This window comes from Streptomyces sp. NPDC047002 (assembly GCF_040704505.1).
Lineage (GTDB): Bacteria > Actinomycetota > Actinomycetes > Streptomycetales > Streptomycetaceae > Streptomyces.
Window position 1 is genome coordinate 1 of the sequence record NZ_JBEYWC010000043.1, and the last position, 57,223, is coordinate 57,223.

Consider the following 57,223-nt stretch of genomic DNA (forward strand, 5'->3'; position numbering starts at 1 on the left):
GGTGGCCGCGAGGACACTGCCACCCCGCAGCTGGGAAGCATCGCCCGCCGAACCACCCGCAGAGCCCACCGAGCCGGAACCACCGGTCGAACCGGAACCGCCTGTGGTGCCGTTGCCCGGCGCGGTGCCGGTGTCGACGACGAGCTGGGCGGTGTCGTTGGTCGCGTTGTGGTCGAAGGGGCGGTCGGCGCCGGTGAAGGAGATCGTGCCGGTGCTGCGGCCGACGGCCTTGTCTATGCGCAGGACGAAGGGGTAGCTTTCGCCGCCGTCCGGGTTCACCCAGGACTGCGAGGTACCGCAGCGGTAGTGCGTGGCGCTGACCTTGTCGCAGTAGTCGTGTGCCTTCACCACGGAGGTGCCGGCGGGGATGCGGACGTCCACGGTGGTCACGCTCGTGTCGATGGCGCCCCGCACCCAGGCGGGGCCGAGGTTGGCGAACTTCACCGTCCCGGTGGCCTTGTCGCCGACCGTGCCCTTGGCCTCGGCGCCGGTCAGCGCGAAGTCGGCGGTGTTCTCCGCGCTGACGTCGGCCTGCGCGGACGGGTCGGGGTGGTTCTGGCGGTCGGCGTCGGTGGCGGGCCGCTGCTCCACCAGTGTGAGCGGGGCGCCGGTGCCGGGCACCGGCTCGGAGGAGCCGCCGTCGCCCGGGTCCGGCTCGTCGGTGCTGATCGAGACGCGCAGGTCGTCGTGGTAGGCGCTGCCGAGCGCCTTGAGGGAGAGCGGCCCGTTCGTCCCGTAGACGACGCCCGGTTTCAGTGGCTGCTGGAGGTGGCAGGAGGCGACGTTCGACGCCGGCATCTCGTCGTAGGACGGGACCGTGTAGTAGGTGCAGTTCTTGTATGTCTCGTCGGCCTTCAGGCCGGGCGTCACCGCGTACTGCACGTAGAAGTCCGTGACCTCGTCCGAGCCCTTGTTGAGGAAGGTGGCCGGGGCCATGAAGGAGCTGCCCGGCTGAACTCCCTTGATCGGCTGCATGGTTCCGACTGCGAGGTCCGGCTCCGTGTCGGCGGCGACGGCGGGCGCCGCGGCCAGTGCCAGCAGGGCTGCGGCTGTCGCGGCGGCGGCCGGGCCGAGCGGAGTACGGCGTCGGGGAGCAGAGGCGCGCATGAAGGTCCTTCGGTGGTGGGGTCGTGGGGTCGGGCGGGCGTTCGGCCGCCCTTCACCCCGCAAGACTGCTGTGTTCATGCGACGGTTGTATTTGTAACAGGAATCGTGACGTGACGGGGGGCGGCGGAGGCGTGGAGCCGGGCCGGGGGCGTCGGGGGCTCGTCGGGGTGGGTCGTCGAACCGATGTTCCGGCGGCCGGCAGGGGTCTTCGTGCTGGATGATGGCGGGCCTCAGCTGCGCAAAGGACGTTGCCCATGTCTCGGCACCATTCGTATTCCTGTCAGCATCCTTCTCCGTTACGCCGGGAGGCGGCCGAGCTGATCGGCGCGCCGGCGGCCGTGGTGCCCGGGGCGCTGGGGCCGGCCGCGTCGGCCGGTGGTGATGTGGCGCGTTCGCTTCCGCCGGGGCTGTGGGGGCTGGCGTGTGCGGGAGGCGAGCTCTCCCTGGAGGGGACGGCGCTGGCCGGTCTCGCGGAGCGGTGGGGAAGCCCCCTCTTCGTCGTCGACGGTGCCGCCGTCGAGGAGAACGTGCGGCGCTTCCGGCGGGTGCCGCCGGGCGGCTCCGTGGAGGTCGACGTCTTCTACTCGTACAAGACCAATCCGGTGGTGGAGCTGCTGCGGCGGCTCTCGGGGCTCGGTGTGGGGGCGGAGGTCGTCTCCCCGTACGAGTTGTGGCTCGCACGGAGGCTGGGGGTCGAGCCTTCGCGGATCGTCTACAACGGGCCGGGCAAGACGCCGGCCTTCGCGCGCACGCTGGTCGACAGCGACCTGCTGGTCACCCATCTCAACCACCGTGAGGAGATCGGGGTCCTCGCGCGGGCCGCCGCGGAGCGCGGCAGGCGTACGGCCGTGGGGATCCGGGTGGCCACGTCGGACAGCTGGTCGGGGAAGTTCGGTGTCCCGATCGCCGGGGGGCGGGCCCTGGCGGCGTACGAGGAGGCTCTGGCGTGCGCCTCGCTGCGGGTCGTCGGGGTGCACGCGCACCGTGGGACGGCCATCGAGGACGCGGACACGCTGGTCCGGTTCGTCCGTGAGGTGCTGGAGTTCTGCGACACGCTCCACGCGCGGCTCGGCCTCGACGTGGAGCTGCTCGATCTCGGCGGGAGTCTGGCCGCGCCCACTGTGCTGCCGCTCGACGCCTCCACGCTCCCGGTCGGGGAGCAGGTCGCCGGCAGGCTTTCCGTCGAGGAGTATCTCGGTGTCCTCGTCGGGGAGGTCGAGGCGCACTTCGGGCGGGCCGGGCGTCCGGCGCCGCGGGTGCTGCTCGAACCCGGACGGGCCATGACCGCCGACACCCAGCTGCTGCTGTGCCGGGTCGCCAGCCTGAACGCGGCGGGCCCGGGGCCCGCGCACGCGATCCTGGACGCCGGGGAGAACATCGCGCACATCCTGCACCGCGAGTACCACGAGATCTTCCACACCGGGCGGTGGGGGCAGGGGCCCGCTCTCCCCTATGTGCTCGACGGGCCCACCTGCAGTCCGATGGACCGCCTGCGCGACGCCGTCGAACTGCCCCTGCTGCGGGTCGGCGACACGCTGGCGGTCATGGACGCGGGGGCCTATCTGGTTCCCTTCTCCAACTCCTTCTGCTTTCCGCAGCCCGGCATCGTCCTCCTCGATGGGGGCCGCGAAACGCTGATCAGGCGCCCGGAGACCTACGAGGACATGATCGCCAGGGACCTCGCCGCGGCGGGAGGAACCCTGTGAGCACGGTCCCGGTGTCCGCGTGTACGCCGCCGTCCGGGGAGCTTGTCCGCGTGCTGGACGGGGGCGGTCTGCGGCTGTCGCTCGGGCGCGCGGAGGTGTCGTATCCGGGGGCGGGAGAGCCGGCGCGGGTCGTGGTGGGCGGGCGGGAGGTGCCCGTGGTGGGCGCGCTGCCGGCCGGTGACGGCGCGGTGCCGGTGGTACGCACGGGCGGCGGCACGGTGTCCGCGCTGCCCGCGGGTGACGGTGTGTTCGCGCTGGCCGCCGGGGCTGACGGGGTGGTGGTGTCGGACCGTGCGGCCCGGCTGGCGCTGCTGGTGCCGCGTCACTGCCCGCCCGCGGGGCCCGCGCGGCCGCTGGTCTGGGCGGCCGGGGCAGATCCGCGCCGTGCGGGGTGCTTCCGGGTCACCGTCCACGGTGCGGACGGAACGGCGGGCGCGCCGGACGCGGTGCCCGCGGGCGTGCTGTACGTGGCACAGGCCTTCGGCCATACGACCGGCTGGGTGCCCGCGGTGCACGCCGCCCTCACCGCGCTCCCCCGCCCGCTCGGTTTCACGGCCGCTGTCCCCCGGCGGGAGGACGCACTCCACGCGCAGCGCACGTCCGGGAGTCCCGAACGGCTCCGTGTCGTACCGCTGCGCTACGACGACTCCGCGACGGCGACGATCACCCCCGACGACGTGGCCAATCCGTCGCGTCCCTGGCTCCTCAACCGTGAGGCGGCGCTGTTGTGGGTCGCGGACAACCTGCCGCTCGCCCGGGTCGCCCTGGGGGCTGCCGCCATCGTCAACGACTGCCGGCCCGAGACCTGGATGCTGCACCAACTCGCCGAGTACACACAGGGCAGGGCCGTCGCTCTGCACACCGTGCGGTATGCGTTCGAGGAGTTCCCCCAGCTGCGCCAGCTGGCCGCGCGGGCGGAGGTGTCGCGGCCCCGGGGGCCGGTGGCCGAGGTGTTGGAGGCGTCTGCCGCTGCCCTCCACACGCGGCGGGAGCTGCTGGACGCCCTGCGCGCTTCGGGGACCGACCTGCGGCGCACCCCCTCGGCCGACTTCGAGGGCGCGAGCCGGGACATCATGGCCCGGGTGCCGGCGGACGGCACGATCTGGTACCAGGCGGTCGACTGGCGCGAGCGGCTCGCACTGGAGTCCGGCGCACTGCCCTATGTGGTGGTCCCGCCGCTCGGGCGGGCCAGCGCGCTGCCTCCCGACGAGGCCGCTCGGGTGGCCGGGAGCGTTCTGGCCCGGCGGTGGCCCGCACTGCGCTCGGTGTTCTCCGAGCTGGACGACCGGAGCGTGGCGCTCGTGTCCCAGGGCAACGGCTTCTCGGCGCACAGCCGCAGGCACTGGGCGGGCGTGCTGGCGCTCGCGGCGCGGGTACCGCAGACGCACTTCCTCCTCGCGGGCGGGAGCCGCGAGGACCGGGCGTGGCTCGCGGGCGAGTTGGCGGCCGGGCCACGCGCGAACGTCACACTGCTGGGCTGGGTCAACGAGCACTGGACCACGCTGCTGCGGGCCCTGCGGGCGAAGCCGCGGACGGTCTTCCTCTGCCGTCCCGGCCTCAGCAGCATCGGCGCTGCGCTGGCCAACGGCGTGCCGCCGCTGCTCATGCCGCCGGACCCGCTGGTCGGGCCGGACGGCGGAACGGACCCGGTGACCGCCGAGGTGGCCATGGAACGTGCCCTCTACGCCTTCCAGTTGGAGCGCCTGTACGCGGACAGGTGTGCCCGGCACACGGATTCGCCGCTGCCGGTCCTGGTGGACACCCTCGGCGGCGATACGGAGCGTGCCGCCGCCGCACTGCGGCGGGCATTGGAGCCGGACGTGCAGCTGCGCCGGCTGGCGGCGATCGACGGATACTGCCGCTGGTCCCGTGTGGCGGACCTCATCGCCGGCACGCTCGCCCGTGAGGCCGCGGCAGGCCCGCTGACGGCGCTGGAGAAGCGCCGGGTGCGGGACCGTGAACTCCTGCCCGTACAACCGCCGTCGGAGGTGCGGTCATGATGCCGGCACCGGCGGGCGGGGGCTGTCCGCCACCCGGGAGCCTGGGCCGGCCCTCCGCGGTGCGCGTACGCGACGACGACGCGCCCCGGTGTCCCGTGGGTCCCCGCGACATCTTCGAGCTGGGTCTGTGGCAGATCTGGTCGGATCTGCTGCGGACGGAGGACTTCGGGGTGCGGGACGACTTCTTCGCCCTGGGCGGCGACCGCGAGGCGGCCCGGCGCGTTCTCGCTTCGGCGGCCGCGCGGTTCGCGGTGCCCGCCCCGGCGTACGAGGTGTTTCGCGCGGAGCCGACCGTCGAGGCGCTCGGCTGCCGCCTGCGCGCGCCTTCGCGCCGCCTCTGCGAGGAGCCGGTGGTGACACTGCAGCCGCACGGGACGAAGCGGCCGTTCTTCTTCCTGCCCAACGGCGAGGGCAATGTGTACTACTTCCACGCGCTCGCCCGCCACCTGGGACGGGAGCGGCCCTTCCACGCCCTGCAGACCCGGGGGCTGCACGGTGCCCATCCGCCCTTCGACCGGGTGGAGGACATGGCGGCCGACCACCTCGCGTCGCTGCGCGCCGTGCAGCCCCGCGGCCCCTATCTCCTGGGCGGCCACTGTGTCGGCGCCATGGTCGCCCTGGAGATGGCCCTCCAACTGCAGCGCGGCGGGGAGCGCGTGGTGCTGCTCGCCGCCGTCGACGCGCTGGCGCCCGCCCCCTTCTTCCGGGACGAGATCACCGACATCATCCAGGATCCGTTCGAGGGGCTCGTCTTCTTCGGCCGCGGCTTCGCTTCCTGGTTCGGCCAGGGCATCCCGCTCGCGCGCGAGACGCTCCTCGCGGTGCCGCCGCGGCTGCGGTCCGGGTTCGTCACCCGACTCGCCAGGGAGCGCGGCATGTTCACCCCGGACGAACCCGGCCACCGGGTCGGCCGCATCGCCGATCTCGCCGCCCGCATCTGCCGCAGCCGGTACACGCCCCGGGGCCTGCACACCGGTTCCGTCGCGTTCTTCCGCGCAAGGGACTCCGTGCTGTGCGAGACCGCAACGGGCGGTTGGGGGGACGTCGCGACGCTTCCCCCGCGGGCCCTTGAGCTCCCGGGCGACCACGTCACCCTCCTCATCGAGCCGCACGCCAGGGAGCTCGCCCGCAGGCTGCGGGAGGCGATCGCGGAGGCCGAGGCGTAGCGGGCACTGCGGGTGCCGCGGGGTCACTCGAAAGGGGCCGGGTCGCCCGCTCCGTGGCGTACGACGGCCGGGGCGCCCTCGGAGAAGTCGACGACCGTGGTGGGTTCCGTACCGCAGTCGCCCGCGTCGAGGACGATGTCGACGGCGTGGTCGAGGCGGTCCTTGATCTCCCAGCCCTGGGTCATCGGCTCCTCCTCGCCCGGCAGCAGCAGGGTGCTGGACAGCAGCGGTTCGCCGAGCTCGGCGAGGAGTGCCTGGGCGACGGGGTGGTCGGGGATGCGGACCCCGACGGTGCGCTTCTTGGGGTGCAGGAGGCGGCGCGGGACCTCCTTGGTCGCGGGGAGGATGAAGGTGTAGCGGCCGGGGGTCGCCGCCTTGACCGCGCGGAAGACGTCGTTGTCGATCCGTACGAACTGGCCGAGCTGGGCGAAGTTCTGGCACACCAGAGTGAAGTGGTGCCGGTCGTCGAGCGCCCTGATCGAGCGGATGCGGTCGATGCCCTCGCGGCTGCCCGGGCGACTGCCCAGCGCGTAGCAGGAGTCCGTGGGGTACGCCACGAGGGCGCCGGAGCGGAGGCTGTCGGCGACGCTGCCGATGATGCGCCGCTGGGGGTTTTGCGGGTGCACGTCGAAGTACCTGGCCATGTGCCCACCCTAGGCCGGTCCGTGGGCGACGCGGGGTGCGCCCTCTTCGAGGGTCTGGGTGCCGCGGAATTTGTTGAGGTCGGTCGCGGTGAAGCGTGACGTCGATGACGACCGGCCGTGCGGCGGGCCGCTCGGAGTGGCGCGGCCGGGCTCCGGGTCGCGGCTGCCGAGGTGGACGGTGGCCTTCGGCGACGGGGCTGCGGGCGGTCTCGTGGCCGAGGCCCTTGTGGTTCGCCGAACTGTGGGGTGCGGGTGCCGTGAGGGGGCACGAGGTGTCGCGCAAGGCGGCGCGCCTCGTCCTGCTCGGGGAGGCGCTGTGCGCGGGCGGTGAGCCGTGGGGAAGGGCCGGTTGTCTGGTGCGGCGTGCGGGGCGTTAGGGTGGCACTCCACCGGACACGGGGTGCCCTGCAGCGGGGCTGAGATCACACCCGTCGAACCTGACCCAGCTCGTACTGGCGGAGGGATGTCTCCCATGGCGCGTTCACGTGTGTTCCTGTCCGAGCGGGCGGCCGGGGGCCCCGGGTCCTTCGGCGGGCGTATGCCGTCGGCGGCGGGCGATCTGCGGATCGAGACGCGGGGCATCGCGCCGGTGCCCGAGGAGAACAGGTACGGCAGCGCTTCCCGGCTTTTCAGTGTGTGGTTCGCGCCGAACCTGACGATGACGGGCGTGTTCACCGGGACCCTCGGTGCGGTGCTGGGGCTCGACTTCGCCTCCGCTCTGGTGGCGGTGGTCGTCGGGACGGTGCTCGGGGCGGTGCCCGTCGCGGCGCTCGGCATCTGGGGCAGCAGGACGGGGGCGGGCCAACTGCCGCTCGCGCGGCTGGCCTTCGGCAGGGCGGTAGTGGTGCCGGGGGTGTTGCAGTGGCTGTCGTCGGTGGCGTGGGACGCGCTGGTCGGCCTGTTCGGCGGGGACGCGCTGGCGCGGTTGTGCGGCTGGCCGTTCTGGCTGGGGGTGCTGGTGATGATGGCGGGGCAGGGCCTCGTCGGGGCGCTGGGGTACGAGGCGATCCACCGGCTCCAGAAGGTGATGACGCTGGCGCTCGCCGCGGCGTTCGCGCTGCTGGCCGTGGAACTGCTCGGCGGGGTGCACCCGGCGGCGGTCTCGCACGTGCACGGCGCCGACAGGTTCGGCGCGTTCGTGCTGACGAGCACGGTCGCGCTGAGCCTTTCGCTGTCGTGGGCGCCGTACGCGAGCGACTTCAGCCGCTATCTGCCGCGGGAGACGTCCCGCGTGCGGATGTTCTGGTACACGCTGCTCGGGGTGAGCGTGTCGTTCACCGCGGTGCAGGCGCTGGGGCTGTGGGGCGCTTCGGTGTTCACGGACCAGACGGCGGGCGGGGTGGACCGGCTGCTGGGGGGCGGAGCGCTGGGGGCGTTCGGGCTGCTTGCGGTGGCGTGTGCGGCGCTGTGCAGCAACGCGATGAACGACTACAGCGGTTCGCTGGCCCTCCAGACGGCGGGGGTGCGCCTCGCGCGACCGGTGGCGGCGCTGCTCGCGGCGGCTCTCGGGTTCCCGCTGGTGCTGTGGATGCACGCGGCGGACACGGCGGCCCGGTTCCAGAACGTGCTGCTGTTCGTGGGGTACTGGATCCCGGGGTTCGTCGCGGTGGTGTCGGTGGACTGGTGGGCGCGGGCGCGGGCCCGCGGGGGTGCGCCGCTCGACCTGGGGACGGAGGAGACGGTGCGGGTGCCGTGGTGGCCCGCGGCGGTGGCGTTCGCCGCGGGGTTCTGCGCCGCGGTGCCGTTCATGAACACGTCGGTGTACGAGGGCCCTGTGGCGCGGGCCCTGCACGGAGCGGACCTGGCGTACTACGCGGCGTTCGCGGCGGCGCTCGCGGTGTACGCACCGCTGCGGCTGCGGCGCGCCGCCCGTGGCTGACGCGCCGCAGCGCCCCGGGCGGGTGTCCGCCCCGGGCGGGTGTCCCGTCAGATCTTGTTGAAGATCTTCGAGTAGGCGTAGCCCGTGGGCTTGTCGTACTGGTCGACCTCCCAGAACGACAGTTCCTGGACGCCCTTGTCGGCTGCGAAGGCTTCGAGGGTGGCGGCGTCGGACTGGCTGAAGTTCTCGTCGTCGTCGTTCTGGCCCGCGATGGGCGTCAGGCCCATGCGGGCCCAGTTGTCGGCGGCCGAGCCGCCGTAGAGGGAGCCGAGCTGTCCGACGGTGGCGTTGGCGCCGGACTCGGCGTCCTGGAGGGCGTTCTCACCGTCGCCGAAGTCCATGGTCATGATGTTGACCAGGGTGGTCTTGACGCCCGCCGACTGGGCTCCGGAGAGCATGCCGGTGACGTCGGACGGGAGGCCGTCGGGGTCGACCGCGACGGTCCAGGAGATCTGTACGCCGGGGTTCTGCTGCTGGAGGGCGGCGAGCGCCTGGTCGCGGCGCTGGTTGGCGGCGCTGTCGCCGAGTGCGCCGCCCTCGATGTCGAAGTCGAGGCGAGTGGCGCCGTAGGTGTCGACGACGTTCTGGTAGGCGGCGGTGAGGTCGGAGACCGAGGTGCAGGTCTGGGCGAGCTCCTTGCTGCCCGCGCCACCGAAGGAGAGGGCGACGTCGCCGCCGGAGGAGCGCAGCGCGTTGATCTCGGCGGTGTGGGCGCCGACCGGGTCGCCGCCGTCCTCCCAGTTGAGGGTGCAGCCGGACTGGGAGGTGAGGAAGGCGAGCGTGTAGTGGTCGACGCCTGACGCCTGGTGGTCGGCCGCCATGTCCTTGACGGTGTTGTCGTCGACCTGGAGGTAGGGGGCGGCGTACTGGGCGGGGAAGGAGGCCGCTGCGGCGTGGGCGGTGGGGGCGGCCACGAGGAGGGCGGCGGGGCAGAGGGCGGCGCCGAGCGCGAGGAGGGGGCGGCGGTGGGGTGCGGGCATGACGGCCTTTCGCAGCGTGGGGGGGATGTTAGGAAGGTTTCCTAACCGCTTGGCCCAGGATGCTCCGCTGAGGGACGCGCTCATGTCAAGACTCCCGTCCCACGGGTGGGTAAAGGAACCACCCGCACGGCGGCGTCACCCGCGAGGACGCTCCCGGATCGTGCCGGGCCCGGCCCGGTGGGAGGGTCGGGCGGGGAGAAGCAGGCCGGTGCGCGCGGGCGCCCGGGGCCGCCACGGCCGGTGCGCCGCTCCGTTTGGAGCCGGCCGCTCCCCCACCGACGAACCGCAAGGGAGAAGCGCATGACCGGGACACAGCAGGCGGGCCGGGCCGCGGCCCAGCCGTCCGCAGCCCGCGGCGGACGGCGGACGCGGGCCGCGCGGACCGGCGGGGACCTGCGGCGGATCGGCATCGCGCCCGACTTCTGGTACCCGGTGGCGACCTCACGCAGCGTGCGGCGCGGCCGGGCGCACGCCGCGTCCTTCGCGGGCGAGCGGATCGCGCTGTACCGGGGCGGCAGCGGCAGTGTGTACGCGCTGGAGGACCGGTGCGCGCACCGCCAAGTCCCGCTGAGCATGGGCGTGGTGGAGGGCGAGGTGCTGCGTTGCTGCTACCACGCCTGGGCGTACAGGGGAAACGGCCGCATCTCGCAGATCCCCTACCTGCCGAAGGGCGTCAAGGACGTGCCGCGCGGTGTGCGGGCGTACCCCGCGAAGGAGCGCTACGGGCTGGTGTGGGTCTTCCCGGGCGACCCGGAGAAGGCGGCGAGGGCCCCGCTGCCCGACCTGCCGCAGTTCGCCTCGCCGCGGCACCGCACGATGACCTTCTCGCGCACGGTGCGCTGCCACTACTCGTTCATGCACGAGAACCTGCTCGACATGAACCACCAGTTCCTGCACCGCAGCGTGCTGGGACGCATCCAGCCGACGCTGCTCGGCCACGAGAGCGGGGCCGACTTCGTCGAGGCCCGGTACCTGTTCACCCCGGCCGGGGGCCGCAAGGACCGCGGCGCCGGGCTGCTGTCGGCCGAGGGCATCGGCGGATCCTCGTCGCCCGACGTGATCACGATCCGTACGCAGTACCCCTACCAGACGCTCCAGGCGGTGCCGGAGAAGGCCGACCTGCCCGCGTTCTCGCTCTGGGTGGCGTACGTGCCCGAGGACGCGGAGCAGCGCACCAACCACGCGTACGGCCTGCTGATGATCGAGAAGCCGCGGGTGCCGGGGGCGCTGCACGCCGCCTGGCCGCTGATCCGCCGGTTCACCGAGCGGGTGTTCGCGCAGGACCGGATGGCGGTCGAGGCCGAGCAGAGGGCGTGGGACGAGCAGGGCGGGGACTGGAACCAGGAGGTCTTCCCGCTGATCAAGGACGTGCGCGGGGTGCTGCGCGCGAACGGCGTGCCGATCGAGCCGGGGGCCGCTGTGCACGGTGCGTCGTCGCTGCCCTGCGCGGACGCCGGGGACCGGGCGTGCGCGCCCGCCGCGGTCCGGCACCGCGGGCAGTGAGCCCGGCCCCTTCCCAGGTCACGGGGTGGAGGGCGGCCGCGGGGCGGCGTACGGCACCTGGCAGAATCACGGCCAGCACAGGTGTACGGCGAACACGCCGCTGACATGTGGAGGCCCCCGTGCCACAGACCTCGCGTCCGCTGCGGAAGCTTGGGTTCCTGACCATCGGCCTGTTCGACGGGGCCGAGCCCCGCGCCGGGCACGAGTCGACGCTCGGTGTGATCGAGCTGGGCGAGCGTCTCGGCTTCGACAGCGCGTGGGTGCGCCACCGGCACCTCCAGTACGGCATCTCGTCGCCCGTGGCCGTGCTCGCCGCGGCCACGCAGCGCACGTCGAGAATCGAACTGGGCACCGCCGTCATCCCGTTGGGCTGGGAGAACCCACTGCGGCTCGCGGAGGACCTGGCGACCGTGGACATCCTGTCGGGCGGCCGGCTCAACCCGGGGGTGAGCGTCGGCCCGCCCATGCACTTCGACCGCGTGCGGCACGCGCTGTACCCGGACACGGCAGAGGCCGAGGACTTCGGCTACGGCCGGGTGCGGCGCTTGCTCGGCCTGGTGCGCGGCGAGCGGGTGACCGACTTCCGCGGCACGGAGGGGTTCGAGTCGTACTCGGACCGCGTGGAGCCGCACTCCCCCGGGCTCGGGCGGCGCATGTGGTACGGCGGTGCGAGCCTGCGCTCCGCCCGGTGGGCCGGCGAGCAGGGCATGAACTTTCTGACGAGCAGCGTCGTACGGGCCGAGGAGTCCGCGGACTTCGCGGCGATCCAGCTCTCCCACGTGCGGGAGTTCCGCGCGCACCACCCGCAGGGCGAGCGGGCGCGGGTCTCGCAGGGTCTTGTCGTGGTGCCCACCGACTCGGCGAGCCCCGGGCAGCGCGCCAGGTACGAGGCGTACGCGCGGGAGCGGCTGCCGCGGACCGCGGCCCCGCAGGGGCCCGCCCGCATGCTGTTCGCGCCCGACCTGGTGGGCACGTCGGAGCAGATCGCCGAACGGCTCCACGCGCAGCCCGCGTTCCGCGAGGTCGACGAGGTGGCGTTCGCGCTGCCCTTCACCTTCGAGCACGAGGACTACGTGCAGATCCTCACCGACATCGCCACCCGGCTCGGGCCCGCGCTCGGCTGGTCCCCGGCCGCCTGAGGCGGGCCGGGCACCGCGGGCGGGCGGCCCCGGGCGGGGAGTCGGGCGGCCCGGTCGCGATGCGGGCTCTTGACAGGGGGCCCAGGAGGGCGATTAATGGTCCAGACCATTGACCCTTCCGGTCCCTTATGAAGGGAGAACGGTCCATGCCAGGACCCGTTCGCAGACCCGCCCGCACTCTTCTCGCCGCCCTCGCCACCGGTGCCGCCGCGCTCGGTCTCGCGGTGACCGGCGCCGGCACCGCCCAGGCGGCCACGACCCTGCCCACGCACGTGTTCGCGCCGTACTTCGAGGCGTACACCGGCGACAGCCCTGCGCAGCTCGCCGCGCAGTCCGGCAACAAGTACCTGACGATGGCGTTCCTCCAGACCGCGTCCGCCGGCTCCTGCACGCCGTACTGGAACGGCGACAGCGGCATGCCGGTCGCCCAGTCGGCCTTCGGCTCCGACATCGACACGATCCAGGCGGGCGGCGGCGACGTCATCCCGTCCTTCGGCGGCTACGCGGCGGACAACGGCGGCACCGAGATCGCCGACAGCTGCACCGACGTGTCGCAGATCGCGGCCGCGTACGAGAAGGTCATCACGACCTACGACGTGAGCCGCATCGACCTCGACATCGAGGACAACTCGCTGAAGAACGCGGCGGGCATCGACCGGCGCAACAAGGCAGTGAAGATGGTGCAGGACTGGGCCGCGGCCGCGGGCCGCCCCGTGCAGTTCTCCTACACGCTGCCCACCACCACCCACGGGCTGACCGACGGCACCGCGGGGGACGGCAGCGGCCTGTCCGTCCTCAAGAACGCCGTGTCGAACGGTGTGCGGCTCGACGTCGTGAACCTGATGACGTTCGACTACTACGACAACGCCGCGCACGACATGGCCGCGGACACCGAGACGGCGGCCCAGGGCCTGCACGGCCAACTGGCCGCGCTCTACCCGGCCAAGAGCGACACGCAGCTGTGGAACATGGTCGGCGTCACGGAGATGCCCGGCATCGACGACTTCGGCGCCCCGGAGACCTTCACCACGGCCAACGCCGCCACCGTGTACGACTGGGCGGTCGCCAAGGGCATCAACACGCTGTCCCTGTGGGCGCTCCAGCGGGACAACGGCAACTGCCCCGGCCAGGGCGGCTCCGACTCCTGCTCGGGCACGACCCAGAGCACCTGGCAGTTCAGCCACACCTTCGAGCCGTTCAACGGCGGTGGCGGCAGCACCACTCCGCCCGGCGGCGGATCGTGCCAGGCCGCCGCCTGGCAGTCGTCGGCGGTGTACGTCGGCGGTGACACGGTGTCGTACGGCGGGCATTCCTGGAAGGCCAAGTGGTGGACGACCGGCGAGCAGCCGGGGACCACGGGCGAGTGGGGCGTCTGGCAGGACCTCGGCGCCTGCTGAGCCCGCCCGGCGGCGCCCGGTGAACACCAGGGCGCCGCACGGGCCGGCGGGGCACGCGGCCTTGTGGGGTGTGCGGGGGCGGCGCTTTCATACCTGCGGAGCCCCCCAACCGCGGTCGTCCCCTGCTACCGCGGCTCCACGAAGGAGCGGTTGATGCGCATCAGAAGCCTGTTCCGTACGTTCGCGCTGGTGGCCGCCGTCGGCCTCGGCGCACCGCTGGCCGCGGCCCCCGCGGGCGCGGCACCGCACGCGGCGGCAGCGGCGAGCAAACGGGTCGTCGTCTACTACCAGACGCAGTTCAACGGCGGCGCCTACGTCTCGCCGCGCGCGATGACCGACAACAACACGGGCGTCACCGACGTCGTGGTCGGCGCCATCCACCTCAACGGCGACGGCAGCGTCGCCCTCAACGACGACTCGCCCGACAGCGCGAGGTTCGACCAGATGTGGAGCGACCTGGCGGCGATGCAGGCCAAGGGCGTGCGCGTCGAGGGCATGGTCGGCGGCGCGGCGCAGGGCAGCTTCCAGCGGCTCGACAGCGACTTCGGCACGTACTACCCGAGGTTGAAGAACGTCATCACCACACACCACCTCGACGGCGTCGACCTCGACGTCGAGGAGTCGATGTCCCTGGGCGGCGTGGAGCGCCTCATCGACCAGCTGCACACCGACTTCGGCGCCGGATTCACCGTGACGCTCGCGCCCGTCGCGACCGCGCTCAACGGCGGCGGCAACCTCTCCGGCTTCAGCTACGACGCCCTCTACCGCGACCGGGCTTCGTCGATCAGCTGGTTCAACACGCAGTTCTACTGCGGCTGGGGCAGCCTCTCCAGCACCAGCGGCTACGACGGGATCATCCAGCACGGCGTCGTACCCGCGTCCAAGGTGGTGGCGGGCACCCTCACCAACGCGGCGAACTGCGGCAGCGGTTACGTGCCCATGGACACGCTGACCGCCACCGTCTCCTCCCTCGCGGGGAAGTACTCCGGCTTCGGCGGTGTGGCCGGCTGGGAGTACTTCAACTCCGACCCGGGCGGCACGGCCGCGCCGTGGCAGTGGGCGGCGAAGATGTCGGCCGCGATGCGCTGACCCGGCCCCCACCGGCCGGCGCAGGTGATCCGGCCGCGCCCCGCCCGGTGCCCGCGCCCGTCCCGCGCGGGCCTCACCGGCGGGGGCGCGGCCGTGTCCGTGCTTCGGCGGGACCGGGGACTGCGAGAGCGGCAGCCGCCGCGGCGAAGAAGCCGAGGACGACCACATTGAGCACCTGGTCGGCCGTGCCGTACGTGTCCAGGAGCCGCAGGTGGTGGACGAGACGAGGTGCGGGACGCTGAAGACCAGCCAGGCCAGGCCCGTCACCGCGGTCGGCCGCCGGTCGCCGGCCCACCGGGCCGCGCAGCAGCTCAGGGCGGCGAGCGCCAGGTAGAGCGCGCCGGTGTCCTTGGCGAGGTGCTCGTTGTACGGGCCGAGCACGGGCAGCCGGTGCAGCCGCCGAGGGCGGCGAGGACGAGGAGCAGCACGCGGCGTGCGGAGACGTTCATGCCCGTGGGACGACGCGGAGCGCCGGAGTGTGACGGCCGGCGGGGCCCTGCCACCCGTACGGCCGCACCGTGTCACATCCCGTACGGGTACGTCGTCCCTTGCGGGAGGCCGAATGACCGACGTATCCGAAAGGCACATGTCATGCGTATCGCAGTCGCCGGCGGGACCGGCTGGGCGGGCAAGCTCGTGGTGGCCGCCGTCTCCGCCGCCGGGCACGAGCCGAGAGTGCTCTCCAGGTCCGCCGGGGTGGACCTGACCACAGGCCGGGGCCTGGCCGCAGCGCTCGACGGCGTGTCGCGCGTCGTGGACGCGAGCAATGTGACGACCACGAGCAGGTCGAAGTCCATGGCGTTCTTCGGGGCGGCGACCGGGCACCTGCTGCGCGCGGAGGAGGCGGCGGGGGTCGCCCACCACGTGGCGCTCTCCATCGTCGGGATCGACCGGGTGGGGCTCGGGTACTACGCGGGCAAGCGGCGCCAGGAGGAGCTGGTGCGCGGCGGCGCTGTGCCGTACACGATCCTGCGGACGACGCAGTTCCACGAGTTCGCCGCCCAGATGCTGGCCATCGGAGGGCCGCTCGTCCTCGCGCCCCGCATGCGGTGCAGGCCGGTCGCCGTGCGCGAGGTCGCCGACGAGCTCGTACGGCTCGCCCTCGGGAATCCCCTCGGGTACGCGCCCGAGTTCGCGGGGCCCGAGGTCCGCGAGATGGGCGCCATGGTCAGGCAGCTCCAGCGCGTACGCGGCGGCCGCCGCCCCGTCCTGCAGGTCCGCGCACCGGGCGCCGCGGGGCGCGCCATGGCGGGCGGCGCGCTCCTGCCCCGCGAGGAGGGCCCGCGGGGCACCGAGACGTTCGACGCGTGGGTCGCCGCGGGGACGGGCGGGCGCCGGGGCGGCTGAGCCTGGACGGGACACGCCGGGGCGTCGGTGCCCCGTCCGGCCGGGGGCGCCTTCCGTCGAACGGGCCTGCGTGGGCTGCCTGGGGGCCCGGGGCCGGCGGACGCGTGCCACCGCCGCACCGTCCGGGCCCGCGCGGTGCTCGTGCCCGGCGGGCGCGCGCCGAGCGCGGGCGGCCGGCGTTGACGGCGGGAGCGCGGCTGAAGGCACGGGCGCCGTTGAAGGCGCGGGCGCGGCCGAGGGGCGCCGCCGCCGTGCCGCCCGCGGGGACTTGGCATCCGCCCCCTGGGCGTCTTTCTGCGGCGGGTCTTGACAGGAGACGGACGGAAATAGAGCCTATGGCAACGTTGTCATAGCAACGGGCCGAGAGGCGGAACCCGCCCCTTACTCCCCCGATCGAACGGGCCGCACATGTCAGAGCAGTTGTCGTCGCCTTCGTCGTCGCTGTCATCACGCCCCACCCCCTCCCGCAGGTCCGTCGTCGCATCGGGGACGGTTCTGCTGGCCGGATTCGGGCTCGGGGCAGCCCTGCCTGGCACCGCGTCGGCCGCCGCGCCCCTGGCCGCCTCGGGCGCCGGGCGCGGCGGCGAGCTGGCAGGGGCCCGCCCCGTCGCGGTCTCCTCGACCGCCTACGCGGCCACGCCGGCCGAGTTCGCGGTGGACGGCGTCAACGCGGTCGGGGTCAAGGGCACCGGCTGGCGGGCCGCCGACGGCGATCCGCAGTGGATCAGCGTCGACCTCCAGGCGGTCTGCCGCGTCGGGTCACTGCGGCTCACCTTCGAGGCCACGGCCGACGACCCGCCGTTCACGCCGTCGAGCGGCGCGAACCCCTGGGAGAACACCACCGGGCAGGAGATCCTGTCGAGCTGCGCCGTCGAGTTCACCGTGGAGGTCTCGCGCGACCACCGGTCCTGGACCACCGTGTACGCGACGAAGTCCGGCAAGGGCGGGGTCGTGGACATCGCGCTCGACGAGCCGGTGGCGGCGCGCTGGGTGCGGATGACGGCCACCAGGCGCTCCAACGCCAATCCGCTCGGCCTGAGCGGCTTCGAGGTGTACGGCACCACGTCGGGCCACCGGCCTGAGGCGAAGGGCTGGGCCGACTGGGGCACGCACCGCCACCACGCGCCCGCCCTGGCCGTCGCGGGCGACGGCACCGTGCCGCTGGAGTCCGGCTGGACCCTCACCATGGACGACCGGGCGGGCGGCACGGGCGCAGAGCTGTCGCGCCCCTCGGTGGACACCGGCTCCTGGCTGCCTGCGACGGTGCCCGGCACGGTCCTGGCCACCCTGGTGGAGCAGGGACACCTGCCCGATCCGGTGGCGGGCCTGAACAACCTCCGCATACCGGAGGCGCTGTCGCGCCACTCCTGGTGGTACCGGCGGGAGTTCAGCCTGCCCCGGTCGCTGCGTACCGGCGCCGGCCGCCATGTGTGGCTCGAATTCGACGGTGTCAACCACACGGCCGACATCTGGCTGGGCGGCCACCGCGTGGGCGGCCTCACGTATCCGTTCGCGCGCGCAGCACACGACGTGACCGGCCTCGTCGCCCACGGCGGCGCGCAGGCGCTCGCCGTGCAGGTGTCCCCCATGCCCCACCCGGGCAGCCCGGGCGACAAGGGGCCGGAGGGCCTTTCGTTCGTGGACGCCGGCGCGAACACCATGAACCGCAACTCCCCCACCTACCTGGCCGCTTCGGGCTGGGACTGGATGCCGGCCGTGCGCGACCGGGCCGCCGGCATCTGGAACCACGTGCGGTTGCGCTCCACCGGCCACGCCGTGATCGGCGACCCGCGGGTCGACACCGTCCTGCCCGGCCTGCCGGACACCAGGACCGCCGAGGTGACCGTGGTGGTGCCGGTGCGCAACGCCGACACGGCGGACCACCGGGTCACGGTGACGGCGTCGTTCGACCGGGTGCGGGTCTCCCGCACGGTGGCGGTGCCCGCCGGCGGGTCCGCGGACGTGGTCTTCGCGCCGGACGCGTACCCCGCGCTGCGGCTGCGCGACCCCGCCCTGTGGTGGCCCAACGGCTACGGCGAGCCCGCGCTGCACGACCTCACCCTGACCGCCGAGGTCGGCGGGCGGGAGAGCGACCGGCGCACGACCAGGTTCGGCATCAGGCAGTTCGGCTACGCGTACGAGGTCCCGCTGGCGTTCGCCGCGACCGGCGACTCGTACACGCAGAGCGTCGACGTGGGCAGCCGTACCGCGCGCCATGTGCGGGTGCGGTGCCTGACGCGGGCGACGTCATGGGGCTCGTCGCTGTGGGGGCTCTCGGTGTTCGACGCCGCGGCACCCTCCGTCGACCTGGCGCTGCACAAGGCGGCGACCGCGTCGTCCGTGGACGAGTCCGGCCACGAGCCGGGCCATGTGACGGACGGCGACGCGGCCACGCGGTGGTCCTCGTCCTTCGACGACGACCAGTGGGTGCAGGTCGACCTGGGCTCGTCCGTCGCCTTCGACCGGGTGGACCTGACGTGGGAGCAGGCGTACGCGAAGACGTACGTGGTGCAGACGTCCGACGACGGGAAGACCTGGACCGACGCGAAGACGGTCGACAACTCGGCGGTGCCGCTGCCGTTCAGCAACGGCGACGCGAGCCTGCAGACGGTGGACTTCCCCGCGCGCACCGCGCGGTACGTGCGGCTGTCGTGCGGTGCGCGCGCGACGAGTTGGGGCTTCTCGCTGTGGTCCCTCTCGGTGGTGGACAGCGCGGCGCCCGGCAAGGACCTGGCGCTGCACGGGAAGGCGACGGCGTCGAGCGACGACGGCTCGAACCCGGCGTCGAACGCCACCGACGGGGACGCGGGGAGCCGCTGGTCCTCGGCGTACGAGGACGACCAGTGGCTCCAGGTGGACCTCGGCTCCCCCGTCGCCTTCGACCGGGTCGCCGTCGTGTGGGAGCAGGCGTACGCGAAGACGTACGTGGTGCAGACCTCCGACGACGGGAAGACCTGGACCGACGCCAGGGCCGTCGACAACACCACGGACCCGCTGAAGATCAGCGTGAACGGGGTGCGGGTCTTCTGCCGGGGCGGCAACTGGGGCTGGGACGAGCTGCTGCGCAGGATGCCGGCCGAGCGGACGGACACGGCGGTGCGCATGCACCGCGACATGAACTTCACGATGATCCGCAACTGGGTGGCGACCAGCAACCGGGAGGAGTTCTTCGCCAGTTGCGACGAGCACGGGCTGCTGGTGTGGAACGACTTCCCGAACGCGTGGGGGATGGACCCGCCGGACCACGAGGCGTACAACGACCTCGCGCTCGACACCGTGAAGCGCTACCGCATCCACCCGTGCGTGGTGGTGTGGTGCGGCGCCAACGAGGGCAACCCGCCCGCGGCGATCGACACCGGCATGCGGACAGCGGTGCAGACGCAGGCGCCGGGCATCCTGTACCAGAACAACTCGGCGGGCGGCATCATCACCGGCGGCGGCCCGTACGGGTGGATCGAGCCCGCCGACTACTACCGGCCTTCGACCTACGGCAGCGGCAGTTTCGGCTTCCACACCGAGATCGGCATGCCGGTGGTCTCGACGCCCGAGAGCACGCGGGCCATGGTCGGCGACGAGCCGGAGTGGCCGATCGCGGGCGCCTGGTACCACCACGACTGGAGCACGAAGGGGAACCAGGCCCCGCAGAACTACCGGGCGGCGATCGAGGCACGGCTCGGCGCGGCGACGGGCCTCGACGACTTCTCGCGCAAGGCGCAGTTCGTGAACTACGAGAACACCCGCGCGATGTTCGAGGCGTGGAACGCGCACCTGTGGAAGGACGCGAGCGGCCTGATGCTGTGGATGTCGCACCCCGCGTGGCACAGCACGGTGTGGCAGACGTACGACTACGACTTCGACGTCAACGGCACCTACTACGGGGCGCGTTCGGCGTGCGAGCCGCACCATGTGCAGGCGGACCCGCAGGACTGGCGGGTGCTCGCGGTCAATCACACGCCGACCGCACTGAAGGGCGCGCGGGTGACGGCGCGGCTGTACGACCTCGCGGGCCGCGCGCTGGGGGCCGCGCACACCGGGACGGTGGACGTCGCGGCGGCCGGCACCGCGCCGTCCTTCACGGTGGGCTGGGACGGCGGGCTGCCCGCCCTGCACCTGCTGCGTCTCACGTTCGAGGACGCGCGGGGCGCGGTGCTGTCGCGCAACACGTACTGGCGCTACCGCGACCCGGCCGACATGAGGGCGCTCGGCCGTGCCGGGCGCGCCACGGTCTCGGCGTCGCTCGGGCAGGTGCGGCGCGCCGCGGGCGGGCGCAGGGAGGTGGCCGCGACGGTGCACAACCGGGGTGCGGCGGTGGCCGCGATGGTGCGGCTCTCACTGCTCGACGCGCGCAGCGGCGAGCGGGTCCTGCCGACGCTGTACGGCGACAACTACCTGTGGCTGCTGCCCGGTGAGTCGCGAACGGTGACGCTGTCGTGGCCGGCGGCCGCGCTGCGCTCCGGCCGCCCGGCCCTGCGGACCGAGGGGTACAACGCGGCGCGCGCCCTCACCCGGGGCTGAGGCGGGACCGCGGCGGCTCAGGGCCTGGGACAACGGTCCTGGGCCGCCGTCAGGTATCCGCGGGTGGCGGTGGTCAGTAGGGTCGTGGCAGCGTGCACGACGAACGACCCGGAGGGACACCGCCGTGACCGACCGACCCGTCCGGGCCCCACGCGGCGTCGACATCACCCGGGCCAACGCGGCCCGCATCTACGACTGCCTGCTCGGCGGCTCGCACAACTTCGCCGCCGACCGGGAGGCGGCGCGGGCCGCGCTGCGGCACCTGCCGGGCGCGCGGGCGATCGCCCGGGCCAACCGGGCGGTGATGCAGCGTGCGGTGCGGTTCGCGCTGGGGCTCGGGATCACGCAGTTCCTGGACATCGGGTCGGGGATCCCGACCTTCGGAAGCACCCATGAGGTGGTGCGGGCCGAGCGGCCGCGGGCGCGTGTCGTGTACGTGGACAACGATCCGGTGGCGGTGGCGCACGGCAGGGCCGTCCTCGCGGACGACCCGTACGCCGCGGTCGCCGCGGCCGACCTGCGCGACCCGGTCGGGCTGCTGCGCGACCGGGAGGTGCGGCGGCTGGACTTCGGGCGCCCGGTGGCGCTGCTGCTGGTCGCCGTGGTGCACTTCCTGTCCGACGCCGACCGGCCGGCCGAGGTGATCGCGGCGCTGCGGGACGCGCTCGCGCCCGGCAGTGTCCTGGTACTCACGCACGCCACGCTCGACCACGGTCCCGCGCCGGAGGGGCAGCGGGCGGTGCAGGACGTCTACGCGCGGACGCCGACCCCGCTCGTGCTGCGCAGCAGGGCCGAACTACGGCCGTTCTTCCAGGGGTTCGACCTGGTGGAGCCGGGTATCGTGTCGCTTCCGCACTGGCGGCCCACGGAGCCGGACGAGCCGTTCGACCGGGCGGCGCTGCACGGTCTCGCCGGGGTCGGCGTGAAGCCCTGAGCGGTGGCGCGTCCCGTCCCCGGCCGGGCGCCGGGGACGGGACGCGCCGGATCAGTGCCCGGCGCCGAGGCCGTGCAGGGTGGTGGAGCCGCCGGGCGCGAGGCGCACCGTACGGGTCCGCCCGTGGGCGGCGACGGTGGTCGTGCGGCCGCCGACGCTGCGCAGCACGGCCGTGGTGACGCGGCCGGCGCGCCAGGCCAGGTCGAGGACGAAGCCGCCCCGCACGCCGACGCCGCTGATGTGCCCTGCGGCGGCCCATGCCGACGGGAGGGCGGGCAGCAGGTCGACACGGCCGGGCCGCGAGCGTACGAGCATCTCGGTGACGGCCGCGGGCGTACCGAAGTTGGCGTCGATCTGGAAGATGCTGCGGTCGGCGTCGACCTGGTAGATGTCGAACAGGTTCCGGGCGGTGCCGTTGCTGTTGTCCGTCGAGGGGCGGAGGTTGGTGGTGACGAGGCGGTAGGCGGTCTCGCCCTCGCCCAGCCTGGCCCAGCACAGGGCGCGCCAGGCGTTGGCCCAGCCGTAGCTGTTCATGCCGCGGGCGGTGAGGAGGTTGCGCACGCCGGTGAGGATGTCCTCGGGCGTGCCGTCCTGCCGGATGCGGTCGCCGGGGAACAGGCCGATGAGCGGGGAGAGATGGCGATGTTCGGTCTCGCCGAGGTCGTCGGGCGACATCCACTCCTCGAGCCGGCCCGTCGTGGGGCTGACGCGCGGGAGGTAGAGGCGGTCGCGGAGCGCGGCGACGGTCCGGGCGTACGCGCGGTCGCGGCCGAGGTCGCGGCTGGCGGTGAGGTAGTTGCCGAACAGGGCCCACACGAGTTCCTGCGCGTAGGTGTTGCCGATGCCGTCCTGGGGGCCCTGCTCGGGTGACCAGTCCTTGTCGTCGACGAGGACGTCGCGGCGGCCGCCGGGGGCGTCGGGGTCGTCGACGGTGGTGGTGACGAGGCGTGCGGCCCAGAACGCGCAGGCGCCCTTGAGGAGGGGGTAGATGCGTTCGAGGTGCCGGGTGTCGGCGGTGTAGGCGTAGTGGTCGAAGAGGGTGTTGGCGAGCCAGGCGTTGGCGGCGGGGTGCCACCACCAGCCGGAGCCGCCGTGGATGTTGGTCGAGAAGGCGACGGCCCAGCCCGCGACCTTGCCGGTGGAGTTGCGGAAGCGGTTGCGGGGGTCGTTGAAGGTCCGCGCGGTGACGTCGGTCCAGGACGGCAGCTGGCTGAGGCAGTAGTCGGTGAACGCGTCGAACGCGGTGGGCAGACCCGCCCGGTCGGGCAGCCAGTAGTTCATCTCGATGTTGATGTCGGTGTGGTAGTCGCCCATCCAGTCCGGGTCGTTGCCGTCGAGCCAGAGGCCCTGGAGGCCGGCAGGGACGCTGTCGCGGGAGGAGGCGATCAGCAGGTAGCGGCCGAAGTGGTAGTAGGCCGCCTCCAGTTCGGGGTCGGGTGTGGCGCCGTCGGCGGCGCGGGCGGCGAGGCGGCTCGGTGTGTCGAGGGCTCTCAGGCGGGCGTCGGAGGTGCCGAGCGAGAGGGAGAGGCCGTCGAACAGCCGCCGGTGGTCGGCGACATGGGTGGCGCGCAGCGCGGTGTGCGGCACGCGGGCCGCGGCCCGTGCGGTGCGGGCGGCGAGGGCTGCGGGGTCGGCCGCCGGGTCGCGGTAGCCGTGGGCGGGGTCGGGCGCGTAGTCGGTGCCGCCGCAGAACACGACGGTGAGGTCGGCGCAGTCGGTGAAGGTGAGCCGGCCGCCGCTGACGGCGACGGTGCCGCGGGTGGTGGTGGCGGTGACGGCCGACGCGTAGGCGAGGCCGTTGGCGAAGGCGGCCTCGAAGGTGGCGAGGGGGCCTTCCGCTGGTCCGCTTCCTGTGACCGCCGCGGTGTGTTCGCCGTGGGTGCCTGCGAGATCGACCGTGCCGGTGTAGTGGCCGCCGCCGCTCTGGGTGAGGCTGAGGACGAGGACGTTGTCGGGGTGGCTCGCGTAGACCTCGCGCCGGTAGGCCACGCCGTCGTGGGTGTAGGAGGCGGTGACGAGGCCGTTGCTGAGGTCGAGGGTGCGGCGGTAGTCCGTGATCCGGTCGGCGGTGTGGGCGGGGACGGCGACCGTGAGGTGGGCCAGCTGGGTGAGGGAGCCGAACTCGACGCGCTCGTAGGGAAACTGGCCGTCGTCGTCCAGGGTATCGTTGAGTCCGCCGGTCCAGAGCGTGCCGTCGGTGACGTAGAGCAGGTCGGCGGCGGGGTCGCCGCCGACGAGGGCGCCGATGCGGCCGTTCCCGACGGGCAGCGCCGTCTGGATCATGTCGGCGGGGTCGGCGGGCTCCCGGTACCAGAGGGTCAGGGCGCGGTCCTCGGGGACGCGGGGGTCGCCGTCGGGGCGGCGCGGGGCGGCCGTCGCGGTGAAGGCGGGCAGGCCGGCCGTGGCGAGGGCACCGAGCCCGGCGGCGGCGAGGAAGCCGCGCCTGCTGGGGCCGTGGGGCGGGCGGGGGCGGTGTTCCGGCGTCAGCGGGTCGTGAGAGGTCATGGTGGTGCCTCCTCAGGGAATGCCGTGCGGAAGGAAATGGTGCGTGGGGGCCCGGGTTCAGTGGGCGGTCCAGGTGGCGGGGTCGGCGGCCAGCAGCCGTGCGGTGGTGTCGGGCGGCGGCAGGGTGCCGTGGTCCCCGGTGACACGCAGCGCGGAGGCAGCGGTGAGGTGGCCGCGGCGCAGGGCGGGTACGGGGCCGTCGCCGCGCAGCACGCCTGCGAGGTATCCGGCGGCGAACGCGTCGCCTGCGCCGACGGGTTCGACGACGTCGACGCGGGGCGCGCGGACGGTGTGGCGGCCGTCCGGGGTGTAGGCGGTCGCGGCGCGGTCGCCGTCCTTGACGACGAGGGTGCCGGGGCGCGGCAGCAGGGCGCGTACGCCGTCCGGGGTGAGCCCTGCGCCCCACAGGGCGCGCGCCTCGTCGAGGCCGACGAAGACGAGGTCGGCGCGGTCCGCGAGGGTGCGCAGCACGTCGGAGGCCGGCTCGGGCGCGCCGGTCCACAGGGCGGGCCTGTGGTTGACGTCGAAGCTGACGGGCCAGGGGCGGTCGTCGGCCAGTGCCGCCTCCACGAGGGCGCGGCAGGACGGCGAGAGCGCGGGGGTGATGCCGGTGAGGTGCAGCAGCCGTGCGCCGCCGAGGGCGCCGTCGGCGAGCAGGCCGGGGCCGAGCGCGGCGGCCGCGGAGTCCCCCCGGTAGTAGTGGACGCGGGTCGAGTCGGGGCCCGGGTCCTTGAACAGCAGGCCGGTGGGGCGCAGCGGGTCGGTCCTTACGCCGCTGACGTCGACGCCGCCTGCGGCGACGTGCCGCTTCACGAGGCGGCCGAAGGGGTCGTCGCCGAGCGCGGAGACCCAGCGCGCGGGTATGCCGTGGTCGGCGAGGTAGACGGCGACGTTGGACTCGGCGCCCGCGACGTCGACGCGGAGCAGGCCGGCGCTTTCGAGTGCGCCGACCGGTTCAGGGGCCATGGCGGCCATGGTCTCGCCCAGGCAGACGACGGGCCCGGTCCCGGCCGGCGGCCGCGGGGTCATCCGGCGTCCCGGGTGTACGGGCGTACGACGTCGAGGAAGGCACGGGCGCGGGCGCGCAGCGCGTCGGTGCTGCCGCCGTCCGCGGCGTCGCCGACGAGCGGCGAGCCGACGCCGACCGCCGCGGCGCCGCGGTCCAGGTACGCGGCGGCCTCCTCGGCGCCCACTCCCCCGACGGGCACGAACGGCGCGGTGGGGAACGGCCCCGACAGTGCCTTGAGGTATCCGGGCCCGCCCGCTTCCGAGGCGGGGAAGAGTTTCAGCGCCGCGGCGCCGAGGCGCTGGGCCGTGATGATCTCGGTGGGTGTCATCACACCGGCGAGCACGGGCAGGCCGAGGGCGCGGGCGGCGCCGACGCCGTCGCCGAGGCCGGGGGTGACGACGAAGTCGGCCCCCGCGCGGTGGGCGGCGTGGGCGTCGTCGGCCGTGAGCACGGTGCCAGAGCCGAGTGCGGCGCCGGGGCCGAGTGCGGCGCGGGCGCGGGCGAGGACGCCGAGCGCGTCGCTGCCCGACAGGGAGATCTCGATGAGGCGGACGCCCTCGTCGGCGAGGGCGAGCACCGCGGCGAGCGCGGCGTCCGGGTCGCCGCCCCGGACGATGGCGAGGATGCGGTGGGTGCGCAGCGCGGTCAACAGGTCCACTGGGGCTGGTCCTTACGGCGGTGGGTGATCGGGTGGGGGAGGTGCGGCGGCACGGGCGCGGTCCGCGGGCTCACAGGCCCGGGTCCGTGCGGCGGGTCGCGGTGGCGGTGAGCCGCCAGCGCAGCTCGCCGGTGTCCGGCACGCGGGCGGTGTCGCCTGGTGCGGCCCCCTCGCGGTCGAAGACGCGGCCCAGCATGGGCTCGACGCCGACGGAGCGGTAGGGGGCGCCGCGGGGGAAGCCGCCGAGGTTGCGCCAGAGGGCGACGGACACGGGGACGCCCTCGGCCTCGACGCGCAGGGTCAGGGTGTCGGGGCCGTCGTGGACGGACGCCTCGTGGGTCTCGGCGACGGCGCCGACGGCGGTCCCGTCCGCCGGGCCGAGCCGGTCCAGCGGGATCCCTGCGGGCGCGGGCCAGTGGCCGCGCACCCAGCAGGGGCCCTCGTCGGGGTAGAGCCGCAGGGGCGTGCCGTCGGGGAGCTCCACGCGGGCCTGCTCGGAGAGGTCGAGCAGGGCGTGGGCGGCCCAGACGAAGCGGTAGCCGGGGCGCGCGGTGAGCCGGTAGTCGGCGACGGTCCCGGCCGCGGTGGTGCGGATGCGCCGGGCGAGGTGGAAGTCGGGGCATGCCACCGTGTGCGTGCCGTCCGGGTCCTGCCGCCAGGCCCTGCTCCAGGCGTCGCCGTGGTCGGGCAGGCCGCGCACGGTCGGTACGCACTCCTCAAGGCCGCCCGCGTCGGCGAACGGCGCCCCGGGGCGTGCTCCGGCGCGTGCGGGCTCCTGCCGGTGCCAGAGCCAGTCGCGGCCGTGGGCGGTCAGGGAGGTCCAGCGCCCGCCGTGGTCCGGGTCGGTGGTGACGCGGGGGCCCACGGGCCGTGCGGCCCTCACCATTCCGCGAACGATCCGTCGGGGTGGCGCCACACGGGGTTGCGCCAGCTGTGCCCCGTACGGTCGGCCGCGCGCACGGCCGCCTCGTCGACGGTGACGCCGAGTCCGGGCGCCGCGGTCCTGTGGGCGTGCCCGTCCTCGAAGCGGAAGGGCTCGGTGTCGACGAGGTACGAGAGCAGGTCGGCCTCCTTGTTGTAGTGGATGCCCCTGCTCTGCTCCTGGATGAGGAAGTTGGGCGTGGCGAAGGCCACTTGGAGGCTGGCGGCCAGCGCGATCGGGCCGAGCGGGCAGTGCGGCGCCAGCTGGGCTCCGTACACGTCGGCGAGCGAGGCGATGCGGTGCACCTCGGAGATGCCGCCCGCGTGCGAGAGATCGGGCTGGGCGACCGCGATGCCCGCGGCGAGTGCGGGCAGGAACTCGGCTCTGCCGTAGAGGCGTTCGCCGGTCGCGATGGGGACGGGGCTCGCCGCGACGAGGGCGGGCAGGGCGTGGCCGTGCTCGGGCAGCAGCGGCTCCTCGACGAACAGCGGGTGGAGCGGGCCGAGTTCGCCGAGGACGCGGCGGGCGCCCGCGACGGTGAAGCGGCCGTGGAAGTCGACGGCGACGTCCCGGTCGGGGCCGAGCGCCTCGCGGGCCGCGGCGACCCGCGCGACGATGCCGGCGGTCTGCGCGGGGGTGGTCATCGGCGGGGTGCGGCCGGCCGCGTTCATCTTGACGGCGGTGAAGCCCGCCTCGACCTGCGCGGTGACCTCTTCGCGGATGCGGGAGGGGTCGTCGCCGCCGACCCAGGCGTAGACGCGTACGCGGTCGCGCACGGGCCCGCCGAGCAGGGCGTGGACGGGTGCCTCGTACGCCTTGCCCGCGATGTCCCACAGGGCCTGGTCGAGCCCGGCGACGGCGCTGGACAGGACGGGGCCGCCGCGGTAGAAGCCGCCCTTGGTCATCACCTGCCAGTGGTCCTCGATGCGCAGCGGGTCCTGCCCGAGGAGGTGTTCGGCCAGGACGTCGACGGCGGAGCGTACGACCTCGGCCCTGCCCTCGACGACGGGTTCGCCCCAGCCGACGAGTCCTTCGTCCGTCTCGACCCGGCAGAACAGCCAGCGGGGCGGTACGAGGAACGTCTCGATTCGGACGATCTTCACCGGGTCTCGTCACCCTTCTTCGGGGGTTTCGTGGGGGCGGCCGCGTCGCGGTGGACCTTGTGGAGGTCCCGCAGGGCCTGTTCGAGCAGGGCGCGCATGGCGTGTTCCGCGCGGTCGCCTTCGCCGTCGCGCACGGCGTCGAGCACGGCGCGGTGGCTGGGGACCGGGTCCTCCCCGTGCGGCGAGGAGTGGACGATCTCGTCGCGGTGGGCGAGGCCGGACTCGATGACCATCTCCATGCGTTCGAGGAGTTCGTTGTGGGTGGCCCGCAGCAGGGCGCGGTGGAAGGAGAGGTCGGCCTCGACGGCGGCGGCCGGGCGGCCGCCGCTCTCCGCCGCCATGGCATCGATGGCCGCGTCGAGCGCGGCGAGGTCGGTGTCGTCGCGCCGGGCGGCGGCCAGGCGGGCGGCGGCGGGCTCGACGATGCCGCGGACCTCGCCGAGGTTGCGCAGCAGTGCGAGGTCGGCGCCCGCGTCGGTGGAGCCGGCGAACTGCCAGCGCAGCACGTCCGCGTCGAGGAGGTTCCAGTCGGAGCGCGCGGTGATGTACGTGCCGCGTTTCTGCCGGGCGTCGACCATGCCCTTGGCGGCGAGGACCTTCAGGGATTCGCGCAGGGCGGTCAGACTGACGTCCAGTTCGTCCCGCAGCGCCCCGAGGTCGAGTACCGACCCCTCGGGCAGCTCTCCGCTCAGGACCCGCCGCGCGAGTGTCTCCACGGTCTGCCCGTGCACTCCGCGGCGCGCGTATGGCGTCATGTCGCTCTCTGCCTTTCTGCTGCTCGTGGTGGTGGGTCCGCGGGGCCGGCGGTCGACCGGCGGGTGGCGGGCCACCGCTGTCTCGTCCCAGGCTCTCGCGCGCCCGGGCGCGCGTACGCCGGGGGCCCGTTCAGGCCGATGCCTTGACGACGCTCCAGCCGCCGTCGACGAGGAGGCTCGCCCCGGTGACGTACCCGGCCTCGTCGGCGGCGAGGAACGCGATGGCCGCGGCGACCTCGTCGGGGGTGCCGAAGCGGCCCGCCGCGGTCTCCGCGACGCTGCGGGCGCGGTCCTCCTCGGGGACCCGGTCCCAGGCCGCGGTGAGGATGGGCCCGGGCAGTACGGCGTTGACGCGGACGTCGGGGCCGTACTCGACGGCGAGCTGCCCGCTCAGGGAGAGCAGGGCGCCCTTGGAGGCGGCGTAGGCGGGGTGGCCCGGGATGCCCTTGTGGGCGTGGACGGAGGAGGTCAGCACGACCGCTCCGTGCTGGGCGCGCAGGTCGGGCAGGAGGGTGCGGAAGCCGAGGAAGCCGCCGGTCAGGTTGACGGAGAGCTGGCGCTGCCAGGACTCGATGCTCATCTCGCCCGCGGGGGCCACGTCGACGGTGTAGGCGTTGCTGACGAGGACGCCGACGGGGCCGAAGGTGTGCGCGGCGGCCGCGACGCGCCCCCAGGCTGCCGGGTCGGAGACGTCGGCGGCGGCGAACAGGGCGCGTCCGCCCTCGGCGTGGATGGAGTCCGCGGTGTGCGCGCCGCGCTCCTCGGCGACGTCCACGAGGACGACCGCGGCTCCCTCGGCGGCGAGTCTGCGCGCGGTGGCCGCGCCGATGCCGGAGGCGGCGCCGGTGACGACGGCGACCCGGTCGGTGAAGCGTGCTGCGGGGTGCATGGGGCGGGTCGTCTCCTCGGGGTCGGCTGCGAGGCGGGGCGCGGGCGCGCCCGCCGGGGTCACGGTGCCACCGCCTTGTCCAGTACGACGAGGTCGGCGTCGTACGCGCCGGTCCAGGCGAACGGCAGTCCCGCGTGGGTGAGATGGGCGCCGCTGTAGGCGGCGCCTGTGCGTGCGTCGCGGTAGCGCGCGGCCGGGTCGAGGCCGCGCAGGCGCAGCCGGGCGGCCCGCCCGGGGACGAGGGGCGCGCCGTCGAGCGGCCCGGTGTTCCAGGCCGTGACGACGACGCGGCCGCCGCCGGGGTGCTCGTACTGGACGCCGCAGGTGGCGTCGGCGGGTCCGCCGAGTGTGCGCACCTCGCCGTGGTGGACGGTGTCGCGGACCTCCTTGTAGCGGGCGATCCACTCGGCGGCCTCGGCGCGCTGCTGCGGGCTCCAGCGCCTGAGGTCGGCGCCGATGCCGAGGACGCCGGCCGCCGCGGTGACGAAGCGGAAGGCGAGGGAGCGCGGCCTGGGGTCGAAGACGCCGGGCGCGTCGGTGACCCAGGAGCTCATGGTGTGCGGCGCGTGGGCGTGCAGGTAGCCGTGCTGGATGGCGAGCCGGTCGAGCGGCGCGGTGTTGTCGCTCGGCCACACCACGTCGGTCCGTGCGAGGGTGGCGTGTTCGATGCGGGCGCCACCGCCCGCGCAGCCCTCCACGGTGACCGAGGGGTGGCGGGTGCGCAGGTGGTCGAGGACACGGAGGTATCCGGCGACGTGCGCGGCGTCGAGGTCCTGGGTCTCCGGGGGCCCGCCGCCCGGCCTGCCGCGCTCGGTCGGCGGCCGGTTCATGTCCCACTTGAGGTAGGCGATGTCGTGGTCGCCGAGGAGCCGGTCGAGGGTGGCGAGGACGAACTCCTGCACGTCGGGGCGGCCGAGGTCGAGCAGCAGCTGGTTGCGTACGAGGGTGGCGGGGCGGCCTTCGATCCGGTAGGCCCACTCGGGGTGCCGGGCGTAGAGGGCGGAGCGCGGGCTGATCGCCTCGGGTTCCACCCAGAGTCCGAAGTCCATGCCGAGGGCGCGTACTTCGCGGATGAAGGCGTCGAACCCGCAGGGGAATGCGGTGGGTTCTGGGGTCCAGTCGCCGAGTCCGCCGGTGTCGTCGTCGCGGCCGGGGAACCAGCCGTCGTCCACGACGAAGAGTTCGGCGCCGAGGCCGGCGGCGGTGCGGGCGAGGTCGAGCTGGGTGGCGGCGTCGACGGCGAATCCTGTCGCCTCCCAGGAGTTGTAGAGGACCTTGCGGGGGCGGTGCAGCCGCTCTCCGGCGAGGCGGCGTTCGTAGTGGTGCCAGACGCGGGCGAGGCCGTCGAGCCCTTCGGGGCTGAACGCGCAGGCGAGCCAGGGGGCGGTGAGGGTGGCGCCGGGGTCGAGGAGCACGGCGCCCTCGTGCGGGAGCCGTCCTGCCCTGACGCGCACGGTGCCGCCGGGTTCGGCGTCCGCGGTGATGTGCCAGTTGCCCGGCCAGGCGAGGGCGATGCCGTAGGTGGGGGTGGCGGGTCCTTCCGCGGGCTCGGCGGCGTCCTGCACGGCGAGCCACGGCGCGTAGGCGTGGCCCGGTACGCCCTGGGTGCTGCCGATCTCGAACCGGCCGCGCTCCAGCTCGACCTGGGTGAGCTGGAATTCGCGGGACCACTGCCCGGTGAGGCAGGTGAGGCGGGCGGCGCGGGTGACGGGCACGGTCACGGCGCCCGAGTCGAACCGTTCGAGCCGCAGGGGCTCTCCCCCGGTGTTGGTGTGTTCGGTGCGGCGCCGTACGACGTCGGTGCCCGGCACTGTCTCGTAGACCAGGGCGGTGGCGAGACCGAGGTGTGCGTCGGTGAAGGTGAGCCGCAGCGTCTGGGCGCCGCCGCCGTCCTCGTCCTGCTCGGCTCCGGTGAAGGTCCACCAGGTGCCGCGCTCCTCCCCCGGGCGGCAGACGACGAGGTCCGCGCCGGTGAACGGCCGCTGTCCGTAGGGGATGTACTCGGCGGGTGCGGCGTCGGCCGGGGTGATGAAGTGGGTGCGGTGCGACCAGTCGAGCGGGGAGGGGCCGGTCTCGGTGCCGTCGGGCCCCCAGGCGGCGAGCTCGGGCCAGGGGCCGTCGGGCGAGAGGCGGACCGCGTACACGGTGGTGCCGGTGCGCAGGGTCCAGGGGCCGTGCGATGTCACTTGACCGCTCCGAGGTTGAGTCCTGCCACGAAGTGGCGCTGGAACCGCAGGAACACGAGCACGGTGGGGGCGGCGGCGATGACCGACCCGGCCGCGATGACGTTCCAGTCCGACACGTACTGGCCCTGGAGGCCGATGAGGGAGGCTGTGATGGGCATCCTGCTGTCGGTGCGCAGCACGGTGATCGACCACAGCAGGTCGTTGAAGATCCAGGTGAACGACAGGGCGCAGAGCGCGGCGAGCGCGGGCTTGGCCAGCGGGAGGACGATCCGGCGGTAGATCGTCCAGGGGCCGGCGCCGTCGATGACGGCGGCCTGCTGGATCTCGGCGGGAATGGACCGCATGAAGCCGTGCAGGACGAAGACGTAGAAGCCGACGCCGAAGCCGACCTGGACGCCGATGACGGCGTACAGGCTGTCGTACAGGCCGAGCATCTCGGTGAGCTTGGAGACCGGGACGAGGAGGATCTGCGGGGGCAGCAGGTTGCCTGCGAGCATCACGAGCAGCACGGTGCGGCGCAGCGGCAGGTCGTAGCGGCTGAGGGCGAAGGCGGCCATGGAGGCGAGCAGCAGCGAGAGCAGGACGGCGGGCACGGTGACGAGGACGCTGTTGAGCAGGGCCCTCGCCTGGCCGCCGTCCGTCCATGCCTGGGCGAAGCCGTCCAGGGTGAAGGAGCGCGGCAGGGCGCCGAGGCCGTTGCCCGCGATGTCGTCGAACGAGCGGGTGGCGGTGACGAGGACGAGCGCGACGGGCAGCAGCCACAGCGCGGACAGCAGCACGGCGCCGGTGTGGAAGCCCGCGGTCGCGGCGCGGCGGCGGGCCGCCGGGTCGCGGCGCGCCGCCCTGCCGGGCGGGGCCGCCGGCTTGTGGGCCGGGGGCGCCTGGGGGTGGGTGACGGTCATCAGTCGGCCTCCCGGAAGGCGCGGACGAGGTAGGAGACGATGACTCCGAACGCCAGGATGAAGATCACCACGGCGAGCGCGGAGCCGTAGCCGAGCCGCAGCGACTGGAAGGCCGTGGAGTACATGTAGGTGCTCAGGAGTTCCGAGGAGTGGTACGGGCCGCCGCGGGTGAGCGCCCACACCACGTCGAAGGAGCGCAGCGAGTCGATGACGACGACGGAGACGACGACGGCGTTGACGCTGCTGAGCTGGGGCAGTGTGATGTGCCGGAAAAGCTGCCTGCGGTTGGCCCCGTCGACCTTGGCCGCCTCGTACAGGGCGGGGTCGATGCCCTTGAGCCCGGCGAGGTAGAGCACCATCACGTAGCCGATCTCGCGCCACAGGGCGGGCACGATGACGGCGTACAGGGCGGTGTTCTGGTCGGCGAGCCAGGGGTGGGTCCAGCTGCCGAGGCCGAGGCCGCCGAGCGTCTTGTCGATGAGCCCGTCGGGCTGGTACATCGCCTGCCAGACGAGGGCGGTGGCGACGAGCGAGAAGACGACGGGCAGGAACAGCGCGGCGCGGTAGAACCCGACGCCCCTGCGCTCCTGTTGGAGCAGGAGCGCGGCGCCGAGGCCCAGGACGACGGACAGGCCGCCGAACAGGACGAGCCACAGCACGGTGTCGAGGAGCGCGGTGCGGAAGACGCTGTCGCCGAACATCTCGCGGAAGTTGCCGAGTCCGACGAACTTCGCGGGGGCGACGCCGTTCCAGTCGGTGAGGGAGAGGTAGAAGCCCTGGATCGCGGGCCAGAACACCCAGAACGCCTCGGCGAGCAGCGGGATCAGGACGAAGGCGAGGACGACGGGCGGCACCCTGGTGGCGCGCCTGCGGCGGGCCGGTGCGGTCAGGAGCGCCATGTCACTGGTTCCAGATCTTCTGGGCGTCGCGCTGCCAGGTGGTGAGGATGCTCCCGACGTCCTTGGGCTTGGACAGGAAGTGGGTGAGCGCGGTGTCGGCGGAGGGCTGGAGCGCGTCGCTGGAGTCGCGGTTGAAGAACTGGGTGATGTCGGAGGCGTTCTCGATGAGCGCGCGGCCCTTCTTCACCAGGGGTGTCCCGCTGTCCTTGGCCTTGGGGTTGACGGGTATCGCGGTGCCCGACGAGCCCTTGAGGTAGGTCTCCTGCGCCTCGACGGTCGCCATGTAGCGCATGAGTTCCTTCACCTCGTTCTTGCGGCGGGTGCGGGCGCTGGCGAAGTACCCGTCGGTGGGGCCCTCTTCGGCGGCCGGGACCTTGGGGTCGATGATCGGGAAGCGGAAGAAGTCGATGTCGTCGAGGGCGTCCTCGGGTGCGGCGTCGGCGAAGAACGTGCCGATCAGCATCATGCCCGTACGGCCCTGGAGGAGGGCGGTGGTGGCGTCCTGGAAGGCGAGGGCGGTGCCGTTGGGGTCGAAGTACGGCAGGGCCTCGCTCCACCGGTCGAAGACGCGGCGGACCTCGGGGTCGTCGAAGCGGTGCTTACCCGCGAGGAGGTCGCGGTGGTACTGGGCGCCGTTGATGCGGATGTCGAGGTAGTCGAACCAGGAGGAGGCCACCCAGGTGGTGCCGTTGCCCGCGCCGAGGCCGATGGGGGCGACCTTCTTCGCCTTGAGCTTGTCGCACAGGTCGAGGAACTCGTCCCAGGTCCTGGGCTCCTCGACACCCCACTTGGCGAAGTGGGACTTGCGGTAGAACACGCCCCACCAGTAGTAGGAGGCCGGCACGAAGACCTGCTTGCCCGCGGAGTCCGTGCAGAGCTTCTTCTGGGCGTCGGAGTAGGTGGCGAGGTCGCCGCCGGTCCACAGGTCGCTCACGTCGAGCAGCAGGTTCTGCTTGGCGTAGGAGTCGGCGACGGAGCCCGGGTACCAGGTGAGGACGTCCGGCGGGTTGGCGGAGGTGAGGTACGTCGGCAGCTGGGTGCGGAAGGTCTCGGAGGCGACGGTGTTGAGGGACGCCTTCGCGCCGCCGCGCTTGTCGAAGGCGTCGACGAGCTTCTGCATCGCCGCCTTGGCCTGCGGCGACGACAGGTTCGACTGGAGCGTCACCGGGCCGCCCGACGCGCCCTTGGCCGAGGGGGAGCTGGTCGACGTGACGCATCCGCTCAGCAGGGCGGCGGCTGAGGCCGCGCCCGCTGAGGCGAGGAACCTGCGGCGGCTTGGCGGTGTGGCGATCATGGGTGGACTCCTTCGGTACCCACGGACGGGGGCCCGCGCCCGTGGCCGCGGGCCCCCGCGTTCGGCTGGAACAGGCTGTCGGAACGGAGCGCCACCGTCAATATTAATTACGAATTTATTTCTCGACGGTGGCGGAGAATCGGGTCAGAGCGTCGTTTCCCGGACGCGTCCGGCGACGGAGCGGTACGCGGCGAACACCTTGCCGCCGGGTCCCGCGGCCGCGCCGAGCGCCCCGTCGAGGGCGCCGCTCGGCCAGGCGGTGTTCTTCGACCAGTCGCTCCAGGCGCCGCCGCCCGTGGCGGTGTAGGTGCGCTTCCAGAGCGTGTAGTCGGCTGCCCGCGCGTAGAGGCGGACGGTGTCGCCGGTGGCGACGAGGGTGGGGGCACCGCCGACCGTGCCGCCGAGGGAGGACCAGGCGGACCAGGTGCCCGACGCGTCCCGCACCCGCTCCCAGACGGCGTCGTCGCCGGTGCGCACCGCGACGTGGAGGCGGCCTGCGGAGTCGGCCGCGGCCGCGGGGCGGCCGGTGACGCCAAGGCCCGCGGGGGCGCCCACGGAGTGCGTGCCGTCAGGGCCGAGGGAGAGCACTCCCCCGTCGGGCTCCGCGGCGAACAGCGTCCAGTCCCCCGGCCCGCGGTAGGCGACGGACGGCGCGCTCGCGAGCCGGCCGCCGAGCCGCTCCCACCGGCCCCAGCGGCGCCCGTCGTACGTCCTGCGGTAGGCGGCGTCGTCGGTGCCGCGCACGAACACGTCGATCCGGCCGCCGGCCGAGCCGTAGGCCGCGGGGGCGCCGCTGATCCGGCCGCGGGTGGGACCGCCCAGGTCGGTGGCCCTGCCGTGCCAGGCGCCGTCCCGGCCCTCCTGCGCGCGCAGCGACCCGTCCCGTGCCCGGGTGAAGGCCGTCAGGCGCGAGCCGTCCGCGACGAGCGCGGGGTCGTCGGACGATGTGGTGCCGAGGGCCGTGCCGGGCGCGGCGTCCGTGCCGGAGAGCTTGAGGAAGGCGGTGCCGTGGGCGGGTACCGTGACGGTGTACGAGCCGGTGTGCGTGCCGCGGTCCACGCGGGCCCGCAGGTCCCTGACGGCGACCCGGCCGCCGAGCCCGGCGTCGGCGAAGTCGACGGTGCGCCGCTGCGCGGTGTCGGAGCGGTTGAGCAGGACGACGGCGCGCTTGCCGGTCCCGCTGAGGACCTTGCTGTAGGTGTCGCCCGAGGCGTCGGTGGCGACCCGTACGCCCTGGATGTCCAGCGGGTCCTGGTCCACGGCGAGGATCTCGGGGTTGGTCAGCGTCGCGAGCATCGGCTCGGTCAGGGTGCGCGGATCGGAGCCGATGACCAGCGGGGACGCCATCTCGGCCCACATCACCAGCTGGCTGGTCGACTCCTCCTGGTTCAGCTCGTACGCGCCGTCGGGCAACGTGCGCATGGGGATGAGGTAGTCGGGGTCGCCGTAGTGGCCGGGGCTCTGGGCCTCCGGGTGCTGGGCGTTGGCGTCCATGTTGCGCAGGACGTTGGCCCACTCCCCCGCGGTGGGGGTGCCGAAGGCGATGTCGGTGCCGGTGCGCCAGGAGGTCGCGAGGCGCGGGCCGAAGGTGTACGAGTTGTGGGCGTCCTGCGCCGGGGTGTGCGGCACCCCCCAGTCGTCGGTGAGCGGGTTGCAGAGGTTGAGCAGCATGGGTCTGCCGGTGGCGGCGATCGCGGCGCTGAACTCGCCGAAGGCGGTGGCCGGGTCGAGCTTCTCGGAGATGCCGCACAGGAAGTCGGCCTTGACGGCGTCGACCTGCCAGTCGGCGAACTGCTGCGCGTCCTGGCGGTAGTGGCCGCGGCTGCCGAGTCCGCAGCTCTTGCCGCCGTCGTAGTCCCCCGCGTCGGTGTAGATGCCGACACGCAGGCCGAGCCGGTGCAGCCGGTCCACCAGGGCGGGGATGCCGGAGGGGAAGCGCTCCGGGTTGGCCACGAGCCGCCCGGAGGCGTCGCGCGGGGTGTCGGCCTGCCAGCCGCCGTCCAGCCAGACGATGTCGTAACCGGCCTTGCTCAGGCCGCTCTTGACGAGGTATCTGGCGGCGCTCTCGACCTGCTGCTCGGTGGGGGCACCGAGCCCGTAGTACGTGTTCCAGCCCATGTACGGGGTGGCCGCGACGGCCTTGGGCGGGTGCGCGGCCTGCGGCCCGGCGGACGCCTGGGCGGCGGGCGCGGCCACCGCGACGAGCGCGGCCGCGACGAGCACGGCGGCGAGCCGGCGGGTGCGGGCCGTCCCTGCACGGGATGAAGTCATGGGTGCCTTCCCGGGGTTGAGGCGGGTGGAGTGGGGTGGCTCGGGGGGCCCGCCGCACGGGGAGGGCGAGCGGGCCAGGAGAAGACTGTGGCCGCGCACGCACGGTGTCAATATTTATTCCTAATTTAATGAGAGTTGCCGGGGCGTGGGTGTCCGCGGTGGGACACGTGATTGAATGCGGTGCCGGTGTGCCCCGGCCAGGTGTTGCCCTCGGTCAGGTGTATCGCCGGCCGGGTGCGCCCGGGTCAGGCGGCGTCGGCATGCTCCGCTATCCAGGCGTCCACCCGGGCCCACTGGGCGAACAGCCAGTCGCCGCGGGCCTCGTCGCCCGCGGGGATCCGCGCGGCGGGGACCTGCCACCAGTGGGCCTCGACGCGCCGCCGCAGCGGCAGCGCCGCCCAGCCCGTGCGTACGGAGGTGATCCAGTCGAGCCCGGTGTGTGCCACGAACACCACGTCGGCGGTGGGCGCGGCGCGCAGGACCGCGAGCACTCCTGCCGTGTGCGGCGCGAGGACGTGCGGCATCGCGGCGGCGCGCGCCGCCCTCTCGGGGCGGCCGGTGCGGCGCAGCGCGCCGATGGCGCCGCGGTGGCGGCGTGCGGTGAAGTTGCCGCCCTCGGGGAAGAGGACCAGCGCGTCGCCGGGCCCCATGCGCGCCGCGAGCGCGGCCATCTCCCGCTCCGTGCGGGCCCCGTGCGCGGCCGGTACGAAGCAGTGCGGCATGCGGCTGAGGAGGATGTCGAGGCAGGGGTCGAGGCGCAGCATCCGCTTGAGCACGATGTGCGGCCGCAGCCCCGCGCCGGCGAGCAGGCTGTGCACGACGAGGAACGAGTCGCCTGGCCCCGCGTGGCGCGCGAGCACCAGCACGGGCCCGGGGGCGCCGGAGCCGGTCGCGCCCGGCGTCCGCGCCGCTGCGGGGACGGGCAGCGGCGGTGTGATGTGCAGCCGCAGGCCGAAGGCGCGGGTCGCCGCTCGGTACAGCAGGCGGAGCAGCCGGTCGAGTTGGGCGTACGCGGCGGGGTCGGCACACCCGTCGGCGCGGGCCGCCGAGCGGTCCTGACGGCGCAGCCGGTGTGCGGTGGCGACGAGCACACCGGTCACGTCGGCCACCAGGTAGAGCAGCGCGAACGCGCCGATGCGCGCGGTGCGCCAGTGGCCGCGCCTGACCAGTGACACCGGCCCCGTGCACACCATCGCGGCCACCAGCAGCGCGGCGGTCACCGGGATGAGGGCCGCGAACAGCGCCGTGGCGGCCAGGCGGCGGGCCGTCGTCACGGCCGCCGCGCCGCAGGAGCGCCGGCCGCGGCCTCCTCCAGATAGCGCGCCGATGCCTCGTACGCCCGCTCGATGCGCTCCGCGGTCCGCGCGAAGTCCCGGTGGCGCAGTTGGCCGACCGGGGTCCACTCGCGGGCGGCCGCCCCGCTGGGCAGGACGTGCACGGTGACGTCGCCCGGCAGGTCGGCCATGTCCCGGGCGAAGCGGTGCCTGCGGGCGATCTCGAAGGAGACCATCGCCACCTGCCAGGGGTAGCGGGGCGGGCGCAGAGGCGCCTCGATCCGTCCGACCTGGAGGACGTAGACGGTCCTCGCGCCGAGCGCGACGGCCCGGCCCACGGGGATGCTGTTGACGAGACCGCCGTCGATGTAGTGCCGCCCGCCGATCCGCGCGGGCGGCAGCAGCCCGGGCACCGAGCAGGACGCCACCACGGCGTCGGCGAGCGGGCCCTCGGTGAACCAGTGCTCGGCCGCGCCCTCGATCCCTGCGGCCACGCACTGGAACGGCAGCGCCAGATCCTCGATGTGCTCCACCGGCAGGTGGGCGGCGAGGAGTTCGCGCAGCGGGTCGGCGGAGTAGAGGTGGGTGCCCCCGCTGCGTACGACCGTGGCGAGCCGGTCGGCGAGCGACCCGGAGAAGACGCCCGCGCGGCCGAGCCCCGTCCACAGCCCGGTCAGCCGCTCCACGGCGCCCGCGCTCGGATCGGCGGCGACGGCGGCGCCGTTGATGGCCCCCACGGACGTGCCCACCACCAGGTCGGGTGTGATGCCGGCGGCGAACAGGGCCTGGAGCATGCCCACTTCTTGCGCGCCGAGCGCACCGCCGCCGCCGAGCACGAACGCACACTCGTGCGCGCCCCGTGCGACCGGCCCGCGCCCCTCTCGCTCGTTCATGCCCTCTCTGCTGCCCCACCGCCCGGCGGCCACTCCCCCGCGGGGGCCGACGCGGCGTCAGCGGAAGGCACCGCTCCGCGGCTCCGGGCCCGCCGCGGGGGCATGGGCGGGCGGCGTCCGGGGCGTCCGCCGTCCCGATCTCGGCGGGTGCCTTGACGGCGCTGCGGGGCGGGGGTAGACAACTCTCTGGCTGAGAGAGCGCTCTCAGTCGGAGTCCCCGCCCTGCACGGTCCCCCACCCCGTCAGGAGAGGCGATGGAAGGAGTCTCCGGCAGTACACCGTGTATGGGCAGACCCCCACAACGGGCTCATACGGAACAGGAGAACCCATGGCCCCTGGAGACATCCCCAGGCCATCAACACGCCGCCGCTCACGCGGGTCCAGGTTCCGCCGGACCCTCGTAGGGCTCTCGGCCGGTGCGCTGACCCTCGCCGGTCTCACGGTCACCGCGCACGGCGCCGTAGCGGCGCCCGCCGACACCCGGGCCGCCGCGGCCGCGCCTGCGGACGTGCCCGCGCCGCCCGCGGGCTTCACCACCACATGGAGCGACGACTTCAACGGTGCGTCAGGCAGCGGTCTCGACACCGGCACGTGGAAGTACGACACCGGTCCCGGCAGCAGCTTCGGCACCGGTGAGATCGAGACCATGACCGACTCGACCGACAACGTTTTCCTCGACGGCAACGGCCACCTCGTCCTGAAGGCGCTGCACTCCGGCAGCGACCCGGGGGCGGGCTGGACGTCGGGCCGGGTGGAGACGCAGGACGACTCGTTCGGCGCGCCGCCCGGCGGTGTCGTCATGATGCAGTCGTCGATCAAGCAGCCCGACGTGACGACGGACAACGGGGCAGGCTACTGGCCCGCGTTCTGGATGCTCGGGCAGCCGCTGCGCACGGGCACGACCTGGCCGACGTCCGGCGAGGTCGACATCCTGGAGGACGTCAACGGCCGCAGCTCGGTCTTCGGCACCCTCCACTGCGGGGTGAGCCCGGGCGGCCCGTGCAACGAGTCCACCGGCATCGGAAGCGGCGAACACGCCTGCCCCGGCTGTCAGTCGGACTACCACACGTACGCGGTGCAGATCGACAGGTCGACGTCGCCCGAGCAGATCCGCTGGTACCTGGACGGGCAGAACTACTTCACGATCAACTCGACGCAGGTCGACTCCGACACGTGGACGAAGGCGGTGGACCACCCCTTCTTCATCATCTACGACCTGGCGATGGGCGGGGGCTTCCCCGGCGCGTTCGGTGGCGGGCCCAACGCCAGTACGGTGTCCGGCGGGCAGATGGACATCGACTACGTGGCCGTCTACAACAAGGCGCCCTGACCGGGGCCGCCGCTCCTGCGGGCACACCGCCCGCCCTGCCGAGGATCCCGCCCCGCGCATCCGCGCGGGGCGGGATTCGCCGTACCCCGGCCGTGACGCGCCGGACGGCGGGATGAACCGAACCGGCCCGCGGCGCGTCCAGAGGGGAGAGGCGGCCGGTGGCCGCGCTCACGACCAACGGGGAAGGAAACACCATCATGGGCATGAGGACCAGGGCTCTCGCCGCGACCGGTGTCGGCATCATCACCGCGGGACTGCTCGCGACCGGGGCAGCGGCCGCCCAGGCGGCACCCGCGGGGCTGCCGTACGGGGTCACGCCGTACGAGAACGCCAACGTCCGCTCCGGACCGGCCACTTCGTACAGCATCACGGGACACGTCACCGCGGGTGAGCCGCGCGGCGCTTCCTGCTGGACGCACGGCCAGAGCATCACGGACAACGGCTACACCAACGACGTGTGGGTACGCCTCGCCGAGGGCTACGTCAGCGCGGTCTACCTGAAGGGCGACCAGTACGGCGGGCTCCCGGCCTCCGCCACCTGCTGAGCACACCGTGGTGCCGCCGCCGCGCCGGGGGCGGCACCACGGCGCCGCCGATGGAGTGCGCAGGGGTCAGTGCGGGTCGCCGGCGGGGACATGCGGTTCGCCGGAGAGCAGGTCGGCGGCCCGGCCGTCGAGCGCGCGCTGCATGTCGGTGGAGCGGGGCAGCATGGTCTTCCCATAGGCGCGCAGGGCGTCGTCGACCGTCTCGTGACGGGCCAGGGCCAGGGCGAGTTCGGCGGCATCGAGCATGGCCAGGTTGACGCCGACGCCGAGCGGCGGCATGAGGTGGGCCGCGTCGCCGAGTAGGGTGACGGTGGGGTTGTGCTCCCAGACGTGCGAGACGGGCAGCGCGTAGAGGGGACGGTCGATGTATCCGCCCACGGCGATCCCCTCCAGGTGATCGACCGGGCCTTCGATCTGCTCGACGGCGGCTGGCGCAGCCTCGCCCGACGTGATTCCGGAGGACGGACAGCAGAGGGCGGTCAGTAGTCGAGTTCCAGGTAGTCGATGTCGGTGAACTCGACCAGGAGGCCGTCGGCCCGGCGGCCGTTGTCTCTGAAGTAGACCTCCTGGAGGCCCTCCGCCGCGATGTCGCGCAGCTGCTGCTCCGTGGCGCCCGTGCGCTCGGCCTCGAAGAGGCGGGACGCGTAGGCGGGGGGCAGCGCCTGGGTGATCTGGCGGACGCGGGCGTCGTCCGTCGTGCCGGGGGCTGCGGTGAAGCCGAAGCGGGCGCGGGTCTCGATGACGATGCCGGTCTGCGACGCGGCCTGGCGGCGCGCACGGTCCCGGACGCGGGGCTGCCAGCGGCGCCGCACCTCGGCGGCCAGCCGGTCCGCGAGATCCTTGCGGGGGCGCTTCAACTGCCCTCGTACGTACCGCTCGACGGTCCGCTGCGAGACGCCGAGCAGCCGGGCGACCGCGCGGGTGCCCTTCTCGGCGCGTACCAGAAACCTCATCTGCGCCTGTGCCGACTTGGGCAGCGGCCGGGTGAAGTTCGCGGCCGCCGCCCTGTCGAGGCTGTCCGAGACGATTCCCATCGATGTGCCCCTACCGCCCGTCGTCCTCGCCGCTCACCAGGCCGGACCTGATGTGGCGCGCGACGTTGAGAGCGGGCCCGTGCTCCTCGATCAGCCCCTCGGCCCACAGGGTGGTGCGGGTGCCCTCGTGCTTGACCATCCCGGGCGAGACGCCGATACGGAAGCCGCCGGGCAGCGGCTTGCCTTCGGGGGTGTACGGCAGCACGTCGAGCGGCGAGGGCCCGTCCGACGGGTAGACGGCGCAGTCGGACAGGATGGCCACGGGGTAGAGGCCCGCCGTGTTCGCGAGGTTGAGCATCTTGCGGTGCATGTTGACGCGGGCCGCGGAGATCACGGCGGCGCGGATGTCCGGGCGCCAGGTGGGCCGGGCGAGCGCGGGCCAGGGCTCGCCGGGGCGCCAGCCGCCGCCCCTGGGGCGTTCGCGCAGCTTGCCGATGCCGCCCTTGACGGTCGCCTTGATCGCGGAGAGGACCGCGCCGGCCACCGGGTCGGCGTCCTCGCGCGCGGCCATCGCGTCGAGGAACTCGGCGGGTGCCATGCCCCGGTCGACGCCGAGCTCCGCCATGGTGGCGAGGTAGGCGTCGCGCAGCCGCGTGTACCAGGCGTCCAGGTAGGGGCCGCTCTCGCGCCGTACGTACGCCTCTGCGGGCGCGACGCGGTGGCCGAGTTCGACGGCGTACGCGACGGTCGGGGTGGCGTACCAGGCGGGACCCTCGGGCGTGCCGCCGTGCGGCGTGAACGGGCTCGGGAGCCGCGGGTCGAACTCGATGTGCGAGAGGTCGACCAGCCAACTGCCGGGCAGGGCAGGGTCGAAGTCCGGGGCGGTGACGTGCTCGGGGCCGCCGAGGCCGACGTTGAGCCGGTTCGCTGCGGCGGCGAACGCCATGTTGACGTCGATGCCGACGAGGTACCGCTTCATGCACTCGGCGTCGGTGAGCGGGCGCGACCACTGGTACGCCTCCTCGTCCAGGACCTGGTCGGGGGTGCGCTGGTGGAACGGCGGGTACAGGGACGCGAGGACGGGGTGGCCGTCGGGCGCCTCGGGCGGCGCACACGCGACGGCCTCGGTCAGCGAACCGGGCTGCGGCCCTGACACCCAGCCGCCGGAGGGGTCCCTGACGGCGCGTGTCGGCGGGCGCAGCGCCGTCATCAGTTCGAGCCCCGTGACGGCGGCGGATCCGCAGGGGGTGAGCACCCGGGAGGCGTACGTGCCGAGGGCGGCGGCCAGTTCGGCCGGCGGGAGGTCGGCCGCGCCGCGCCAGGCGCGGGTGTCGAGCGCGTCCCACGGGAGCACCGCGAGCTGGACGCTGCGGCGGCGGCCGCCCTCTGCGGGCCGGTAGACGCGGGCCCAGGGGCCGAAGCCGCGCCGGGTGAGCCGCCAGTCGGCGCGGCCGAGCGCCTTGACCACGGGGTGGGACTCGGGCAGGCGCAGGGCGCGCCGGTCAGCGAGCTCGTCGGGCAGGCCAAGACGGGCCGCCGCGGGCGCGGTGAGCACCAGGAGCGGGTCCGCGTCCTTGCCCGACCGGTGCAGGCGTGGCGCGCCGAGGTGTGCGTCGGTCAGGGCCCAGGAGATGAGGGAGGGCAGGTCGCGGTCCGGGCAGTCGAGGACGAGGCCGTCCGCGCAGTACGCGGCCCCCGCGCCGTCGAGCACGGCGAGCGGCCCGTGCGCGAAGCGCGGATCGGCGCCGTCCGCCCCGGCCGCGCGCCCGCTCGCGACCGCACGGCCACGCCGCTGTGCGGCGGGCCGCGGGGGCTGTGGGGCAGGCGTTGCCTGTGGGGCCTGTGGGGCCTGTGGGGCCGAAGCGTCCCCCGGCTGGGGCTGGGCAGCGGGCACCGTGCCCGGCTCGGCGGCGGGGCCCGGCACCCGGGAGGCGTCCGGCTTCGGGGCCTCCGGCGCGGAGGCGGCCGACGAGACCGCGTCGGCCGCCGGTGCGATCCCCGGGGCGGGGGCGGCGGATGAGGCGCGGCCGGCCGCCGGTGAGGGCTCCGGGGCATCCGTGGCCGCGGCGCCGCCGGAGACGACGTCGGCCGCGGGTGCGGCCCCCGGGGCGGCAGCGGCCGCAGCGTCGTCAGAGCCGGGCGCGGGGTAGCGTTCCGCGAGTTTGGACAGGAGGCGGGCGTACGCCTCGCGCTGCGGGGAGCGCGGCTCCGTCTTGCCGTTCTCCCAGGACATCACGGTGGCGCGCCGGACCCGCAGGGCCTTCGCCACCTGCTCCTGGCTCAGGCCGTGCGCCTCGCGGAGCCGCTTGCGCTCGGCCGGGGGCGGGAGCGGGGCGTGGTTTTCGATCAGCGCGTCGACCACGTCGAACAGCTCCGGCATTGCCACCTCCGCGTACCGCTGGCTCCTGCCCCTGAACCCTAGCCGGTCAGGCGGTCGCGGTACGGCAGGCCGGATGCCCCCAGCCGTCGTCGTTCTTCGCGATCTCCTCGCCCGCCGCGTAGGGGCGGCCGCAGCGGCAGCGGCCGGGGAACTTGGCCTTGAGGGTGCGTCCCGCCCCCGAGCCGGTGCGCTTGCGGGGCGCGGCCCCCTGACCGGTGCCGGTGCGGCGGGCACGGCCAGCGGCGGCCGAGCCCTCGCCCGTCGCGCTCGGCGGCGGGGCATCGGAGCCGTACGCGCTGCCCGCCGCCTCCTGCCGCTGGGCGACCATGCTGGCCGCGCGGTCGGCGAAGTCGTTGAGCGGGTCGCCGCCGACCTGGTGGGCGGGGACGTAGCGGAACTCGACGGGGCGGCCCGCCAGCAGGTCGTCGATGCGCTGGACCAGCTCCCTGTTGGCGACGGGCTTGCCCGCCGCCGTCTTCCAGCCCTTGCGCTTCCAGCCGGGCAGCCACTCGGTGACGGCCTTCATGGCGTACTGGGAGTCCATCCGGACCTCGAGCGGCACGGCGGGGTCGGTGGCGGTCAACAGCTGTTCGAGCGCGGTCAGTTCCGCGACGTTGTTGGTGGCGGTGCCGAGCGGCCCCGCCTCCCAGCGCTCCGGCCTGCCCTCGGCGTCGGCCACGACCCAGCCCCACGCCGCCGGTCCTGGATTGCCCTTCGATGCCCCGTCGCACGCGGCGACCACACGTTCCACCATGCCTCCGATCATGCCAGCTGCCGAGCGCCCCCCGGGCCGCGCCTCCGGCGCGGGTCCCGGCGCGGGACCCGCTCCCACCAGAGCGAATGATTACGGTTTTCATTGCATGAAGGCGTGGCGCGCTGGAAAGGCTGCATCGGGCACACAGCCGATCACGAGTGGTGAACAGCCGCACAGCCAGGAGGTCAGTACGCCGTGGGGGGCCCGCAGAACCAGCCGAATCCGCTCCGTCTACGGCCCGCGCTCGCGCCGCGCGCCGCGTCGCTGACCCGGGCGGCACCGTTCCTGCACGCGCTCGCCGACGGGCTCGGCACACCGCTCAACGCCGTGCTGCCCGAGCAGATCGCCGAGAACGCGGCGCGCTTCGACGCCGTGCTGCGCCGCCACCGGCTCGGGGGCGGGGTCTTCTTCGCCCACAAGGCGTCCGCGTCGAGCGCGCTGCTGCGGCGGCTCTCGGCGACCGGCTCGTCGGTGGACGTGGCGTCGGTCGAGGAGTTGCAGCACGCGCTGGCCTGCGGCTTCACCGCTGAGCGCATCGCGGCGACCGGGCCGAAGGACCCCGCGTTCCGGTGGCTCGGGGCCCGCGTCGGCGTGACGTTCCACGTGGACGGCCAGGAGGAGCTCGAAGCGCTGGCCGCCCTCGTGCGGGCCCACGCCCTGCGGCCGGTGCGGGTGCTGCTGCGCCTTTCCGGCTTCCCCTCCTCCGGGGTGAGGCGGCTGACCCGGCGCAGCAGATTCGGCACACCGGTGGCCGGGCTGCCTGCGCTGCTCGACGCGGTGGAGCGCTGCGGTGACGCCGTGGAGCTGCTCGGGGTCGGCTACCACCTGGACACCGTCAGCCTCGACGAGAAGGCCCTCGCACTGGAGGGCTGCGTGAAGGCCATGGACGCCTGCAGGGCGCGGGGGCTGCGGCCCCGGGTGGTCGACATCGGCGGCGGGTTCGGCGTCAGCTATCTGGCCGACGCCGGGCAGTGGGAGTCGTACACGACGGAGCTGATCCGCGCGGTGCTGGCCGACCGTCCGCCGCTGACCTGGGGGAACCACGGGTACGGCCTGCGCAGCGAGGGCGGCACCCTGGCCGGGGGCCTGTCCCTGTACCCGGGGTACCGCGAGGTGACGGGGCCTGCCTACCTGGACGAGCTGCTCTCCATGCGGGCGCCCTCGCTCGGCCGGACGCTGTCGACCCTGCTGCTCGAGAACCTCTACGACCTGTACGCGGAGCCGGGCAGGGCCCTCGCGGACCAGTGCGGTGTGACGCTGGCTCGGGTGCTCGAAGTGCGGCGCTGGGACGCGGAGGAGGACGGCGGCGCCTGGGCCGTTCGGCTCGATCTCAACGCGGGCGACTGCCCGTTGGAGGACCACGGCATCCTGGTGGACCCGCTCCTCGTGCCGCGCGGCGGGGCAGAGCAGGGCGCGCGGGGGCCGGTCGGGGCCTATCTCTTCGGCAACCTGTGCCTGGAGTCCGACCTCATCACGAAGCGGCTGGTGGCCCTGCCCCACCTCCCCTCCCCCGGTGATCTGCTGTGCTTCGCCAACACCGCCGCCTACTGCATGGACTTCGGCGCCCACGAGGCGCAACGGCGGCCCAGGGCACGGAAGGTGGCCGTCGAGCAGGACCCGGGCGCCGAGGGCGCCTGGCGGTGGCGCCTCGACACCCACTACTGGCCGCTCGACACCCACCCCCGGCCGCCGGAGGTCGCCGCCCCGGCCCCCGGCGCCGGATCCGACCCGCGGGAAGAGGCGAGGGCATGAGATACGACAGCGTCACGGACATCATCGGCGACACGCCCCTGTTGCGCATCGACCCGGCCGTGCACGGTCTCGCCTCGGTCGACCTGTACGCGAAGCTCGAACTGCTCAACCCCTTCGGTTCGGTGAAGGACCGGGCCGCCTGGAACATGGCGCGCCCCGGGCTGCCCGACGCGGTGGCGCGCGGCAGCATGCTGGTGGAGCTGTCGAGCGGCAACACCGCCAAGGCGCTCGCGCTGATCGCCGGGATGCACGGCCTCGGCTTCAAGAGCGTCACCAATCGGATGAAGGTGCCGGAGATCAAGGAGCTGCTGCTCCTTCTCGGCGCGGAGATCGAGGAGCTGCCGGGGCGCAGCGAGTGCCTCGACCCCATGGACACCGAGGATCCGCTGACCCGCTTCCACCAGGAGCTGTCCCGGCCGGGCAGCGCCTACCTCCACACGGACCAGTACTTCAACGCGCGCAACGCGGACGCGCACGCGGCCGGCACGGGCCCGGAGATCGTGCGCGACCTGGACGGGCGCGCGCCGGACTTCTTCGTCGCGTGCGTGGGGACCGCGGGCTCGTCGTCCGGGGTGGCGCGGGTGCTGCGCGCGCACAACCCGGACGTCGAGGTGGTGGGCCTGGTCGCGCACAAGTCGGACTTCGTACCCGGCATCCGCACCATCGACGAGGTGCAGGAGGTGGGGCTGTTCGACCCCGGTGTGTACGGGCGCATCGACGCGGTGACCTCGGGCGAGGCCATCGAGGGGATGCTCGCGCTGGCCCGCAGGTGCGGGGTGCTCTCCGGGCCGACCGGCGGCGCCGCGTACTTCGGGGCGGTGCGCCATCTGCGCCCCTACGATGCCGAGTTGACGGCGTCGGGCCGGCGCGCGACAGCGGTGTTCATCGTGTGCGACCGGATCGAGAGCTATCTGGGGTACGTGCGCAAGCGGCGGCCCGACCTGTTCGGGGCCGAGGCCCGGGGCGCTTCGGTGGCCGCGCTCTCCGACGGCGAGGTGGCGAAGGCGGTGTCGCTCGACGTGGCCGAGGCGCGGCGGTGGATCGCGGCGGAGGACCCGCTCGTGGTGGACCTGCGCAGCCCGTTCGCGTATGCGGCGCTCCACATCGAGGGCTCGGTGAACATCGTGGACGAGCTGTTCGAGGAACTGGTGCGGGACGGGCTGCCGTTCAGCAAGAGCCGCCCGGTGCTGCTCGCGTGCCCCGTGGGCGAGCGGTCGGCCGGGTATGCGGCGCTGCTGACGCGGCTCGGCCATCCGGACGTGCGCAGCCTCGCGGGCGGGATCGTCGCCTGGCGGGACGGCGGCGGCGAACTGGTCAGGGAGTGACGGGCGGTGGGCCTCTTCCCCGATCATCTGCGGGCGTGGCAGGAGCCGTTGCGGGCGCAGTTCCCGATCATCACGGCGCACCCCGGCCTCGCGTACCTGGACAGCGCCGCGACGGCGCAGAAGCCCGCGGCGGTGCTGGCGGCGGCCAGGGCGTACGTCACGGAGTCGAACGCCAACGCGGGCCGGGGCACGTACCCGTGGGCGAACGCGACGACGGCCATGGTGGAGCGGGTGCGCGAGCGGGTGAAGATGTTCCTCGGCGATCCGGCGCCGGAGCGGTCGCGGGTGCACTTCACCAGCGGCACGAGCGAGGGGCTGCGGGCGGTGGCCCTCGACTGGCTGCCGCGGTTCCTCGCGGACGGCGACGAGATCGTGGTCCCGTTCGGCGACCACGAGGCCAACGCGCTGCCGTGGCTGGAGGCGCGGGACCTACTGGCCCGCCAGGGGGTGCGGATCGCGGTGCGGGAGATGCCGTACCAGGCGGGGTCGCGGGACTACGACGCCGAGGCCCTCGCGGGGCTCGTGGGGCCGCGCACCCGGTTCGTGGCGGCGACGCACGTGCACCACGTGTACGGCGGCGACATGAACGTGCACCGGATCCGCCGCGCGGTGGGTCCCGACGCGGTGATCTGCCTGGACGCGGCGCAGAGCGTCGGACACGTGCCGGTGGACCTGGCCGCGCTCGACGTGGACTTCGCGGTCTTCTCCGGGCACAAGGCGCTGGCGCTGCCCGGCACGGGCGGGGTGTGGTCGCGTGGCCTGCGCGGCCCCGCCTTCGCGCCGGGCGGCTGGGCCGGGACGCCGAACACGGTGGGCATCGCGAGCCTGGAGGCGGCCGTCGACTGGCTGGACGCCGCGGGAGTGGAGCGGATCGAGGAGTGGACGGTGGGGCTCGCGGCCCGGCTCACGGACGGCCTCGACCGGATGCGGCCGTACGAGGTGCTCGGCTGCGCGCTCAGCCTCGCCGCGGAGAGCCGGGTGCAGCGGCGGCGTGCGCTGGTCACGCTGCGTCACGACCGGATCGACGCGGCGGACCTGGGCTTCATCCTCTACAGCCACGGCTTCATGGTCCGCTCCGACGGGCACTGCCAGGCCCGGGACGGCGAGCCGCGCGCCTCGGTCCGGGTGAGCCTGCACGTGTACAACACGCCGGAGGAGATCGACCGGCTCCTCGCGGTCCTTGACACACTGTGACTCCCCCGGCCGGGCGCGCGGAGTGTCCGCGCGCCCGGCGGCCCGCCGCGGAGGCCGATGCAGATGAAAACCGTTTTCGAGTGTAGATTTCTGTCACCTCCCCGGGACGCGGGATTCGAGAACGAGAGGTGACCGAGCGCGATGGGCCTGAGCACGACCACGGCGGCGCGGTGGGTGGAGCGCTGGGAGCGGCAGCAGCAGCGGTACGCGATCGACCGCGAGGAGCGGTTCACGGTGGTCGCCGACGTGGTCGAGCACGTGGCCGCAGGGCGGCGGAGCCCCGTGGTGGTGGACCTGGGCTGCGGTCCCGGGTCGCTCGCGGTGCGGCTGGCCAGGCGGCTGCCGCGGGCACGGATCGTCGCCGTGGACATGGACCCGGTCCTGCTCGAACTGGCGCGCGCCCACGCGGGTTCCGCGGGTGCGGCGGGCCGGGTGCGGTACGTGGAGGCGGAGATCGGCGCCGCGGACTGGACGGCGGCGCTCGGCGTCGGCGGGCCGCTCGACGCGGCCGTCTCCACGACGGCGCTGCACTACCTGCCGGGCCACCGGCTCCAGCGCGTCTACGCGCAGCTCGCCGGGATACTGCGGCCCGGCGGCGTCCTGGTCAACGCCGACCATCTGATGCCAGAGGACGCCGCCGACATCGCCGTGCACGTCGGGCGCAGGCGGGCGCGGCGGCAGCGGGCGTTCGCCCATGAGGACTGGGAGTCCTGGTGGGCGGCGGCCGAGCGGGACCCCGAGCTCACCGCCCTGTTCGCGGAGCGCAGGCGGCGCCACGGTGCGCCGGCCGCCGGCGGCCGCACCGAGGGCCGGCGCGCGGACGGCCGCGGCACCGGCGACAACGGTCTCACGCTCAACCGCCACGCGGCGATGCTGCGGGCCGCGGGCTTCGCGCAGGCGGGCCCGGTGTGGCAGGTCGGCAACAGCTGCGTGCTGGTGGCGGTGCGCTGACGTGCGCATCGAGGCCAACCCGTACGCCTATCTCAGCCACCACGGCGCCTCCCCGCTGGTGCGCCTGGATGTGGCAGTGGACTGCTGGTCGGTGAGCGCCGACACGGACGCGCGCCCCTTCAACACGGTCTTCGCACCCGACTTCGCGCCGGAGGGGCTCGCGGAGCGCGTGCGGGACGTCCGCCGCCGCACCGCGGTGCCCGGCCGGGCCCAGGACTGGTGGATCGGCCCCTCGGCCCGCCCGTCCGGGCTGGCCGCGCATCTCGCGGCGCTGGGGTTCCGCGCGCTCGCCCCGGTGCGGATGATGGCGGCGCCGCTCGCCGGGCAGGAGCCGCGGGGCCGCGCGGGGACGGCGGCCGAGACCCGGCCGGTGCGCTCGGCCGACGGCCTCGGTGACTTCACGGCCGTGCACGGCGCCGCGTACGGGACCCGGCCCGCCGCCGCCCGGTTCTTCCACCGCGTCCTCGCGTCGCTGCCGCTCACCGAGGACGCGCCGATGCAGCACGTGGTGGTGCGCGCTGCGGGCGTGCCGGTCGCGGTGGCTTCGGCGTTCCTGCACGGCGGGGTGGCGGGCCTGTACAACGTGGCGACCGTGCCGGGCGCGCGCGGCCGGGGCTTCGGCACGGCGGCGGCGCGGGCCGCGCTGGCGGCCGCGCGCGAGCGGGGCGCGCCGCGCGCGGTCCTCGGCGCCGAGCCGGGGGCTGCAGGGATGTACCGGGCCCTCGGCTTCGAGGACGCGGGGCTGCTGCACCGCCTGCGGTACGTGCCGCCTGCCTGAGCGCGCGGTTCGGCTCAGGCGGGCAGCGGGCGGTAGGTGATGGTCTCCCGCGAGTCGGCCGTGCCGGTCTCGTAGAGCAGGCCGACCTCGGACGGGGTCCGCTGCACCAGGTCGGAGTAGCCCGCGGGGTCGTCCGACACGGTCCACAGCGGCCGCCAGGTCCTGCCGCCGTCCGCGCTGGTGCGCACCTGCATACGGCGCCTCGACGCCGGATCGGCAGGCCCGGAGAACAGCAACCGCCCGTCGGCGGCGCGCAGCACGCTGCCCTGCACCTGGGGCCCCGCCAGGTCGGGCTGCGCGGTGAACGGCACGGCGAGGCTCTCGCCGCCGTCGGTGCTGTACGCGCTGTCGCGGGCGGCCGCGCGTCCTCCCATGTCGCGGGCGTTGACGTAGACGGTGCCGTCGGCGAGTTCGGTGAGGGTGCTCTCGTTGACGGTGCCCGGCTCGTCGGCGACGTAGCCGATGTGCCAGGTGGCGCCGCCGTCGTCGCTGTAGAGGGCGTGGCCGCCGCTGCTGCCGTCCGAGGCCAGCGAGTGGTTGGCGGGCACGAGGAGCCGCCCCGGGTGCGGGCCGCCGCGCAGCGCCACGGCGTGTCCCGGTCCCGTGGCGTACCAGTTCCAGCCGGGGCGTTTGACGTCCGCCGTGATGTCACGCCGCGGCGACCAGGTGGCCCCGTCGTCGGTGGAGCGCTGGACGTAGACGCGCCGGACCGCGGGGCTGACCGCGCCGTCGACGATCTCGTCCTCGGTGGCGCCGCCGACGGTGCCGCAGGACAGCAGCACGACGTCTCCGGTGGCGGGGTCGACGACCGGCGCCGGGTTGCCCGCGGTGCCGCCGCCCGCGTCGGCGACGACCTGGAGCGGGCCCCAGGTGCAGCCGCCGTCGGTGGAGCGGCGCAGGACGATGTCGATGTCGCCGTCGTCGGCGGCCGAGTCGCGGCGGCCCTCGGCGAAGGCGAGGAGGGTGCCGCCGGGAACGGCGACGGCGGCAGGGATGCGGAAGGTGTGGTAGCCCGAGGTGCCGGAGCGGTACGGCACGCTGGGGCCGCAGGGGCCGCCGGCCGCGCGTGCGGCGGGGGCGGCGGCGGCGAGCGGGGCGAGTGCGCCCGCGACGAGCGGCAGCAGCAGGGCGAGGGAGTGGGAGAGGGCGGCGCGACGACGGAGCTGGCGTTTCATCGTGTCCCTTGGGGTCGCCGGCCCGGCCTGCCGGGCCGGGGCAGCTGATCCGCAGCGAACATAGCCCGCCGCGTCTCCGGTCCGGGTCAGCGCCACGGGGGCGGCCGCGGGTCGGCGGTGCGGCGGCTGGGCCGTCCGGGTGAGATGTCACGGCCCCTCAGAGTTTCTTCATATTTTCGCCCCGCAACCATGACATCTAGTGGGACGTTCGGCCGATCCGTATGACAATCACACGGCTTGAAGGAGCCTCGCATGTCCCTCTCGGCATCTCCCCGCCTTCGTCGTCCCCGCGCGGGCGCGGTGGCCCTGGCCGCCGCGGCCCTCACCGGCACGACCCTGCTGTGTGCCTCCACCGCCGTCGCCGCCCCCGGCGACAGCGGCGACCTCAAGGTCCACCCGGCCGGTGTCCCCGCGTCCAACACCAGCGACGCCCCGCAGGTCTGCTCGTTCACCCTGTCCGGGGCCAACTTCCAGACGCTCACCTCCCTGACGTGGACCGTCACCCCGCTGCCCAAGGCCCCCAACAAGCCCACTCTCACGGGGCAGTTGACGCTCAAGCAAGGCAAGGGCGCCACCGGCACGCTGTCGCTGCCGAACGGCACGTACACGCTCGCCTGGACCTTCCCCGGCGGTGTGCCCAAGCAGAAGAAGTTCAAGGTGAACTGCGGCGCCTCGGACAACAAGCCGCAGGGCGCGGTGCACGCGGGCGGCGGCGGTGTGCCCCCGACCGACGGCGGCGACGGCGGCTCGTCCGTGGCCGCGCCACTGCTCGTCTCGGGCGCCGTCGCGACCGCGGGACTGGTCTTCGTGCGCAGGGCCCGCCGTCGCGTCCATGGCGTCGCGTAACACGCCGAGGCCCGGTCCCCGACCGCACCCGCACGCCCGCCCGCGCCCCAGGCCGGTGGCCCACCGGCCGCCGCCCCGCCGCCGTCGCCGTCGCCGCGGCCCGAGCCGCGCCGTCCGCCTGACGCTCACCCTGAGCGTGACGGCCACGCTGCTGTTCGGTGTGGTGCGGGCGTGCGGAGGGCCCGACGACGGCTCCCAGGTCGCCGTCGCCGCGTCCGACGGGGCCGGCGGCGGGGCGGGGCGGCCGGCCCCCGTCGCGTCCCACGCGCCGCTGCCGGCCTCCGCGCCGGTCAAGCTCGCCGTCCCCCGCATCGTGATCGAGGCGCCGGTGATGCGGCTGCGGCTCGACGCCCACGGCAGGCTCGGCACCCCTCCGATGAGCCGCCCCCACCTGGTCGGCTGGTACGCCGGGGGCCCGTCCCCCGGCGAGCAGGGGACCTCGGTGATCGTGGGCCACCGCGACACGAGGACGGGCCCCGCCATCTTCCTCAACCTCAACGCCCTCCACCCGGGCGACGCGGTGAAGGTCACCCGGCAGGACCGCAGGACCGCCGTGTTCACCGTCGACGCGGTGCACACCTACGGCCGCGGCGGCTTCCCCGACAAGAAGGTGTACGGGGACACGGGGCGGCCCGAACTGCGGCTGCTCACCTGCGGCGGACAGTTCGACCCCGCGAAGGGCTACTCGGCCAACGTGGTCGTCTTCGCCCACCTCACCTCCGTGACCGGCGCCTGACCTGGCCGGGGACGCGCCCTCGCCGGCGCCGCCCCCGGCCCGCCGTGCTCTCCCGGGCGCGCCGACGGTGTGGCGGCCCGGGAAAAGCCTCGCGAAGATGGGGGTGATGGACCGGGATCAGGGGGCAGTCGAGTGACGACCGCGCAGTACTGAGAAGGGACCGACACCGTGGCACGACCGAAGATCCTCGTGGTGGGCGCCGGCTTCGCCGGTGTCGAGTGCGTACGCCGTCTCGAACGCAGTCTCGCCCCCGGCGAGGCGGACGTGGCCCTCGTGGCCCCCTTCTCCTACCAGCTCTACCTGCCGCTGCTCCCCCAGGTCGCCTCCGGCGTGCTCACCCCCCAGTCGGTCGCCGTGTCGCTGCGCCGCAGCAGGAGGCACCGCACCCGGATCATCCCCGGCGGCGCCATCGGCGTGGACCACGAGGCGAAGGTCTGCGTCGTCCGCAAGATCACCGGCGAGACCGTCGACGAGCCGTACGACTACCTGGTCCTCACGCCCGGCAGCATCACCAGGACGTTCGACATCCCCGGCCTGGTGGAGCACGCGCGCGGCCTGAAGACGCTGGCCGAGGCCGCGTACATCCGCGACCACGTCATCGCCCAGCTGGACCTCGCCGACGCCAGCCAGGACGAGGCGGAGCGCGCCTCGCGGCTCCAGTTCGTGGTGGTCGGCGGCGGCTACGCGGGCACCGAGACGGCCGCCTGCCTCCAGCGCCTGACGACGAACGCGGCACGGCGCTATCCGCGCCTCGACCCGAAGCTCATCAAGTGGCACCTCATCGACATCGCGCCGAAGCTCATGCCGGAGCTGGGCGACAAGCTCGGCCGCAGCGCGCTGGAGATCCTGCGCGGGCGGGGCATCGAGGTGTCGCTCGGGGTGTCCGTCGCCAAGGCGGCGCCCGAGGAGGTCACGTTCACCGACGGGCGCGTGGTGCCGTCGAGGACCCTGATCTGGACGGCGGGCGTGGCGGCGAGCCCGCTGATGGCGACGCTCGGCACCGAGACCGCCAAGGGCCGCCTCGTGGTGACCCCGGAGATGACCGTGCCCGGGATCGACGGGGTGTTCGCGCTGGGCGACGCCGCGGCCGTGCCCGACCTGGCGGCGGGCGAGGGCGCCGTCTGCCCGCCGACCGCGCAGCACGCGATGCGCCAGGGCCGCAAGGTCGCGGCGAACATCGTCGCCTCGCTGCGGCGCGAGCCGCTGCGCCCCTATGAGCACAAGGACCTGGGTCTGGTCGTGGACCTCGGCGGGCGGGACGCCGTCTCGAAGCCGCTCGGCATCGAGCTGCGCGGCATGCCGGCCCAGGCGGTGGCGCGCGGTTACCACTGGCAGGCGCTGCGCACCAATGTCGCCAAGACGCGCGTGTTCACCAACTGGATGCTCAACGCGGTGGCGGGCGACGACTTCGTCCGCACGGGCTTCCAGTCGCAGAAGCGCGCCACCCTCCGCGACTTCGAGTACACCGACTCCTACCTCTCCCCCGAGCAGGTGCGCCAACATGTCAGGGGTGAAGCGGCGCTGAGGGGGTAGGCGGGCACAAGCCGACGCGTGCGCGCCGGCGCTCCTAGGGGAAGGGGACCCCAGCCCATGATGCTCTCAGGCGGTACCGCGTCCGAGGACATGGAACCCAGCGTTCCCGGGTTCCGCGAGCGGGTCGCCGCCGCAGCAGCGCTCAGGGCCGCCTCCGCGGTGGTGCGGGAGGCCGAGCCGCCCGCACCCGTGTCCCTGCCCACGCCGCGCGCCGTGCGCCGTGCCGCCGCAGCGGGCCCGTCGTCGGCCCCGGCAGCGGCGCGCTGACGCAGCTCCCGCGTCCCGCGCCGCCGCCGCCGGGGGCGCGTCACTCGACGAAGTAGGTCGGGTTCGGCAGCTTGTACGCGTGGTCGGCGTGACCGCCCGTCAGGTCGGACTGCTGGTCGCCGATGTTGCCGACGATGTCGTAGCCGCCCGCCTCGATGTGGGCGCGGGTGCCGGCCTTGAACTCGACCGTGGAGCAGTTCCAGGCCGCGGCGGTGGCGCAGTCGGCGAGGTAGGCGGGTGGGTGGGCCTTGTCCTTGGTGAAGAAGTGGGCCTTGTCCAGCGCGGTGTCGTAGCCCGCCGCACGGAGGTTCTTCACCGCGGGGTCGCGCAGCTCCTCGGCGAGGCCGGTGAGGAAGAAGACGGTGACGCCGTGCTTCTTGGCGTACGAGACCAGCTTCGGCATGCCGTAGACGGCCGGCCGGTCGGCCTTGGAGACGAAGGCGTTCCAGGTGGCGTCCGAGTAGACGTAGTGGGTGTCGCGCTCGTAGGTGAAGCTGAGCAGGGCGGTGTCGTCGACGTCGAGCACGATGGCCGGCCTGCCGTGCTGCCCGCCGTGGCGGGCAGCGCTCGCGCGGGCGATGTCGTGCTCCGCGCGGGCCTCGACCCGGGCGAGGTCGCGGGCGTAGGGGCTGTCGGCCGAGGCGTGCCAGGTGCCGTCGGCGGCCTGGGTCGCGCCGTAGTAGTCGTCTATCTGGCCGGTGAGCAGGCCGATGTTCTCCGGTTCCGAGCCGGCGTGCCCGTGGTGCCCGCTGTCGGCGCCCGCGACGCCGGTCCCGTAGAGGATGCCGGCGGCGAGCGCGCCGGCCGCGACCGTGGCGGCCGCGGCCTGGTGGAACGTGCGCATGAAGGTGCTTCTCCCCTCTGGTGGACATGTCATGTCCACCCTGTATCTACGCGCATCACACCACAGGTTCACCCGCAGCGGGGCGGTGTTGCCGTATTGACATCTCACCGTCTCCCGCGGCGGGCTGCGGCCGCCTGAAGGGGGCCCTGCGGGCAGCGCGGGCCGGTGCCGGGGGGCCGGGGGAAGAGGCTTAGTGTACGAGCCAGCAATCCGCACTGAAGGGACTTCGATGTACGACGCAGTGCTGGCCGAGACCATCAGCATCACCGGTCACGGCGGGGACACCATCGAGGCGTACTCCGCCCGTCCGATGGCCGCCGGACCGTTCGGCGGTGTCGTGGTGATCCACCACATGCCCGGGTACGACGCTCCCACCAAGGAGATCGTCCGGCGGTTCGCGGCCGAGGGCTTCGCCGCCGTGTGCCCCAACCTGTACAGCCGCGAGGCGCCCGGTGCCGAGCCGGACGACGCGGCCGCCGCCTCGCGGGCCGCCGGCGGCGTGCCCGACGAGCGGCTCGTCGGCGACGTGGCGGGTGCCGCCGCCTATCTGCGCGGCCTGCCGTCGTCCAACGGCAGGGTCGGCACGATCGGCTACTGCTCCGGCGGGCGCCAGTCGTTCCTCGCGCTCGCCGGCGTCGACGTGCAGGCGGGCGTCGACTGCTACGGCGCCTTCGTCACCGGCACGCCGCCCGAGGGCTTCCCGCTCCAGGTCTCGCCGCTCAAGGACCGGGTCAAGGACCTGCGCGGCCCGCTGCTCGGCCTGTTCGGGAACGACGACCAGTACCCCTCGCCCGAGCACGTCGACGAGTTGGAGGAGGAGCTCAAGGCGCAGGGCAAGCCCTACGAGTTCCACCGCTACGACGACGCGGGGCA

45 protein-coding genes, 1 pseudogene and 1 riboswitch (1 of these 47 cut by a window edge) are annotated in these 57,223 nt (G+C 74.1%); of the genes and pseudogenes, 23 read left to right on the forward strand and 23 right to left on the reverse strand.

The features are described from left to right. The coding region (locus AB0910_RS28635; protein ID WP_366747557.1) for a peptidase at positions 1 to 1,107 on the reverse strand (1,107 nt) is incomplete at its 3' end. A gap of 383 nt (positions 1,108 to 1,490) precedes the next feature. On the opposite strand from AB0910_RS28635, the gene AB0910_RS28640 reads away from it, so the two are divergent. From AB0910_RS28640 to AB0910_RS28650, 3 genes are all read left to right on the forward strand, one after another. Next, positions 1,491 to 2,813 (forward strand): alanine racemase, encoded by a 1,323-nt coding sequence (locus AB0910_RS28640; RefSeq protein ID WP_366747558.1) that lies wholly within the window; start codon positions 1,491 to 1,493, stop codon positions 2,811 to 2,813. A 50-nt stretch (positions 2,814 to 2,863) separates the two neighbouring features. Next, positions 2,864 to 4,813, forward strand: a complete 1,950-nt coding sequence (locus tag AB0910_RS28645) for a hypothetical protein (RefSeq protein ID WP_366747559.1) — start codon at positions 2,864 to 2,866, stop codon at positions 4,811 to 4,813. A gap of 95 nt (positions 4,814 to 4,908) precedes the next feature. Further along, positions 4,909 to 5,979 carry an alpha/beta fold hydrolase gene (locus AB0910_RS28650; RefSeq protein ID WP_366747560.1) on the forward strand — a complete coding sequence of 357 codons (1,071 nt, stop codon included), beginning with the start codon at positions 4,909 to 4,911 and terminating at the stop codon, positions 5,977 to 5,979. A gap of 23 nt (positions 5,980 to 6,002) precedes the next feature. Here AB0910_RS28650 and AB0910_RS28655 read toward each other — a convergent pair whose 3' ends face one another. Beyond that, complete coding sequence (locus tag AB0910_RS28655) at positions 6,003 to 6,623, reverse strand: L-threonylcarbamoyladenylate synthase (protein WP_366747561.1); 621 nt, start codon at positions 6,621 to 6,623, stop codon at positions 6,003 to 6,005. 386 nt (positions 6,624 to 7,009) lie between these two features. After that, positions 7,010 to 7,104: riboswitch (TPP riboswitch) on the forward strand. On the opposite strand from AB0910_RS28655, the gene AB0910_RS28660 reads away from it, so the two are divergent. Beyond that, a complete protein-coding gene (locus AB0910_RS28660) occupies positions 7,096 to 8,502 on the forward strand; it encodes a cytosine permease (protein WP_366747562.1) in 1,407 nt (468 codons plus the stop codon). (Overlaps the previous riboswitch by 9 nt.) 47 nt (positions 8,503 to 8,549) lie before the next feature. On the opposite strand, the gene AB0910_RS28665 is transcribed toward AB0910_RS28660, so the two are convergent. Continuing rightward, positions 8,550 to 9,482: a chitinase gene (locus tag AB0910_RS28665; protein ID WP_366747563.1), complete on the reverse strand. Its 933-nt coding sequence runs from the start codon at positions 9,480 to 9,482 to the stop codon at positions 8,550 to 8,552. A 300-nt stretch (positions 9,483 to 9,782) separates the two neighbouring features. Here AB0910_RS28665 and AB0910_RS28670 point away from each other — a divergent pair, with 300 nt between their 5' ends. From AB0910_RS28670 to AB0910_RS28700, 7 genes are all read left to right on the forward strand, one after another. Continuing rightward, positions 9,783 to 10,985, forward strand: coding sequence for an aromatic ring-hydroxylating dioxygenase subunit alpha (locus AB0910_RS28670; protein ID WP_366747564.1), 1,203 nt, complete (start codon positions 9,783 to 9,785; stop codon positions 10,983 to 10,985). A gap of 119 nt (positions 10,986 to 11,104) precedes the next feature. Continuing rightward, positions 11,105 to 12,124 carry an LLM class flavin-dependent oxidoreductase gene (locus AB0910_RS28675; RefSeq protein ID WP_366747565.1) on the forward strand — a complete coding sequence of 340 codons (1,020 nt, stop codon included), beginning with the start codon at positions 11,105 to 11,107 and terminating at the stop codon, positions 12,122 to 12,124. Between the two features lie 146 nt (positions 12,125 to 12,270). Further along, entirely contained in the window at positions 12,271 to 13,521 is a 1,251-nt protein-coding gene (locus tag AB0910_RS28680; protein ID WP_366747566.1) for a chitinase, read from the forward strand. Positions 13,522 to 13,674: 153 nt separating this feature from the next. Next, positions 13,675 to 14,610, forward strand: coding sequence for a glycosyl hydrolase family 18 protein (locus AB0910_RS28685; protein ID WP_366747567.1), 936 nt, complete (start codon positions 13,675 to 13,677; stop codon positions 14,608 to 14,610). A 591-nt stretch (positions 14,611 to 15,201) separates the two neighbouring features. Continuing rightward, positions 15,202 to 15,957 carry an NAD(P)H-binding protein gene (locus AB0910_RS28690; protein WP_366747568.1) on the forward strand — a complete coding sequence of 252 codons (756 nt, stop codon included), beginning with the start codon at positions 15,202 to 15,204 and terminating at the stop codon, positions 15,955 to 15,957. A gap of 408 nt (positions 15,958 to 16,365) precedes the next feature. Then, a complete protein-coding gene (locus tag AB0910_RS28695; protein WP_366747569.1) occupies positions 16,366 to 20,472 on the forward strand; it encodes a discoidin domain-containing protein in 4,107 nt (1,368 codons plus the stop codon). A 124-nt stretch (positions 20,473 to 20,596) separates the two neighbouring features. Beyond that, on the forward strand, positions 20,597 to 21,406 hold the full coding sequence (locus AB0910_RS28700) for an SAM-dependent methyltransferase (protein ID WP_366747570.1): 810 nt from the start codon (positions 20,597 to 20,599) through the stop codon (positions 21,404 to 21,406). 51 nt (positions 21,407 to 21,457) lie between these two features. Here the strand turns inward: AB0910_RS28700 and AB0910_RS28705 are convergent, their stop codons facing one another. From AB0910_RS28705 to AB0910_RS28770, 14 genes are all read right to left on the reverse strand, one after another. Continuing rightward, entirely contained in the window at positions 21,458 to 23,911 is a 2,454-nt protein-coding gene (locus tag AB0910_RS28705; RefSeq protein WP_366747571.1) for a glycoside hydrolase N-terminal domain-containing protein, read from the reverse strand. A 57-nt stretch (positions 23,912 to 23,968) separates the two neighbouring features. Next, the gene (locus AB0910_RS28710; RefSeq protein WP_366747572.1) at positions 23,969 to 24,940 is read right to left on the reverse strand and encodes a sugar kinase; all 972 of its coding nucleotides are present in this window, start codon (positions 24,938 to 24,940) and stop codon (positions 23,969 to 23,971) included. After that, complete coding sequence (locus tag AB0910_RS28715) at positions 24,937 to 25,578, reverse strand: bifunctional 4-hydroxy-2-oxoglutarate aldolase/2-dehydro-3-deoxy-phosphogluconate aldolase (protein ID WP_366747573.1); 642 nt, start codon at positions 25,576 to 25,578, stop codon at positions 24,937 to 24,939. Before AB0910_RS28715 ends, AB0910_RS28710 begins: the two co-directional genes overlap by 4 nt. 70 nt (positions 25,579 to 25,648) lie before the next feature. Next, positions 25,649 to 26,464 carry a hypothetical protein gene (locus tag AB0910_RS28720; protein WP_366747574.1) on the reverse strand — a complete coding sequence of 272 codons (816 nt, stop codon included), beginning with the start codon at positions 26,462 to 26,464 and terminating at the stop codon, positions 25,649 to 25,651. Continuing rightward, the gene (dgoD, locus tag AB0910_RS28725) at positions 26,458 to 27,603 is read right to left on the reverse strand and encodes a galactonate dehydratase (protein WP_366747575.1); all 1,146 of its coding nucleotides are present in this window, start codon (positions 27,601 to 27,603) and stop codon (positions 26,458 to 26,460) included. The genes AB0910_RS28720 and dgoD overlap by 7 nt, the downstream gene beginning before the upstream one ends. Then, positions 27,600 to 28,358, reverse strand: a complete 759-nt coding sequence (locus tag AB0910_RS28730; protein ID WP_366747576.1) for an FCD domain-containing protein — start codon at positions 28,356 to 28,358, stop codon at positions 27,600 to 27,602. The genes dgoD and AB0910_RS28730 overlap by 4 nt, the downstream gene beginning before the upstream one ends. A 130-nt stretch (positions 28,359 to 28,488) precedes the next feature. Beyond that, entirely contained in the window at positions 28,489 to 29,247 is a 759-nt protein-coding gene (locus tag AB0910_RS28735) for an SDR family NAD(P)-dependent oxidoreductase (RefSeq protein ID WP_366747602.1), read from the reverse strand. Between the two features lie 59 nt (positions 29,248 to 29,306). Continuing rightward, the gene (locus AB0910_RS28740; RefSeq protein ID WP_366747577.1) at positions 29,307 to 31,433 is read right to left on the reverse strand and encodes an alpha-galactosidase; all 2,127 of its coding nucleotides are present in this window, start codon (positions 31,431 to 31,433) and stop codon (positions 29,307 to 29,309) included. After that, on the reverse strand, positions 31,430 to 32,335 hold the full coding sequence (locus AB0910_RS28745; RefSeq protein ID WP_366747578.1) for a carbohydrate ABC transporter permease: 906 nt from the start codon (positions 32,333 to 32,335) through the stop codon (positions 31,430 to 31,432). The genes AB0910_RS28740 and AB0910_RS28745 overlap by 4 nt, the downstream gene beginning before the upstream one ends. Further along, positions 32,335 to 33,234 carry a sugar ABC transporter permease gene (locus AB0910_RS28750; RefSeq protein WP_366747579.1) on the reverse strand — a complete coding sequence of 300 codons (900 nt, stop codon included), beginning with the start codon at positions 33,232 to 33,234 and terminating at the stop codon, positions 32,335 to 32,337. The genes AB0910_RS28745 and AB0910_RS28750 overlap by 1 nt, the downstream gene beginning before the upstream one ends. A 1-nt stretch (position 33,235) precedes the next feature. Beyond that, positions 33,236 to 34,528: an ABC transporter substrate-binding protein gene (locus AB0910_RS28755; protein ID WP_366747580.1), complete on the reverse strand. Its 1,293-nt coding sequence runs from the start codon at positions 34,526 to 34,528 to the stop codon at positions 33,236 to 33,238. 144 nt (positions 34,529 to 34,672) lie between these two features. Further along, complete coding sequence (locus AB0910_RS28760) at positions 34,673 to 36,799, reverse strand: glycoside hydrolase family 27 protein (RefSeq protein ID WP_366747581.1); 2,127 nt, start codon at positions 36,797 to 36,799, stop codon at positions 34,673 to 34,675. 245 nt (positions 36,800 to 37,044) lie between these two features. After that, a complete protein-coding gene (locus AB0910_RS28765) occupies positions 37,045 to 38,073 on the reverse strand; it encodes a 1-acyl-sn-glycerol-3-phosphate acyltransferase (protein WP_366747582.1) in 1,029 nt (342 codons plus the stop codon). Continuing rightward, positions 38,070 to 38,966: a patatin-like phospholipase family protein gene (locus tag AB0910_RS28770; protein ID WP_366747583.1), complete on the reverse strand. Its 897-nt coding sequence runs from the start codon at positions 38,964 to 38,966 to the stop codon at positions 38,070 to 38,072. Before AB0910_RS28770 ends, AB0910_RS28765 begins: the two co-directional genes overlap by 4 nt. 328 nt (positions 38,967 to 39,294) lie before the next feature. Between AB0910_RS28770 and AB0910_RS28775 the strand changes: the two genes are divergently transcribed. Next, positions 39,295 to 40,296 (forward strand): glycoside hydrolase family 16 protein, encoded by a 1,002-nt coding sequence (locus AB0910_RS28775; RefSeq protein ID WP_366747584.1) that lies wholly within the window; start codon positions 39,295 to 39,297, stop codon positions 40,294 to 40,296. Between the two features lie 203 nt (positions 40,297 to 40,499). Further along, entirely contained in the window at positions 40,500 to 40,841 is a 342-nt protein-coding gene (locus tag AB0910_RS28780; RefSeq protein ID WP_366747585.1) for an SH3 domain-containing protein, read from the forward strand. 66 nt (positions 40,842 to 40,907) lie between these two features. Here the strand turns inward: AB0910_RS28780 and AB0910_RS28785 are convergent. The 4 genes and pseudogenes from AB0910_RS28785 to AB0910_RS28800 all read right to left on the reverse strand — a co-directional run. After that, positions 40,908 to 41,210 (reverse strand): annotated as a pseudogene (locus AB0910_RS28785) (FAD-dependent monooxygenase); the annotation flags it as partial. 110 nt (positions 41,211 to 41,320) lie between these two features. Continuing rightward, a complete protein-coding gene (locus tag AB0910_RS28790; protein WP_366747586.1) occupies positions 41,321 to 41,875 on the reverse strand; it encodes an XRE family transcriptional regulator in 555 nt (184 codons plus the stop codon). 10 nt (positions 41,876 to 41,885) lie between these two features. Then, positions 41,886 to 44,195: a helix-turn-helix transcriptional regulator gene (locus AB0910_RS28795; protein WP_366747587.1), complete on the reverse strand. Its 2,310-nt coding sequence runs from the start codon at positions 44,193 to 44,195 to the stop codon at positions 41,886 to 41,888. A 46-nt stretch (positions 44,196 to 44,241) separates the two neighbouring features. Continuing rightward, positions 44,242 to 44,961: a ribonuclease H gene (locus AB0910_RS28800; RefSeq protein ID WP_366747588.1), complete on the reverse strand. Its 720-nt coding sequence runs from the start codon at positions 44,959 to 44,961 to the stop codon at positions 44,242 to 44,244. Positions 44,962 to 45,144: 183 nt separating this feature from the next. Between AB0910_RS28800 and AB0910_RS28805 the strand changes: the two genes are divergently transcribed. The 5 genes from AB0910_RS28805 (at position 45,145) to AB0910_RS28825 (ending at position 50,949) form a co-directional block, all read left to right on the forward strand. Beyond that, positions 45,145 to 46,701 carry a Y4yA family PLP-dependent enzyme gene (locus AB0910_RS28805; protein ID WP_366747589.1) on the forward strand — a complete coding sequence of 519 codons (1,557 nt, stop codon included), beginning with the start codon at positions 45,145 to 45,147 and terminating at the stop codon, positions 46,699 to 46,701. Next, on the forward strand, positions 46,698 to 48,026 hold the full coding sequence (locus tag AB0910_RS28810; RefSeq protein WP_366747590.1) for a pyridoxal-phosphate dependent enzyme: 1,329 nt from the start codon (positions 46,698 to 46,700) through the stop codon (positions 48,024 to 48,026). The genes AB0910_RS28805 and AB0910_RS28810 overlap by 4 nt, the downstream gene beginning before the upstream one ends. 6 nt (positions 48,027 to 48,032) lie before the next feature. Continuing rightward, positions 48,033 to 49,220 carry an aminotransferase class V-fold PLP-dependent enzyme gene (locus AB0910_RS28815; protein ID WP_366747591.1) on the forward strand — a complete coding sequence of 396 codons (1,188 nt, stop codon included), beginning with the start codon at positions 48,033 to 48,035 and terminating at the stop codon, positions 49,218 to 49,220. Positions 49,221 to 49,361: 141 nt separating this feature from the next. Further along, positions 49,362 to 50,171 (forward strand): class I SAM-dependent methyltransferase, encoded by an 810-nt coding sequence (locus tag AB0910_RS28820; protein WP_366747592.1) that lies wholly within the window; start codon positions 49,362 to 49,364, stop codon positions 50,169 to 50,171. 1 nt (position 50,172) lies between these two features. Then, the gene (locus AB0910_RS28825; protein WP_366747593.1) at positions 50,173 to 50,949 is read left to right on the forward strand and encodes a GNAT family N-acetyltransferase; all 777 of its coding nucleotides are present in this window, start codon (positions 50,173 to 50,175) and stop codon (positions 50,947 to 50,949) included. A gap of 14 nt (positions 50,950 to 50,963) precedes the next feature. Here the strand turns inward: AB0910_RS28825 and AB0910_RS28830 are convergent, their stop codons facing one another. Continuing rightward, positions 50,964 to 52,124 (reverse strand): sialidase family protein, encoded by a 1,161-nt coding sequence (locus tag AB0910_RS28830; RefSeq protein WP_366747594.1) that lies wholly within the window; start codon positions 52,122 to 52,124, stop codon positions 50,964 to 50,966. Between the two features lie 252 nt (positions 52,125 to 52,376). On the opposite strand from AB0910_RS28830, the gene AB0910_RS28835 reads away from it, so the two are divergent. From AB0910_RS28835 to AB0910_RS28850, 4 genes are all read left to right on the forward strand, one after another. Further along, entirely contained in the window at positions 52,377 to 52,970 is a 594-nt protein-coding gene (locus tag AB0910_RS28835) for a hypothetical protein (protein WP_366747595.1), read from the forward strand. 136 nt (positions 52,971 to 53,106) lie between these two features. After that, the gene (locus AB0910_RS28840; protein WP_366747596.1) at positions 53,107 to 53,706 is read left to right on the forward strand and encodes a class F sortase; all 600 of its coding nucleotides are present in this window, start codon (positions 53,107 to 53,109) and stop codon (positions 53,704 to 53,706) included. Positions 53,707 to 53,874: 168 nt separating this feature from the next. Then, entirely contained in the window at positions 53,875 to 55,239 is a 1,365-nt protein-coding gene (locus tag AB0910_RS28845) for an FAD-dependent oxidoreductase (RefSeq protein WP_366747597.1), read from the forward strand. Positions 55,240 to 55,296: 57 nt separating this feature from the next. Beyond that, a complete protein-coding gene (locus AB0910_RS28850) occupies positions 55,297 to 55,506 on the forward strand; it encodes a hypothetical protein (protein WP_366747598.1) in 210 nt (69 codons plus the stop codon). 40 nt (positions 55,507 to 55,546) lie between these two features. Here AB0910_RS28850 and AB0910_RS28855 read toward each other — a convergent pair whose 3' ends face one another. After that, positions 55,547 to 56,350 (reverse strand): HAD family acid phosphatase, encoded by an 804-nt coding sequence (locus tag AB0910_RS28855; protein WP_366747599.1) that lies wholly within the window; start codon positions 56,348 to 56,350, stop codon positions 55,547 to 55,549. A 229-nt stretch (positions 56,351 to 56,579) separates the two neighbouring features. On the opposite strand from AB0910_RS28855, the gene AB0910_RS28860 reads away from it, so the two are divergent. Then, positions 56,580 to 57,223, forward strand: partial view of a dienelactone hydrolase family protein gene (locus tag AB0910_RS28860; protein WP_366747600.1) — the 5' portion only. The gene runs 94 nt beyond the window's last position; the window shows 644 of its 738 coding nt (coding positions 1-644); its start codon is at positions 56,580 to 56,582; the stop codon falls past the right edge of the window.

Bases quoted from the DNA above. Each gene is read 5' to 3' on its own strand.
- AB0910_RS28685 (WP_366747567.1), top strand. From the start codon at position 13,675: ATGCGCATCAGAAGCCTGTTCCGTACGTTCGCGCTGGTGGCCGCCGTC.
- AB0910_RS28850 (WP_366747598.1), top strand. From the start codon at position 55,297: ATGATGCTCTCAGGCGGTACCGCGTCCGAGGACATGGAACCCAGCGTT.
- AB0910_RS28810 (WP_366747590.1), top strand. From the start codon at position 46,698: ATGAGATACGACAGCGTCACGGACATCATCGGCGACACGCCCCTGTTG.
- AB0910_RS28835 (WP_366747595.1), top strand. From the start codon at position 52,377: ATGTCCCTCTCGGCATCTCCCCGCCTTCGTCGTCCCCGCGCGGGCGCG.
- AB0910_RS28770 (WP_366747583.1), bottom strand. From the start codon at position 38,966: ATGAACGAGCGAGAGGGGCGCGGGCCGGTCGCACGGGGCGCGCACGAG.
- AB0910_RS28735 (WP_366747602.1), bottom strand. From the start codon at position 29,247: ATGCACCCCGCAGCACGCTTCACCGACCGGGTCGCCGTCGTCACCGGC.
- AB0910_RS28655 (WP_366747561.1), bottom strand. From the start codon at position 6,623: ATGGCCAGGTACTTCGACGTGCACCCGCAAAACCCCCAGCGGCGCATC.
- AB0910_RS28760 (WP_366747581.1), bottom strand. From the start codon at position 36,799: ATGACTTCATCCCGTGCAGGGACGGCCCGCACCCGCCGGCTCGCCGCC.
- AB0910_RS28705 (WP_366747571.1), bottom strand. From the start codon at position 23,911: ATGACCTCTCACGACCCGCTGACGCCGGAACACCGCCCCCGCCCGCCC.
- AB0910_RS28795 (WP_366747587.1), bottom strand. From the start codon at position 44,195: ATGCCGGAGCTGTTCGACGTGGTCGACGCGCTGATCGAAAACCACGCC.
- AB0910_RS28745 (WP_366747578.1), bottom strand. From the start codon at position 32,335: ATGACCGTCACCCACCCCCAGGCGCCCCCGGCCCACAAGCCGGCGGCC.
- AB0910_RS28755 (WP_366747580.1), bottom strand. From the start codon at position 34,528: ATGATCGCCACACCGCCAAGCCGCCGCAGGTTCCTCGCCTCAGCGGGC.
- AB0910_RS28680 (WP_366747566.1), top strand. From the start codon at position 12,271: ATGCCAGGACCCGTTCGCAGACCCGCCCGCACTCTTCTCGCCGCCCTC.
- AB0910_RS28830 (WP_366747594.1), bottom strand. From the start codon at position 52,124: ATGAAACGCCAGCTCCGTCGTCGCGCCGCCCTCTCCCACTCCCTCGCC.
- AB0910_RS28720 (WP_366747574.1), bottom strand. From the start codon at position 26,464: ATGGTGAGGGCCGCACGGCCCGTGGGCCCCCGCGTCACCACCGACCCG.
- AB0910_RS28780 (WP_366747585.1), top strand. From the start codon at position 40,500: ATGAGGACCAGGGCTCTCGCCGCGACCGGTGTCGGCATCATCACCGCG.
- AB0910_RS28660 (WP_366747562.1), top strand. From the start codon at position 7,096: ATGGCGCGTTCACGTGTGTTCCTGTCCGAGCGGGCGGCCGGGGGCCCC.
- AB0910_RS28775 (WP_366747584.1), top strand. From the start codon at position 39,295: ATGGCCCCTGGAGACATCCCCAGGCCATCAACACGCCGCCGCTCACGC.
- AB0910_RS28710 (WP_366747572.1), bottom strand. From the start codon at position 24,940: ATGACCCCGCGGCCGCCGGCCGGGACCGGGCCCGTCGTCTGCCTGGGC.
- AB0910_RS28730 (WP_366747576.1), bottom strand. From the start codon at position 28,358: ATGACGCCATACGCGCGCCGCGGAGTGCACGGGCAGACCGTGGAGACA.
- AB0910_RS28690 (WP_366747568.1), top strand. From the start codon at position 15,202: ATGCGTATCGCAGTCGCCGGCGGGACCGGCTGGGCGGGCAAGCTCGTG.
- AB0910_RS28855 (WP_366747599.1), bottom strand. From the start codon at position 56,350: ATGCGCACGTTCCACCAGGCCGCGGCCGCCACGGTCGCGGCCGGCGCG.
- AB0910_RS28790 (WP_366747586.1), bottom strand. From the start codon at position 41,875: ATGGGAATCGTCTCGGACAGCCTCGACAGGGCGGCGGCCGCGAACTTC.
- AB0910_RS28670 (WP_366747564.1), top strand. From the start codon at position 9,783: ATGACCGGGACACAGCAGGCGGGCCGGGCCGCGGCCCAGCCGTCCGCA.
- AB0910_RS28820 (WP_366747592.1), top strand. From the start codon at position 49,362: ATGGGCCTGAGCACGACCACGGCGGCGCGGTGGGTGGAGCGCTGGGAG.
- AB0910_RS28750 (WP_366747579.1), bottom strand. From the start codon at position 33,234: ATGGCGCTCCTGACCGCACCGGCCCGCCGCAGGCGCGCCACCAGGGTG.
- AB0910_RS28800 (WP_366747588.1), bottom strand. From the start codon at position 44,961: ATGATCGGAGGCATGGTGGAACGTGTGGTCGCCGCGTGCGACGGGGCA.
- AB0910_RS28665 (WP_366747563.1), bottom strand. From the start codon at position 9,482: ATGCCCGCACCCCACCGCCGCCCCCTCCTCGCGCTCGGCGCCGCCCTC.
- AB0910_RS28695 (WP_366747569.1), top strand. From the start codon at position 16,366: ATGTCAGAGCAGTTGTCGTCGCCTTCGTCGTCGCTGTCATCACGCCCC.